Genomic DNA, 57,671 nt, shown 5'->3' with positions numbered 1-57,671 from the left:
ACGAGGCGGCGATTCACGGAACGTCGGTCGCGATCGCATTCATCATCATCACGATGCTGCATATCGTGATCGGGGAATTGGCTCCGAAGTCGATGGCAATCCGCAAAACGGAAGCGGTGGCGTTAACGGCAGCGGCTCCGATGGTCTTTTTCTACAAAACGATGTATCCGTTTATCTGGGTCTTGAACGGGATGGCGAACGGTCTGCTGAAGCTTCTGCGGATCGAACCTGCTTCCGAACTGGATTCTGCACACACCGAAGAAGAAATCCGGATTCTGGTGAAGGAAAGCAACAAAAACGGGTTGATTGACAATACGGAAATGGCGCTCGTGGACAATATCTTCGAATTTGCCGATACGACGGCACGCGAAGTGATGATTCCGCGAACGGAAATGATCTGCCTGTATACCAATTTGTCGCACGAGGAAAACCTTGAAGTCGCCTATGACGGTATGCGAACCCGATATCCGGTCTGTGAACAGGATAAAGACCATATCATCGGCTTTATCCATATCAAAGACCTTATGCGTTCGCCGGGTGCCGACTATGATCAGCTGATTCGTCCGATCATCGCTGTGCCGGAGTCGATCCGAATCAGTGAGCTGATGAAGCTGATGCAGCGCAGCCGTACGCAAATCGCGATGCTGGTGGATGAATACGGCGGCACAGCCGGACTGGTGACGCTGGAAGACATTATGGAAGAGATCGTAGGCGAGATTCAGGATGAGTTCGATGAAGAAGAACGTCCCGAAACGGAGCAAGCCGGAGAGTTCAGCTATTCGATCGACGGTATGATGTTGATCGAAGACGTGAACGATCAATTTGGTTTTGAACTCGATTTTGACGACTACGACACGATCGGCGGCTGGCTATACGCCCGGATCGACGCGCTTCCTCCGCAAAAAGGGCAGTCGGTCGATCACGAAGGGTGTACGTTTATCGTGGATGAGACGGAGCAAAAGCGGATTTCGCGGGTACGGATCTTGAAGCCGTTGCCTGAGGAAGATCGCCTGCCTGAACGTGAATCGACCGTAGCCGACTCGGAGCTGCTTGATGAAGAGTTGGAAGCTGAAGCTGCGATGTCGACAGCTTTGACAGCCAAAAGAGCGGAAGCGGGTGCGTAAGCGTAAGTAGTCGAGATTGTATCCATGTCTTGGCAGAAGAAAATATTGAAGGCCGCTGCAATCATGCAGCGGCCTGTTTTTGTTCTCCGCAACTTGCTCCTGCCTATTTGGGTATCCCCAGATTGACTTACATTCTAAATATCGCTACGCTTTAAGGCATGGAGGGGAAGATAATGGAGTCGAATAAACAAGAGCAACAAAGAGGCGAAGAACGTTTCCGGCGCCTGCATCCGGACTGGATTGCAGCTTCGCGTCTTGGAAGCGCCTGCTTCTACATATTTCCGCTGCTAATTGCGGCGACTCTGGCCGTGTTGGGCGTTGTTTTGGAATGGAGCTGGTTGCCGTTATGGATCGGCGGGCTGGTCACATTGGTTTTTGCCCTATTATTCGTATTCGCCACGTTCCGGGTTCCTGTCATTCGCTATAACCGGTTCGGCTTCGCGATCTTCGAGGAAGAAGTCGAGATTCGCAAAGGTTTGTTTTTTATTACGGAGACACTGATTCCCATGACCAAGGTACAGCACGTCAAGCTGGAGAGCGGGCCGATCCTGCGCAAGTATGGCTTGGCCGAACTCAAGGTCGTAACTGCGGCGACGACGCACTCGATTGCCGGACTTAAAGCAGAAGAAGCCGAAAGCTTGAAACGAACGATCGGGGAGCTGGCTCGGAGGACAGAAGAATGAGCGGCCCGAAGCGGATGTCTCCGCTGTATATTGCCTTTTCCATGCTCAAGCTGATTCGCAGTCTGGTTCCGCTTCTGTTTATCTTCGGGATTCAGTTCGTCGCTAACGGAAAATTCCCGCCTACTGTGTATTGGGTGATAGGCGGGGCGGTCGCTTTGATTCTGCTGACAGGTGCCATGGAGATCATCGGCTGGAAAAGGTTCACGTATGAGGAAGAGTCGGATCGAATCACGATTCGTAAAGGGCTGATCCAACGCAGCGAGAAGATCATTTATTACTCACGTATCCACTCCGTGAGCCAAGAACAGCCCTTGATCCAGCGATTGCTGGGTGTCGTGCAATTGAAGATCGAGACACCAGGGGGCAGTGAAGGGGATGCGGTGCTGCCCGTGCTTCGGCGCGAGGAAGCGGAGCGGCTTCAGCGCGTGCTGAACGAGCGCTCTGTCGTTATGCCCGATCAGGCCGACCGTGCGGCCGCAGGAATCGCGCCAAGCGACAGCGGCCTGGGTCAGGAGGCCGCCGCAAGCGAGCTTCCGGTCCAAACGCGGGGACCGGAAGGAAGGGAAGGAGCACACGGTGCTCCTTCCGGCGCTCTCGACAGAGAGGGAGCGCCGCTTCCGAATCGAGCGCCGCGCGATTCGGCCGTTCCGGGCGAATCCGGCGCGGCGGACGGCTTCGCCCCGCCGGATTCGCGGGCACCGCAGGCCCGCCCTGCCGAAGGCGGGCCCGCAGTGCAAATGCCTTCGGCCGCGGCCAGCGCTCGACCGAAGGCACCCGAGCCGGAGCTGCTCTACCGGCTCGGACCCGGCCGCCTATTCCAGGCGGCCCTCACCGAGATGAATCTCGGCCTGGCCGCCGCCTTCGTTGCCGGCATGATTTCCTTCGCGGACGATCTGCTGCCCGATCGTTGGGTTAACCAATTGGTGAGTAATGCCCAGGCGTACCTCACCGGAATCAAGGCGATCCTGATCATTGCCGCAGTAGCGCTTATCGCCGCATGGGTACTTTCGCTCATCCTGTTCATTATCAAATTTGCCGGATTTTCGCTATACAGGGACGGGCAACGGCTTTCCGTGCGCTACGGGTTGCTCGAACGCAAGCAATTCCTGTTCGATCCATCCCGCGTCCAGGCCGTCACGGTCAGAGAAGGCTGGTTGCGACAAGCGCTCGGTTATGCACACGTCGAGGTCAACGTCGTATCTTCTTCAAGCGAGAAGGAGACGCCTGCCTTGCATCCGTTTATTCCACGGTCGCAGATCGCAAGCCTGCTGGAGCAAACGATCCCGCAGTTTGCTTTTGCCGCTGCGGAGTTGAAGCCTCCGAAACGGGCGATTCTCGGCTACGTTAGAATCGGTTTGATCGCGACGCTCATCTTGGCCGCGGTCTTGATTTACTTTTTCCCCCACATGGGGCTGTGGTCGTTACTGCTGATTCCTATCGTATTCGGACTCGATTATTGGAGCTTCCGCACAAGCGGTGCTACTTTGGACGGAGACCGTCTTACAATCGTCAATCGAGCGATCGCCAAACAGACCCATTGCACATTGAAGCGACATATCGTAGCTTTTCGGGTAGGAGGGAGCCGTTGGCAGCAAAAAGGGCAGATGCTTAATATCAAAGCCCATCTGCTCGGCGGCTCAGGCGGATCTTCAATCAGCGTCTCCCGCTTGAAAGCTTCGGATGCGCAACGAATCTACGAATGGTATCGTCGTGAGCGTCAAGTATGAACATATCGCGTAGTTGAAAAATAAATTAATATAAAATGGAGAAAACAGGAACCTTTAGGGTTCCTGTTTCGTTATATACTTATGCACCACATTTACATACGAAAAGGGGAATAAAAATGAATACAAACAAAAAACAATCATTTTTTAAGCTTTTGGCTATCCCTGCTATTACTCTTATCACTGCAACGCTTATTGCTCCTGGGGTCGGGCAAGCTTCTGAAGCAGATTCAGTCACGGAAATTTTCCCACCGGCAGTGGCCGTGCAACCTTTGGCTGAAGCTTCGATAGAAGCCGGTGCGCTTACACCACCACCGCCGCCAACCCTGAATTACGAAAGTTTTGCTCCAAGCTTGATAGCTAACCGTTACATCGTTTCGGCATATAGCAATCTTTCCCTGTCCGGCAGTTCTGAACTCTACATCTTTGCCCGAACTACAGGCTCGGCATCAGCTTCGCAAACCGGGGTTACAGCTGTTCTTCAGCGCTGGACAGGCAGCAGTTGGGTAGAATTCGGAAGCTCAAGAGTAAAAAGTTCGGTGCTTTCGGATAACAGCGTGGATTACACATTGAATGTAACCAAAGGTTATTATTATCGGGTCAAGTCTGATCACTGGGCCTCGAACGGGGCGAATAAAGAAGTCCAAGTAGCTTATAGCAATACTGTATTTGTTTCGGATTAAAACGTTAGGCAACTATCCAAAAAGGACTTCTTCCTGATCGAAAGAAGTCCTTTTTCTATACATCTTAAATCGGGTTAAGGTTCGCCGTCGACAATATGTCCGGCAATATCCAGAAATTCTTCTTCGGTCAAAGAACCGCTGACCATAATATCCAGGTTGCCGCGAATGGTATGAACCAAACTATTGTATTCTCTGTCGATATATTGCGCTTCAAGTCCGTTATCCAAAATGACTTGCTTAACCTCACCGGAGCCGAACGAATAGACACCGTTTTCGTCCGCGCGCATTAATCGAATACTGAACATGGCTTCACGATCGCCTTCTCCCGTATACAGAAGAGTATAAGCTTTAGGACTTGAACCGTCATCGGGGACGGTCAGATAAACCTTGTCCAATGTGAGATCGGCCGGAATCCGAGGAAACTCCGGCATCGTGAAAGGTAGCCTTTCGTGAGCTTCTTGCAGGGTCGAAGGCTCGCTCGCGCTTGCTACGAAATTCTTAATGACGCCTACTTCATCCTCTTCGACCGTTGTCGTCGAGGATACCGGCTTCTCAATCCCTTCCGGAGGAGGAGGAGTCAATGCACCTTCGGTCTCAAGCGGCTTATCCTCTCCGGTGCTCACTACGATTTCGCCTGTACTCCATGTATATAATTTTTGATAAAACGGGGTTAACGCTCCGGTTCGTACCGGCTCCGAGAATACAACCGATCCAAGCAGGATCAGTCCGGCTGCCGCTCCCGTCAGTCGAACCATCCGTTTGCGTCGTCTTCTTGAGGTATGCTGCATGCGGTGCTGTTGCACACGCTGCCAGGATGCCCGGCGGGATTTCGGGTCAACCGGCGATGCGGAGCTTGCGGCGCGTTCAAACGCCTCGTCGAACAGCTCGTCAAATTTTTCGTCTTTCATCGCTGCCCTCCCATTCTTTGCGCAGCACCTTGCGCATATTTTCCCTCGCTCTAAAGAGCCTCTGCCTGATGATGTCTTCGCTGGTGCCAAGCGAATCGGCGATTTCCTTGTACGACATGCCGTATTTCCAGCGATACAGAATGATCGCCCGGTATTCCGGCTTCATTTCTTCGAGATGCCGCAGGATCGCTTCCTCCATCATCCGTACCTCGACTGTTTTTTCGGTCGAAGCTCCGGCATCCTGCTTAGCCTCTATATGATTAAGAACGCTGTCCGCTTCCACATGGTTACGGTGTCTTTTATTTTTTCTTAAATCATTAATGGCGCTGTTTCTCGTGACTACCTTTAACCAGGCAAAAAACTTGGATTCATTCTCGAATTCCGGCCTTCTGCCAATCAATTTTAAAAATGCTTCCTGAATAACGTCCTCGGCTGCCGCATGATCCCTAACGATATAAAATACGGCTCCGTAAGCCAAGTCATAGTATTCATTATAAATCATTTCCTGCATGCCTTCATCGAGTTCGTCGAATTCATGGCTGAGAAGCATTTGAAGATGTTGAGCCATAGCTGCTCCTTTCCCGGTTCCATTCGTGTCCGAGCAGGCCGTCTCATTTTTACAGAGGAGTGCCTGTTATGTAGAACGGAAGAAATTAATTTGTCATTCTCCTATTCTACACGAAAGAAGGAAGAAGGTGGGCTTTTTATTACTATATACTCACTTGAATTTGGTAATTCGGTTACCTTTTTCACAAACTAGCGAGAAAGATTCGAATTCAAAAAGCCCCGGTCCGCTGAACCAGGGCTAAGAACTATATCTATTGGAAAAAATGATAGGAATTACTCGTCGCTACTGCGTTTCCCCGCCTTGACACCATCGCGTTCAATCGTCTGTTCCAATTCTTTCTCGTCCTGCACGCTTTCATCGATCTCCGCTACGGCTTCGCCTTCGCCAGCTTCCACATATTCACGTTCGGCACGGGTCATCTCGACACTGCGGTGACTGCCAGCGATGTCGTTTCCGGTAAAGTTCTCATAAGGCTCGACCGTACCTTCATTTACGTTGTTTTCGCTGGACAATTGATCGTAGCTTTCCACATCGCGATGTGTGGACATCGCAGGAGAATCGGCATTCCCGTAGCTTTCGACCGCCTGCCAAGCGTTGGAATCATCGAATTTTCCCGCATGCGCCTGACGATTCTCGCCAGCGCCGGAAGGAGGGGGAGTCATGACTTCTTCCTCAACCGGGCGATAATCGAGCAGAGGGGCGTTTTCCGGTGTCGTATCGACATTATAGGCGGTATACGGCACGGCTTCCAGCCGCTCGAACGGAATCTCTTTGCCCGTTTTCGCATCGATGCCGTAAGTGCCGTCTTCGATCCGAGCAAGCGCCGCATTGACCTCGTCGAGACGGTCGGAAAGATCGCTGTCGATGGCCATGTCCCGGCTGCGCTCGAATTCTTCGGTGCCCAGATCGGCAGGATGGTTATCGACGGAAGACAGTTCGCCTGTCGAGTCGCGCAAAGACGTCTCGAAGCCTTCGGACGTATCTTCGGAACTGCCGAAATGTTGTTCCAGCTCGTCTTTTTGTTCCAGCAGCAGCTTTTTCAATGTATCGAGTTGGGAGTCGTTTAAGTGTTTCATGATGAAGTCCTCCATTCGTAGTCATATCTTCTTGCTTTCTTTCCTTTTTATACCCTTACGGTAGGCGAACCAATCTTGGATGAACAAAAGAGAAGAAGGAAGCGTCGCGAATAACGAAACTGGAAAATAAATGTTAACCGATGCGCCATTTCGTTTAATGAGGGAAGGAAAGCGTTAACCATACTACTTTTCAGTCAAAAGGAGCGATAGGCGAACATGAAAGCACTCACTTACCAAGGCAAACGCAAGGTGAAAGTGAAAGAAGTAGCGACGCCAAAGCTCGAAAAACGCGACGATATTTTAATTCGAGTCACTTCGACTTCGATTTGCGGTTCGGATCTGCATTTGTTCAACGGAGCAATTCCGGGGATGACCGACGATTACGTGATCGGACACGAGCCGATGGGCATTGTCGAGGAAATCGGAAGCGAAGTAACGCATGTCAAAAAAGGGGACCGGGTCATTATTCCGTTCAACGTGTCCTGCGGGCAATGCTTTTTCTGCCAAAACCAGATGGAAAGCCAATGCGACAACGCCAATGACAATCCGGAAAAAGATACGGGCGCGATGCTCGGATATTCCCATACGTACGGCGGGTTTGCGGGCGGACAAGCCGAACTGCTCCGGGTGCCTTACGGCAATTTCGGACCGCTCGTGATTCCTCCGGATTCGGAGTTGACGGACGAGCAGGTGCTCCTTCTTTCCGACGTCATTCCGACTGCCTATTGGAGCGTTGACAATGCAGGCGTGAAAAAAGGCGATACCGTCATCATACTGGGCTGCGGACCGATCGGACTGATGGCGCAAAAGTTCGCTTGGCAAAAAGGAGCAAAACGAGTTATCGCGGTCGACCATATCGAATATCGTTTGGAACATGCCCGGCGAACCAATCGGGTAGAGACGTTCAACTTTATGGAAAACAAAGAGTTGGACAATCATTTGCTTGAAATCACGAACGGCGGGGCGGATGTGGTGATCGATTGCGTAGGCCTGGATTCGGAAAAAACGTTTATGGAAAAAGTCGAAACGACGCTGAAGTTGCAAGGCGGAGGACTCGGTGCTTTTCATATGGCGGCCAACGTGGTGCGCAAGTTCGGTACGATCCAGGTAACGGGCGTATACGGTCTGAATTATAATAATTTTCCGTTCGGACATATTTTCGAGCGCAACGTGACGATCAAGACGGGACAGGCCCCGGTGATCCATTACATGCCGGAGCTGTTTAATCAGATCAAAACGGGAGAGCTTGATCCGACCGATATCATCACGCATCGTCTGTCACTGGATGAAGCCGAGCATGCCTACGATATTTTCGACAGCAAAAAGGAAGACTGCATTAAGGTCGTGCTCAAGCCTTAACGAAAATCGATCGCGGTTCGTTTTTTCGATAAAAAAAGCCCTCCGATTTCCCCGAAAGGGAATGGAGGGCTTTCATTTTGCGCGTTAATGGATTAAAACGCCCAGTTTCCGCCGCGGAAAACAGGTTCAGCCGTGCCGTCTTGCGTGATGCCGTCGATGTTCATTTCGGCAGAGCCGATCATGAAGTCTACGTGCGCAAGGCTTTGGTTGATTCCGGCTTCAGCCAACTCTTCGCGAGACATTGCTTTGCCGCCTTCGATGTTGAACGCGTACGCGCTGCCGATTGCCAGGTGGTTCGAAGCGTTCTCGTCAAACAGCGTGTTGTAGTAAAGAATGCCGGATTCGGAAATCGGGGACTTATGCGGCACCAATGCCACTTCGCCGATGTAGTGCGAGCCTTCGTCCATCTCAACAAGGCGTTTCAACGTTTCTTCGCCTTGCTCGGCTTTTACGTCTACGATACGTCCGTTTTCGAACGTCAACGTGAAGTTGTCGATGATATTGCCGCCGTAGCTCAAAGGCTTCGTGCTCGATACCGTTCCGCTCACGCCGGTCTTGAGCGCGGCTGTGAACACTTCTTCCGTAGGCATATTGGCCACGAAAGCTGTTCCGCGCTCGCTTTCGCTATCCGCTGCCACCCACAGATGCGTCGCAGGAAGCTCGATCGTAAGATCCGTTCCCGGAGCCGTGTAATGGAGAGCTTTGTATTTTTTGCTGTTCAGGTATGTCGATTTGTCATTCAGCGTGGCGATATGCTGCTTCCAAGCTGCGACCGGATCGGGTTGATCCACGCGAACAGCTTTGAAGATGGCTTCCCACATGGCCGGGATTTGCTCGTTTTCCGGCAGGTGAGGGAAGACTTTAGCCGCCCAAGCTGCCGAAGGCACGGCTACGATCGACCAAGCGAGCTTATCCGACTGCACGTATTGGCGATATTTGCTGAGCGCTTCGCCGGATACTTTTTGCAGCGTGGAGATGCGGTTAGGGTCGACGCCGTTCAGCAGATCCGGGTTGTTGGAGATAACAGCCAGCATGGCGCCGCCGTTTTCCGCCAATTCTTCGCGCTCTGCCGCCGTCCATTTTGGTGCGATCTCGAACGAATCGTCCGGTGCCAGATCGTACCGCATACGGGTGATTGCTTCGTCGGCCAGGTTTACTTTGACCAATTTAGCGCCAGCCGCATAGGCATGCTTAACGACCAGACGCACGTATTCGAGCGATTCAACGCCTGCGTCGATCATCAAAATTTGTCCAGGCTGCACGTTCACACCGACTTTTACCGCGAGTTCGGCGTATTTGTTAAGGTTTGTTTGAAAATCCGACATGATAGGCCTCCGTTTCGATACTTGCTTGATTAAAATAAACGCTATGTCTTCCATTGTACAAGATCGTATGGAGAAAGGAAATCTAACATTGGTTAATTAGGCGGCGAGAATGCTCGAAAAGTGACTTGAAACGCTCATTTTTGAGCCGAAAAACGTACAAATCCCCGGACCGCATCTTCGCAGCCGGGGATTGAGCGATTTTATACAAAAAGAGTGTGTTGATTAGTTACTGTACAGTTCCTTCAAGATCTCGCGGTTTTTCTCTTTGAACAGGTCGTTATGCGAAGAGACCATGCCGTAACCGTGAGCATCAGGCTTGATGAATTGCTTCGCTTTATTAACCGCGTTAGCCGCATCCTGGAACGCGCCAGCGATCAGGTGGAGCTTGCCGTCATGATGCAGAATGTCGCCAGCCGCGAAGATACCCGGTACGGATGTCTCGCTCGACGAGGAGCCCAGGATCTGGTATTCGTTCATCTCGATCTTGATCTCGCTTTTTTTCAACAGCTCCGTATCGCGATCGTAACCGTGGCTGATGATGACATCGTCTACCGTCAGCTCGAATTCTTCTTTGGAATCGTTACTCTCCAGTAATACGGTGCCGATCGCGGAGTGATCTTCCGTTGCGACCAGCGTTTTGATCGAAGCGCTAAGCAACAGCTCCACGCCGTTAGCCTTCAAACGCGTAACGTCGGCTTCGTGGCCCTTGAGTTCGTCTTTGCGGTAAGTCAGATACACTTTTTCGGCAAAAGGAGCAAGCTCGTTCGCCCAATCGACCGCAGAATGCCCGCCGCCGGAGATCAGAACCGTTTTGTCTTTGAAGCGCGCGATCGACTTTACCGTGTAGTGCAGGTTGGTCACTTCAAAGCGCTCCGCGCCTTCGATATCCAGCTTGGTCGGGTTGAGAATGCCGCCGCCAACCGCGAGGATAATCGTTTTCGAATGGTGCTGCTCACCCGATAAGGTATGTAAAATGAAGTGGGTATCCTCTTCCGAGCGTACGATCGAAGTCACTTTTTCGTTCAAAACGACGTCCGGTTGGAAAGTCTGGCCTTGCGCGACCATTTGCTCGATCAGCTTGGCGCCTGGCATTGGAGTAAGGCCGCCAACGTCCCAGATCATTTTCTCCGGATACACGTGAACCTTGCCGCCCAAGAACGGTTGATACTCGATAATCTTCGTCTTCATCTCGCGCAGACCACTATAGAATGCGGAAAAGAGCCCAGCCGGCCCTCCGCCGATAATCGTTACGTCATATACTTCATGGTTTTCCATCCTGACATGGCCTCCCTTTATCGGTTATCTCTTATAGATAATGATTCTCAATATCAAAAGTAAGTATACCAACAGTTTCTGTAAAAAGACAAGAGCGTTTGCCGAAATCGGCAGGTTCCGCGAAAATAAACCGCAAAAAAACACCTTTTCTTTCCTAACGAAAGAAAAGGTGTTTTCAAATTTTCGGTGGAAGCGTCAGCGTTTCGGCGCCAACTCGATCGCCGAGCGGATCGCGGCAAGCATGCTGGCTTCGCCGGCGATATTTTTGCCCGCGATATCGAACGCGGTGCCGTGATCGACGGAAGTACGGATGATGCCGCCTTTGAGTCCAACCGTGATGTTGACGCCGTCTTCGATGCCCATGACTTTGATCGGGGCATGACCCTGGTCATGATAGCACGCGACGACCATATCGAAATCTCCGCGTCCGGCACGGAAAAACAAAGTGTCGGCAGGGTAGGGGCCGGTCACGTCGATGCCTTCCGCCGCCGCGCGGGCGATGCCCGGCGCAAGCTTTTCTTCTTCCTCGCCGTTGCCGAACAGGCCATTTTCCCCGGCGTGAGGATTGATCCCGCAGACGGCGATCCGCGGCTTGTCGAACCCGGCTTTGTTCAACGTATCATGGGCCAGCTTGACGACGGTGTAAGTCCGATCCGGCGTGATGCTTTCGATCGCCGCAATCAGACCCATATGCGTCGTCAGATGGATCACGCGCAAATTCGGCGTGGTCAGCATCATCGAGAAGTCTTCCGTATCGGTCAGGGCAGCCAAAATTTCGGTATGGCCCGGATACAGATGCCCGCCCAAATGCAGAGCTTCCTTATTCAGCGGCGCGGTGCAAATGGATTGGATATCGCCGGCTTTGGCAAGCTCGATCGACTTGGCCAGATATTGGTAAGCGGCATTGCCGGCTTCAGCCGAGACTTGGCCGAAAGGCAGGTCCGCCGGAAGCAAGTCCAGGTCCAAAACGTCGATCGTGCCGTGCTTGAATTGCGCTTCGGCAACGGATTGAACCGGATGGATCGCAAGCTGAGTCCGCGTGACGTTCAGCGCGCGCTCCAACATTTTGGCGTCTCCGATCACGAGAGGGTTGCACGTTCGGTAGACATCTTCCTCCTTTAGCGCTTTGACGATAATTTCGGGACCGATGCCTGCGGCATCGCCCATTGTGATTCCGATTGTCGGTTTCATACGGGTTGTACTCCTTTCAGTTTTTCGATCGCGTGCGCAAAAACGTTTTTCGTGCCGAAGCCTCCGGCTTTGGTGACGACGTACAGACCTTCTTTGCCGAGGAAGGAAGAGATCGGCACGCCGATTTCCAATTCGTCCAACAGCCGGAAGCCTTTCACGCCCCAACGCAGACACACTTGTTTGGCCGTATCTCCGCCGCTCATGGATACGCCTTTGAATAAGTTTTGCTCGAGCAGCGGAGCGCAGACGGCAGCCAACGCTTTCACGATCTCGTTGCTGATCTCGGTACGGCTGAAGCCGGCCGCTTCGCCGACGGTCCAGGCTTGCTCGATATGTTCCGGTCCGCCCGTCGAAAACACGGCCACGTCGCGGCCTTGCCGCGCCTCGCTCAATGCTTTTTCGTAAACACGTTGGATTTCGCGGTCCCGTTCGGTTTGCGAAGCTACAGCTTTCCACGATTCGAAAGCCACCGCATGCACGTTCTTTTGTTCCAGCAAATACGCAAGTTGCGCTCGGGAATTGCGGTTAACGCTGCCTACGACCGTCAAAACTTGTCCGGGCTCTTCGCTGATGCGCAGGCGGGTCGAATCGGAAGATAATCCGTGATAAGCAGGCAAATAATGGGCAAGCCCCGCCGATCCGGCCCAGGCCAAGCGATACGTCGCGTTTTTGAAACCGGCCAAGATTTGTTCCAGGTGGTGCTCTTCGGTAGAGTCGACGACGATGTAAGCCACGTTTTCCGCGGCGTAACGCTGAAGTCGATTCAGCAGATGTCCGGGTCCGCGTTCCAGATCGCTCACGGTCAACGTACCGATCCGGCGCTCAGTCTGCCGACCGAGCAGCTCGGTCAAATCGGAAATCGTGACCGGCGTTTTCGGATCTTTCGCGATTTCGGTTTCTCCGACCGGGATTCCGTTCAGGTATAGCGTGGACTCCAATACGGTTCGGTTGTTTTTGGGGTAGCCGGGCGCGAACATCAGGAAGTCCGGTTTTAATGCGTCGTAAAAAGCATCCAGTTCGGCTCCGATATTGCCCCGCATAGTCGAATCTACTTTTTTGAACAGCGTATCGAAGCCGGATTCCAGCAAAAATTCCGCCGCCGTTTTCACGCGCTGGTAAGCTTGATCCGGCTCCACGGCGCGGCTGTCCGTATCGAACGCCACCGCCTCGTACGTCTTGGCGGCTTCGGCGTCCATATCGAACAGCACGGTCGTTTTCAACCCGTTACGCGATAATTGTACGCCGCTGTCGTTCGCTCCTGTCAAGTCGTCGGCAATGATAGCCAGTTTCATGCTGATTTCTCCTTCCAATCCTAGAGCCTTGAGCGAATATGACACTGCCAATCGCTCGGCTCTTTTTCTGGGTATTTCCGGTTTTTATCCGTAAGTCGGACACGTTTATTTTTCGATGGCCGGCGACGTTTCCAATTCCCGTCGTTCTTTGGCGGACAGATTGTATTTGGCGAGTCCGCCTTTTTCTTTTTCCAAGCGTTTGGCCAGGAATCCGATAAAGATCGGCAGCAGGATGGAGGTGGTCACGACGCTTGCCGCGATCTGAACCGTAGCCAATTCCGCGATCGGAGCGAACGAGATATTCGCCGCGGCGATCGCTGCCGGAGTACCGACCGCGTTGCCCGCCGTCGAGCCTTCCGCGGCGCCGACGATCGGATTCCAACCCAGGAATTTGAACAGCAGGTACAATCCGCCGCCTGTCAACAACACCGTGATGACGCCGAGCAGGATGCCGCTGAGCCCGCCTTTGATGATCGCACTGAAGTTGATGCCCATGCCGAGCGCGAAAGCGAAAAACGGAACCAGCTTGTCGCTGCCTTTGTACAGAAAGTCGCCCATTTCTTTGTCCAGATTACCCAATACGATACCGACGGCCAGAGGCAGCAGAACGGCGACGAACGACATGGGCGAGAACAATCCGTTGGCAAAGCCCATCGCGCCGAAGATCGAGAGCGCGACCATCGTCAGGAACGGGCCGTCGCTGAGCGCGAGAAACGGATACGCCGCTTTGTCTTCTTCTTTGCCGTACTGCCCGGCGAACGCGATATACAAGCCTCCATTGGAATTGGTCATGGCGCCGATGATCGCGATCGGGGCCAATCCCAGAAACAGTCCGTTACTGTCGGCCAGCCAAAAGGAGAGCAAACCGACCGCCGCGCCGAGCAGCCATTTGACGGACAAAAGCGTGACGCCTTTGGCCACCGAAGCTTTGGCCGTGCGCAAATTAATCTGCGTTCCCGCGATCAAAAGGAAAAGCGCGATTAAAGCGCTTGCACTATTGACGAAAAGCGCTTCCGTAAATCCGCCGATTCGCAGGATGTTGGGAAAGAAGGTATTGATCGATGCCGCAAGAAGCAGAGGCACGACCATCATTCCTCCGGGAATACGATCTAAAGTTGCTTTGATTTTCATACTTGTTGATCCCCTCTCAATGTTTTTAAAGCGTTTACTTGTCGTAATATACGTAAAAATGTTTATAAAAGCAACATTAAATCTAAAATTATATTTTAGAATCTATAAATTGTTTAATAATGCAACATATTTTTGCGTAAAAAAAGCAAGCTCCAAAATTACTCTTTGAGCTTGCGCCATAGCGTTGCCCGATTGATGCCGAGCCGTTCGGCCGTTCGGGACTGATTGTGGTTTTCTTCGCGGAGAACCGCTTCGATCACTTGTTTTTCGATCTCTTTCAAAGTGCCTGTAGGCATTTGCCACGGGCTGGGAGCACTGGATTCATTCGTCGCTTTGTGTACCGTTTCCGCACGGATCACGTAATCGGTCTCGCTTAAAGCCAGTTCTTTGATCAAGCGTTTCAACCCGTCGATTTCGTCCGCGTAATACCGATTTTGCAACAATTTCGCGGCGGCTTCCTGAATCTTCACCGCATTCGTTCCCAGCTTTTGTTGACAGTCGGACAAAAATGCCTGAGCTAAAGGAAGAAGGTCTTCTTGCCGTTCGGACAGCGTCGGCATCGCCAAGCGAACGGCGCCTACGACGGCAAGCAATTGCGGATCGGGCGACGCGTTTTCGATCACGAACACGCGGATGCCGCGTTCGGCCATATTGTCGACGAAACGCTTCAACGGTTCGCTGTCTGCCCGCGACGCGTGGATCAGCTTGATCGTGGACACGCCGTCCGGCAAAACGTCGGAAAATTCGCTCAGTTCCGCTTGTTCGAAGTCGATCGTCATCATTCGGCCATTAGGCGAACATTCCCGGTGGATATGGTCGACGGCGAAATTTTTTCCGCTTCCTTTGCGACCGTACACAGCTACGCGCTCGCCCTCGCGATACAAAGCCCGAAGCTGGGACGTCAGCCGGCTCATTTCGGGAGAAGCCTCGATAAGCGGTCCGGCATCTTCGGGATAAAAAGCCGTAACACCCTTATGGCTCGACACGGGATTCCCCGTTTTCCGCAGCGTATACAGCGTATAGGTTTTGTCGTCGACGAAGTGCCTGAAGCCTTCCGCGACCAACGCTTGGCCGTCGATCGTCAGCTTTTCCGACAGGCCGGCCGGTTCTTGATCCAGCTTCGCACCGAGTACCGCAAGCCGTTCTTCCGTCAACGGATTTCGTTCGAAATCGCCGATTCGGGCATAAACGATTCGGTTTTTTTTGTCGGCTACGACCAGATTGGGATAGGCGGACTGCAAAAAACGCTCGAACACGCGGACCAAATGATCGTTGCGGTGCAAATAGCCGTATACGAGCCGGGCATCTTCCAGCGCGCTGCGTACCGATTCGCGGCCCGACTGGATCAGGAAGCCTTTCAACCCGTATTCGTTCGCCGTTTTCAGCGTAATGACGTCTCCGGCAATCTGCTTGTAATCGCGGCTTTTGAGATCGAGAATCAGCGGAGGGACTTCGCGCGGTTCCGTCACGGTAAAAGCCTTTAGCGGAAGATCGAGCAGGTCGATGATCGCTTGGGCGCCGGACGTCACGTTCGGAAATCCGACGATCGCCGTTTTTTCTTTTAAGCTGCTGGCAAGCAGAAGAGAGCGGATCATGTCGTAGCCCGACAGCTGAACGTCGATCACGGGAATGGTTACCGAGCGCTTGATGGAGCGCGCGGTTCCGCCCCGGCTGACGATGATGTCCGCGCCCGCGCGCTGCGCGGCGACGGCAAGTTCGACGCCGTTCTCCAGATCGCCGACCGAACACTCGATATGCAGATCCGGGAACAGCGGAACGCATTCCTCGACGATCGACAGCATCGAGGCGTAAGGCGCGATAAGATGGACATGGATTTTCATGGATTTCCCCGCTTTGAATGTATGATCGTTTTCCTTTTCCGCCACGCGGCGGCGTATGGAACATTATAACACAAACGAAACGACGAAAATTCGATGCCGCTTTTTGTCATTGTCGGCTACGATGTCTAATCTGACGGTCTCGGCAGCCCGGACTTCTTAATTCAAAAGCGCCGGCCGAATCAGCGTCCAAATGAAACTTGCTTCCTCCGGCGAACGAGGCGTCATGACCGCAGACCGAGGATAAGGCATGGCTTCAAAGCCGAAGCGGTCACGGACCCGTTTTTCCATATACGGATTGGCTTCGACCGCAGCGCGGTATGCTTTTTCCGTCTCTGCGTCCAACCGGTCTTTGCGATAGCGGATGACCCAGTCGAACCAGCGGTAGATGGCGTTATCTCCCGCGTCTTCCGCGTAATGGGCCAGCAGCCCGGCAGCCGCTTGAAGGTCACCCCGCGCGATCAACGCGGAAAGCGCGGGATAACGCGCGCCTTGATGATCGGCCGGATTCAAACGAAGCAACTTGTAAAAACGTTCAAATGCTTCGGTCCACAGTCCGTTTTCCCAATCGTGTAACGCTCTTCGCATCAATGCGCGCAAATAAGGCCGGTTGGGCATATGCAGCCAGGGCGGCCGGATATCGGCTTCGAACGATTCGAAAGCCGATTGCTCGGCACGTTCCAGCAGGTTAAGACGCAAAGACGCATCCGCTTCGAATTCGGCAGCCAGCAGCAAAACATCGGCATTGTCGGGATACAGCCGGCGAGCTTCCGTCCATTTTTCGCCGCGCCATTCGTTTTCGCGCGCCATATAAGCTTCGTAGGCACGGAGTTGCGCTTCTTCGCGGGCAGAAACCGGGACATAAGGGATACCGGAGAAATACTCCATCTGGCGCCGCAACGCAGCTTCGCCTTGAATATCCAAATCTTTGATGTGCATATAAAGCCGCCATTGCCGGAATTCGTCGGGCATCGGATCGGTGCCGATCCGGAAACCGATGGTTTCCGCTTCTTCCTGATAAACGGCGGTTTTGCGCTCAAAATCCGCCATTTCTTTTGCCAAACGTTCCACTTCTTCGAAAACGGCACCGAACTTTTCGGCGAGACGCTCCGCATTCCAGTCATTCGTAAGCCAGCCTTCCGCAAGACCGAACACAATCGCGGCGGCGGCCGCCGTTCCCGCATCGGGCGTTTGGCGCTTGCGTTTCAGGAATCGGAAAGCGACGTCCATCAGCCGATCATGCTTGACATCGTGACGAATCAGGAAGTTGTCCAGCCTGCGAATCGCTTCGGTTACCGACTCAGGCAGTTTTTCAGGGGAAAAATCCGCAGCGTTCGCAGACGCCGGTTCGCCGAACGCCTCATACACGCAAGCGATCCGGGAACGATAAAAGGCCGCAAGTTCGGCAGCGTCCGATTCGTTTCTGAGCCGCTCCAGGCGAAGTACGGCCGCATCGTCCGGTTCTTCGATCAGCACAAGGCTGTTCAACGCGAATTTCGGAGCTTCCGGGCTCGCGCCGGGCAACCAAAATCCGAGTACGATCATACCGGGTCGAGGCCGGAAAGAGTCGTCGGCGCGCAGTTCGAACACTTCTCCGCTTAACACTTCCGACGCGCGAACAAAAAGCTTTTGGGCAGAATCGACACTTGGGCGTTGTACGGGCAAATGAACGGGTTTCGAACCTTCGGCCGTTCCGAACGGGGAAGACTCTTGGCCCAGGATACGCAGCACCGCGAATCGGGGATCGATCCAGCCTTTTAGCGCATCGGCGATCGCTGCGTTTTGGACGTCCCGGGACTTGGCTTGCACGAACGCGTTCCAAATATCGACGGCTTCGCCGAAAAAGAACGTATCTCCGACTACAGCGTCCGTTTTTTCGGCGCCGTAAGCGGCTTGAAGACGTGGGGCCAACTCTTGTTTCCAAGCGGATAAAGCTTTTTGTTCGGACGGACGGGGGTGGATCGAGAAAAATTCGCGCAGCGCCGATTGAAGCGACGCCTGCCGGGATGCCGTGTCCCGGGCTTGTTCGTCGCGCTGCGCGCAGCATTTTTTGTATTTCAATCCGCTACCGCATAGGCACGGATCGTTGCGACCCGCCGAGACGGCAGCAACTGAACGATTCATTCCGGTTGCTCCCCGAACAGCAGGCGCTCTTCTTCGCGGCTGTGGATGGCATTGATCGTAATCAACGAATAGAACAAACGCATCACGTCGGGTGTCGGCCCCGATTCAGGCAACTCGTTCACGATATCGGCCACGATCATGCGCAAAATATCGTGATCCCGCGTCAATTTGACGACGGCCAGACGAAGATTCGGGTCTTCGCCCGCCATTTCCTCGTAAAAGCCTTCTTCCTCCGCATCCGCATGACTGAGCACGCGCGTGACCCAATAGCCGAGCAACTGATCCGCCGCCAGGCGCGCGTCTTCGCTTTTGCCTTCGCCGATCAGAATTTCCAGTTCTTCCGTTTTATCTAACGCGCCGCTGAGTGCTCCTTCGTGAATCGCATGATGGGCATGATGTTGACGCAGTGCGGGTCCTCCCATAACAAACTCCACCTTTCCAAATTTCTGTTACGTGTTTCGACGCGTCCAGTATAGCATGGGCATACGCTCGCGGCGGTGGGGTTAGGCATTTCCCGGAGCGAAACAGGGAAGTCCCTGATTGGTCGTCTTCCGTCACGTTTTATACAATAAACCCGTAAGGAGGGGAAGGTTATTAACCGTTATATTCCGAATCAGCACGGCGCATGGGCGATGTTGATGCTTCCGTTTTTGCTCGGAATGTCCGTCGCCGGAGCCACGCTCGTTCATCTTCCGTTGTTTCTGTGTTGGCTGTCGATGTATCTATTTAGTTTTCCTGTGCTTCAATGGATCAAAACGGGGAAGAAGGAGCGTTATCTAAAGCCTTCGCTGGTGTACGGTCTGATCCTGATTCCGCTTGCGATCATCGTGGTAATATCCGAACCCAAGCTGATCGGCTACGGCGTGCTGCTACTGATTACGTTCGCGATCCCCGCGTACTATGCCAAATCCAAAAACGAACGGGCGTTGCTCAATGATATCGTAGCGATCCTGCTGTTTTGCTCCTTCATTTACCCGGTGGTTTACGTTTCGGCGGGACATGAAGCGGATTGGACGAAGACGACGCTGTTGTTCGCGATGCTGGGTCTATACTTCATCGGTACCGCGCTGTACGTCAAGACGGTCATTCGCGAGAAAAAGAATCCTCGCTATTACCGTCTGTCGATCGCTTACCATGTACTTTTGATTCCTTTTGCAGCCTGGTTAAGTTTTCCGCTCGTCGTTCCGTTCGTCATTCTGCTGGCGCGCGCGATCGTGCTGCCCAAGCAGAAGCTTAAGGTGAAACAAACAGGAATCGCCGAACTTGTTTTTGCCGTGATGTTGTATGTTTCCGTATTGATTGTCTATCTATAAAGGAGTCTTGCCTCATGAATATGCCGGCCCGGCGCGATTATGCCGTTGATCCGTTTATCGTTATTTGGGAAGTGACCCGCGCCTGCGCGCTCAAATGTCTGCATTGTCGGGCGGAAGCGCAATATCGGGCCGATCCCAACCAACTCTCGCATGAAGAAGGCCGCGCGTTGATTGACCGAATCGCTCTAATGAATCATCCGTTATTGGTATTCACGGGCGGCGATTCGCTGATGCGTCCCGATTTGTTCGAGCTGGCCCGTTACGCGATCGAGGAAAAAGGACTATCGGTCTCCATGACTCCCAGCGCCACGCCGCGTGTGAACCGAAGTGCTGTCGAGAAAGCGAAAGAAGTCGGCTTATCGCGTTGGGCGTTTAGTCTTGACGGTTCTTGTGCCGAAATTCACGATCATTTTCGCGGCACCGTAGGGTCTTTCGATACAACGATGCGCGGAATTGGCTATTTGCAGGAACTGGGGATTCCGATTCAGGTCAACACGACGGTATCCCGTTACAATTTGCATGATTTAGAAGCCATTTCGGAAAAGGTCAAAGAAATGGGCGTTGTGCTTTGGAGTCTTTTTTTCCTGATTCCGACGGGTCGTGCCACGCAAAAAGACATGATCAGCGCCGAAGAGCACGAACAAGTGATGGAATGGTTGCATGAAGCGGGACGGCGCATGCCGTACGGCGTCAAAGCAACCGAAGCGCCGCATTATCGCCGGGTAGCCGTGCAGTTGTCCGCGAAGCGTGCGCAGTCGAACGCAAACGCGGAAGGATCTGCCGGAACTGCGCCTTCATCGAATGCAGCTCCAGCGGCAAAAAGCGGCTTCAAACGCGCTGACGTACTCGGACGCGCTCCCAAAGGAGTCAATGACGGCGACGGATTCTTGTTTATCGGCCATACCGGAGATGTCTATCCAAGCGGATTTCTACCTGTAAAATGCGGAAACGTTAGGGAAGAGGCACTGGAAGACATTTACCGAAACTCTCCGATTATGCAAAGTCTGCGTGACAAGAAACGATTAAAAGGGAAGTGCGGCGCATGTGAGTTCAAGTCATTATGCGGGGGTTCGCGTGCCCGGGCTTTTGCCGTAACGGGGGATTGGCTGGAGAGCGATCCGAGCTGCACCTATATTCCGGTAGCGTTAAAAGGGGGACAATAATCATGGCAGCAATGAATGACGCAACAGCGGCCTATTCAGCTCCACAGCGAATCATTGTGCTCGGAGGCGGGATCAGCGGACTGGCTTCGGCTTTTTACTTATCCAAACAAGCCAAGGAGCAAGGGCTTTCGCTTGAAATTATACTGGTCGAGGAGAGTGAACAACTGGGCGGAAGACTGCGTACGGAAAATCGGGAAGGCTGTCTGATCGAAAAAGGACCGGATTCATTCATCGCGCGTAAAACGGCTATTTTGGACTTGACTGCGGAACTCGGCCTTACAGGCGAACTCGTTCCAACCAATCCGGATGCGAAAACCAGCTACATTTTGCACAAGGGGAAGATGCATCCGATGCCGATGGGCTTCATACTGGGCATCCCCACCAAGCTGTCTCCGTTCATCCGAACCGGACTGATCTCGCCGATAGGCAAACTGCGTGCCGCGCTGGATCTCGTTTTGCCCAAGAAACAGGGAGCAGAGGATGAAGCGCTGGGCGATTTTATCGAGCGTCGTCTGGGAAAAGAAGTGCTGGAACGGATCACCGAGCCGCTGCTGGCGGGGATTTATGCCGGAGATACACGCTCGCTCAGTTTAAAAGCAACGTTTCCTCAGTTCAAAGCGATGGAAGAGCGGGAAGGCAGCCTGATCAAAGGGATGGCGCGCGGCGGACGTCCGAAAGCGGGCCGGGCTCCAAGCTCCGGTTCGGGCAGCGTTCCGGTGGGAAGCCGAGCGTCGTCGATGCCTGCTCAAACAGGACGCGCCCCGGCGCTTTCCGGCAAGCTGGCGGGAAGCATGTTTTTATCCTATCAAGGTGGGCTATCGGCATTGGTGGAACGTCTGGAACAGCAGCTGCGCGACTCTGGCGTTGATGTGATTACAGGGGCTTGTGCGGCTTCTCTCGTTAAAAAGGACTTGTACAGCTATGAAGTGACTTTGGGCAACGGTCAGTGCTTAACGGCTGACGGGGTAATCTGTGCCTTGCCTGCATTTGAAGCCGCAAGACTGTTGAACAAGGAAGTGCCGACCGCTCAGCGGTTAGAGGAGATCGACTATGTATCGGTGGCGAACATCGCGCTGGCTTATCGGACTTCGGATCTGAATATTTCGTTCGAGCGTTCCGGCTTCCTCGTTCCCAGAAAAGAAGGTCGATTAATTACAGCCTGCACCTGGTCCTCGACCAAGTGGCAGCATGTCGCTCCTGAGGGACAAACCTTGCTTCGTACGTATATCGGTCGCTCCGGCGCGCAGGAATGGACAAGTATGGAAGATGGTGAACTGATCGAAGCGGCCCAGCGCGATCTTCGCGAATTGACCGGGCTGGATACCGTACCGCAATGGGCCGAGGTCAGCCGCTGCTTGTCCGCGATGCCCCAGTATCCGGTAGGCCATGTCGAGATGATGAATGAAGTTCGTTCTGACTTGGAAAAATCGTTGCCGGGCGTGCTGCTTTGCGGTGCGGGTTATAACGGCGTTGGCATTCCCGACTGTGTGGCAGGAGGGCGAAATGCCGCAGAGAAGCTGCTTCAAGGACTTCCGGCACGTGTTCAAAACACTGAAAAGTGCGAGCCGGCTTCTTAAGACGGATATCGAAAAGGCTACTAGCAGCTTGTCTCGAATTAATGTAAGGTTTGGGTTCATCGGAAACACGCACGGTTCAAGCGGTTTTCGAGGGACGTAACCTAACATCATAAGCGGTCATGGTACTACCCTAATTCCCTTAAAAAAGAGATTAGGACATCGCCTTTTTTTCATGGACAACATTGACGAACACGATCGGACATTCTCTAATTCTCCCAAAATCCTTATTGAATAAAAGGGGATTTCCCGAATCGCTTTTTGGGAAGGTCTGGGCGTAGACTGAACAGGCAAGTTTGTGTATTGTAAATTTTGACGAAAAGAAAAGGGGAATACGAACCATGATCAAAAGAAAACTGAATGTCTTCCTACTGCCTATGCTTGCGCTGCTGTTGATTCTGGCAGCTTGCGGAGCTAAGCCTGCCGAGCCGACCGCAACTCAGGCTGCAAGCCAGCAAACCGAAAGCACGACCGAAGCCGCAACGCCAGCAACGGAATCGGTTACGCTGACAATCTCGGCTGCGGCCAGCTTGACGGATGCTTTGAACGATATCCAAAAAACATACGAAGCTGCCAACCCGAACGTGAAGCTGGAATTCAACTTTGGTGCTTCGGGCGCACTTCAACAGCAAATCGACCAGGGCGCACCCGCCGACTTGTTCCTATCCGCTTCGACCAAAAACATGCAGGCTCTGCTTGACGCAGGTCTGGTCGAAGAGAAGCAAGAGAAAAACTGGTTAACCAACACACTCGTTGTTGTCGTTCCGAAAGACGCGGAAGCCAAAGTAACGAAGATCGACGACCTGACCGGAGATCTCGTTAAGCATGTCGCGATCGGTATTCCGGACAGCGTTCCTGCCGGTAAATATGCGCAAGAAGCTCTCACAAATGCCGGACTTTGGGATTCCTTGCAAGACAAAATGGTTCAAGGTAAAGACGTGCGTCAAGTGCTTCAATATACAGAGACAGGCAATGCGGACGCAGGCTTCGTATACAAAACAGACGCACTGACTTCGGATCAAGTTCAAGTGGCCTTCGACGTTGAAACAAGCAGCTACTCGCCTATCAACTATCCAATCGGCATCGTAAAAGCAACGGAGCATCAAGAAGCTGCACAAGCTTTCTACGATTATCTGCAAACGTCCGAAGCGCTGGATGTTCTGACGGGCTACGGCTTCTCCGTCGCGCAATGATGACTTTGGCGGACATCGGCTGGAGCGAATACTGGTCGCCGATCCGCCTTTCGCTCCAAGTCGCGCTGCTGGCGAGCGTGATCGCCATCGTACTCGGAACCGCAGTCGCCTGGTGCATGTCCCGTCGCGAGACTTTTCGAGGCAAAACCGTGCTGGAGACGATTTTTATGCTCCCGCTCGTGCTGCCGCCGACCGTGGTTGGTTTTCTCCTGTTGATTCTGCTGGGACGTCGGGGATGGCTTGGCGGATTGATCGAAAAAGTCTTCCATTCCACAGTGATTTTCTCCTGGCAGGCCGCTGTCATCGCAGCCGTAGTCGTCGCGTTCCCGCTGGTTTATCGTACGACCGTAACCGGATTCGAAGCGGTCGACCGCGATCTCGAATACGCCGGCCGCTCTATCGGGGCCAATGAGTGGCAAGTCTTCCGGCATATTACGCTGCCACTCATCGCACCGTCTCTGAAAACCGCCTACGTCCTCGGCTTCGCCCGAAGCCTGGGCGAGTTCGGCGCCACACTCATGATCGCCGGCAATATCCCGGGCCGAACCCAGACCGTCCCCACCGCGATCTACGTCGCCGTAGACTCCGGCCATCTATCGCTAGCCTGGGCCTGGACCATCGCGATCGTCGCCGTTTCTTTCGTCCTGCTGCTTCTCACGGGACGAAGATCTTCCTGAAAAAACGTCCCGAAGCCCGTCTTAACGGCTTCGGGACGTTTTTATCTTCAATAAAAGCTTTGAGCGCATTCTTTGAATGTATCGACCGTATCTTTTTGCCCGATTCAGAAATAGTCTCCATCAAATAAATGCGAATATCCATTTATTTCGCTCTACACTCTCTTTTTTAGCTTATCAAGCTTCAAATAACTGGATAATCGCATCTATTTCTTCTCCTATGCTTATATGCTGAAAATAACTGTACATTTGCATTTATTTTTCTCCCCATCTCCAAAACCTCCCACGATCCCGCTATGTTGCACGTTTTACTTTTACTCCTTTTCCAAAAATGAGACTTTGCCAACATCATCGAATTGCTTTTAAGTCCTTCTCGGAGACGAGCAGAAGCGGAGGGAGAAATTCAGTTCAAGAAGCCTTTGAACTCGGAAAATTCCTTATTCAAATCCAATCCATTTTCCGAGTGAGACAGCCCTTGAACTAAATTTCTCCCGCAGCGCCCACCGCCGGCCTCCCCAAACAGGACTTCAAACCAATTCCCCCGATGTTAGATAAAAGGTCGAATTTTTCTCCCTTTTATCTAACGTTTCCCGCCTGAAGTCTAACGTTTTTTATCTATTCAAATGTAAGCGTTCTCTAATATCCTAAGTACAGCCACATCAAATCCACTACACGGGGGACGGGGTGAACATGAAAAAAGAAGAACGAAAGCACCGACGCCCGCGCTGGCGCAAGCAGGATACGGAACTCACTTTACTCGCACTGCCCACTACAATCTGGTACATACTTTTCTGCTTCCTGCCCATGTTCGGGGTCATCATCGCGTTCAAAGATTTTAAAATCTCCGGCGGCTTTCTAAGCAACGTCTTTAACAGCCCATGGTCGGGATGGAAAAACTTCGAGTTCCTGTTCAAGTCCAACGACGCATGGATCACGATCCGCAACACGCTGGGCTACAACATCATTTTCATCCTGCTCGGCATTCTGATTCCGGTCACGCTGGCTTTGATGATCGGACGCCTGCACAACAGCAGAGCGGGCAAAGTGTATCAAACGATGATGTTTTTGCCGTATTTCCTCTCTTGGGTCGTCGTTTCTGCCGTCATCTGGGCTTTCTTGAGCTTTGACAAAGGAATCGCGAACCAGATGCTGAACCAGATGGGTGCAGAATCGGTGAACTGGTATATGGAACCGCAGTATTGGCCGTATTTCCTGATCTTTATGAATGTCTGGAAAGGGATCGGCTACGGCATGGTGGTGTACTTGGCGACCATTACCGGTATCGACAGTACCTATTATGAAGCGGCGGTGATCGACGGAGCTTCCATCTGGCAGCAAACGCGCTATATCACGCTGCCGATGATGAAACTGGTCATCGTCATGATGTTCATTTTGGCGGTCGGGCGTATTTTCTACACGGACTTCGGGTTATTCTACCAGGTTCCGCGCGACTCCAACTCCTTGTTCAATGTCACCACGACCCTCGACGTATTGGTGTACAAGCAGCTGAAAACGGCAACCGTAGGTATGGCGTCCGCCGCTGCTTTTGTTCAATCGGTCATGGGCTGTATCACGATTCTGTTCGCCAACTGGATCGTTCGACGTATCGATTCGGAAAGCGCAATGATGTAAAGGAGGCGAGTCTATGGCAGCCAAAAGTGAAGCGACGAGCGGACTCGACCGGTACAACCGGATAGGAAAAGGCATGAATGTCTTGTTCCATCTCGTGTTTATCCTCCTTGCGCTCGTGTGCGTCGTGCCGATTCTGGTTATTGTATCGATTTCGTTTTCCAGCGAAGATTCGATCCGGGAAACGGGCTACCATATGTTTCCGACGGTGTTCTCCGTGGAGGCGTACGGGTTTATTATCCAGCAGGGAACGGTCATCTTGCGGGCTTTCGGCGTATCGGTATTGGTAACCGTAATCGGGACCGTGCTCGGCGTTCTGTTAACCGCTTCGATGGGATATGTGCTGGCACAACCCAATTACAAGCTGAAAAGCTTTCTGACCTGGGTCGTGTTCATTCCGATGGTGTTCAACGGCGGTCTGGTATCGAGTTACTTCATCAATGCGAATCTGCTTGGGCTGAAAGACACGATCTGGGCCTTGATATTACCGCTCGCGGTATCATCGTTCAACGTCATTATCTGCAAAACGTTTTTCCGCAGCACGATTCCCGACGGCATCGTCGAATCGGCGGAGATCGACGGGGCGAGTCAATTGCGTATTTTCTTCTCCATCATCATGCCAATCTCGCTGCCGGTGCTGGCCACGATCGGGTTGTTCCTGTGCTTCGGTTATTGGAACGATTGGTTCCAGTCCATGCTCTACATCAACAATCAGGATTTGTACTCGCTGCAAGCGCTCCTGAACAATCTGATGAGCAACGTGGACGCTTTGGCGAGAAACGCTTCCAGCATGGGAGTCAGCTACGCGACACTGGTCGCCAGCATGCCAAAAGAAACCGCGCGCATGGCCGTGGCGATTCTGATCGTCGTACCCGTGGCATTCGCTTACCCCTTCTTCCAGCGTTACTTTATCGCCGGATTGACAGTGGGTTCGATCAAAGGGTGATCCCGGACGCCGCATTCCCGTTGCGGTTACGGTCATCGAAGCATAGAGCAAGCCTACCAATATAGGAAAGAGGGGTAAGGTTTATGAAAAAAAGAGGCAAATTTTTCTCCATGTTCGGTACAGTCATCCTGTTAATGTCGATGCTGGCGGCATGCGGCGGAGGCGGTTCCGACACCGGTGGCACAACCGATTCTTCGGGGCAAACGGATAACGGTTCCGCAAATTCGGGCGAAGTTCCGACTTTGGTCTGGTGGACGATCGGGGGTCAGGTGCCGAGCAACTTCGACAAAGCCGTCGAGGCGATGAACGAGTACACGGCCGAAAAGATCGGCGTCAAAATCGATATCCGCGTCGCCAGTTGGGCCGATTGGGATACCAAGATCAATACGATCGTCAATACGGGCGAGCCTTTCGATATCATGTTCACCAACAGCGGCAAATACAATCAGCAAGTCTCGATGGGCGCTTTCGCCGATCTGACCGATCTGGTGCAAAGCGAATCGCCGGAGCTGTACAAGTTCATCCCGGAAACGGTCTGGGACGGAGCGAAGATCGGCGGCAAAATCTACTCGGTTCCTACCTATAAAGACTCCTCGCTGACCCAATACTGGATCTTCGACGATACGTATGTGCAAAAATACGGCATCGACCTGAACAGCATCAAAACGCTCAGCGATCTCGACAAGCCGTTCCGCGACATGAAAGCCGGCGAAGGCAAAAGCTATTATCCGCTGTCTTTGACGCAAGGCGACGGATTCCCGGGACTGTTCAACGGCTACGACGACCTGACGCTGGGACTTCAGCCGATCGGCGTCAAAGTCGACGATGAATCCCGCAAAGTCGTGTTCACGCTCAACCAACCGGATATCATGGAAAACCTGACGCTGCTGCACCAGTGGTACCAGGACGGTATCGTCAACCCGGATGCGCCGACGCGCGGCGAAGCCGAAAAAGCACGTCCGTTCTTCAGCGCCCAAGCTTTCCCTGGCGCGGAAGCCAACTACCAGATCAACGAAGGCGTCGAAAAGTACGATATGGTCCAAGTATTCGGCCCTCTGTACACAACCAGCACGATCCAGGGCTCTTTGAACGCCATTTCCGCAAATTCCAAATACAAAAACGAAGCCTTGAAGTATCTGGAACTGGTCAACACCGATCCGAAACTGCGTAACATGCTCGCTTTCGGCGAACTCGGCGTCGATTACAACAGCGTAGACGGCGAAAAAGTCATCGAACGCGTCAGCGACACCTGGCCGCTCGCGGCTTATACGCAAGGCACGTTCTTCAATCTGGCGGTCACCAAAGGCGCTCCGGAAGACCAATGGGAACAGGTCCGTAAGCTGAACGAAGAAGCTACGCCTTCGTCCACGCTTGGCTTCGCGCTGGACATCAGCAACCTGACCACCGAAGTCGCCAACACCAAAGCCGTTTGGGACAAATACAAAGCCGAACTGATCACCGGCGCCTCCGACCCGGCCGTCATCGTGCCGAAAGTCGAAGCCGAAATGAAAGCCGCCGGCATGGACACCATCGTCCAAGCCGCCCAAGAGCAAATCGAAGCTTATTTTAAATAAAAATAAGTGAAGCATAATGAAAAATCTTTGATGTGGCGAAGCGAAGGCGAAGGGAGAAATTCAGTTCAAGAAGCCTTTGAACTCGGAAAATTCCTTATTTAAATCCAATCCATTTTCCGAGTGAGACAGCGACTTGAACTGAATTTTTCCCGCAGCCCCCAGCTTCCCCAAGAACGGGATTTTCCCATCAGCGGAACCCAAACGGAATCCAATCTCCGTTCGGGTTTTTCTGCTGTACATACCTTCCGCATCAGGTGCTACAATAACAAATATGGCAAAGGAGGCGCCGGCCTTGTCCTTTTTGCAGATCAAAATCTATCGAAGCAAATTTATGGCGTACGCGATATTCGTCGTGTCGATCGGAATGGCGATAGGCTTGCTGACCTGCGCCATTTTATTCGTGCAATGGATCGACAATGCCCGGAATCAAGCCGCAAGCACCTTTGCCGGAGTCGAGAATACGCTGCAACATAACGCCGATCGGATCGAAGCCTATATGCAGCGCATCTACTTGAACAGCGGCTTGATGGCGGACGTGCGATATTTTTTGGGCAGCAGCGCCGAACAATATTTCTCCGCCAGGCTGCAAGCCAGCCGTTACGACCAGCCGATGATTTCGTTTCCCGAAGATGTCGAGTCTTTTTTATACGGAGGGGGACAAGGGGATATCATTCAGGTCAGCCTGCATGCCGAAGGGAAAGGCAACGTGCTCCGCTTCGACAAAAACGGCAATACCCGCTTCAAATTCCAGGTGCCCGAAGACGATGAGATGTTTCGGGATTCGATCGATCGCGGTTTTATTTATCGCGAGAACTTGTCCGATCCCAACGAAATCTCGCACAGGCTGGGAGAGCTTCGTTTCGTCGTCGGCAGCGATCGCGTATTCGGAAGCTCATTGAACGAAGGACTCAATCGCGCGGCGCTGGTCGGCCTGGACGGCGAAGTGTATCCCGACTTTTCAACCGAGGAAACAAGCAACGATCTGATCGCGCGCGTATTGGCGGACGGCCGGGCGCAAGGCTATTTGTCTACGGGAGGGCTGAACGGTGTTTTTTTCACGACTTTTACCTCGGCCAAATTCGATTATAGCTTCGTCGGTTGGGTTGATATAGGGACGATGATTCGCGAACGCTGGGGCACGCTTTTATCCGTTTTCCTGATTGTGTTGTTGGCGATGATCAGCGTGTTGACGCTTATCGTGTACAATCTGAGAGACGATGCGCGTTTTCTTCATCATATTATCCAATCGATCGGTCGGGTCAAAACGGCGGATTTCACCCCCGAGACTCCGGCCCGATACCGGCGCAACGAGTACGGTATGATCGCGAGGGAACTCGAAGATATGGTCAAGCAGTTGGACAAACATATCCGTACGGAATATTTATTGAAGCTCAAGCAGCAGGAAACAGAAATGAAAGCGCTACAAAACCAAATCAATCCACACTTCCTTTACAATACGCTGGAAGCTATTCGTTCGAAAGCGCTGGTCAATCAAGATATGGAAACTTCGGACGCGATCGCCACCCTCGGTGCGTTGTACCGGGATATGGTGAAGCACGAAAACATTATCACGATCGGCAAAGAGCTTTCCCTGCTGCAAGAGTATCTGAAAATCATGGAATTCAAATATCCGGATCGCTTCTATTATCAGTTCAATGTGGATGAGACGCTGTCGGTGCTGCCTACGGTGAAGTTCTGGATGCAGCCGCTGGCCGAGAACTTTTTCGTGCATGGATTCAATTCGAGCAATGCGTTCAACCTGCTCATGGTCAACGGTTGGGAGTCGGAGACGCATTTTCATCTGGAGATCGTGGATAACGGAAAATGGATTTCGGACGAACGTCTGGCGCATATCCGCAGCACGTTATCCCGCAAAGACGATGCTCCCGTGACCAGTATCGGTCTGCACAACGTGAGCACGCGGCTGCATTTTTTCTACGGGGAAGGATTTGCGCTGCATGTCGAGAATAATGAAGAAGCAGGCGTAAAAGTATCCGTGAACATTCCGAAAGGAGCTGCGATCCATGTACAAACTTCTGATTGTGGATGACGAACCGCAAATTTTGGAAGGCATGAAGCGAACGCTGGACTGGGAAAAGTACGGATTCGGCTGCATCGAGACCAGTGAGACCGCGGAAGACGCGATCTCGAAAGCCGTCGCCATTTACCCGGATATCGCGATCTTCGACATCTGCATCGGCAAAGACCGTGGGTATGAGGCGATCAGTACGCTCAACGGACTCGGATTACCGACCAAATACATCATTATGAGCGGATACAACGAGTTCGAATACGCCAGGGAAGCGATCCGCTGCGGGGTGAAGGACTATTTGCTCAAGCCGGTGAATCGTTCCAAGCTGCAAGAGGTTGTGGAAAAAATCATCGTCGAGGATCTGCACGGAACGTTGGAAGGAACGAGCGACGTCAATCTCGACCCGGTACTGGGCGTGCGTTACGATAGCCTCTCCAAGCTGACGAACCATATTTTATTGACGGTAAAAGCCGAACATGCGCAAAATATCACGCTCAAAATGGTCGCCCAGCAGTTTCGGATGAACGGGACGTACCTGGGACAGATTTTTCTCAAAGAAACCAAAATGAAATTTTCGGAATACGTGATGGCTTACCGGATGCTCAAAGCGCGCGAACGGATCTTGTCGACGGACGATAAAATTGCGAGTATTGCGCATTCGGTGGGGTATTCGAATTTGGGGTATTTTTATACGCATTTTCATGCTTATTTCGATAAGTCGCCTTCGGAGATGAGGAGGTGAAAAAGTCTGCAAAAGAAGTTTTCTTTTGTGAATGTTCAAGGTTGTCTAGAAAGTTACGTGGGCGCGGGAAGCGAGAAAACTGCGAGAGAAATTCGTTTCGGTCGCGTGTTGAAATCGAGAAAATGGGATTAAACTTTTATAGGTTTTTTCTCAATTTCAAAGGCGAACGCTATCGCTCCTGCACTGAATTTCTCTCTCCGTTTTCTCGCTTCCAGCTACGTGGGTATTTCTAGACACGGTGAACGTTCGCAAAAGCAACAACTTTTGCAAACGTTTTTTTGTGGGGGATTTAAGTAGATAAAAGCCATCGACTTTTAGTGGACGATGGCTGGTATTCATATAGTACCTTACAGTATTTTTAAAAGACCTTTAGGGCGTTTGAGACGTTTTTCAATCCGTAAAGTAATAGCCTGCTTCGAGGTCGGACAGAAGGTCCGGGTGTTGGGGATGCCAATTTAGAAGTTGTTGCGTTTGGGTGCTGGATGCTTGGCAATTGGCGGATGCGGCGAAGTTCAGCCAGCCGAAGTGCGAAGCGGCTTGGTCGGCCGGGATCGAGCGGACGGGCACATTCAGGTGATGGCCGATTGCTTCGGCAATCGAGAGGAAAGGCACGCCTTCTTCGGCGACGCCGTGAAGGCGCGAACCGGCCGGGGCGGATTCGACGGCCAAACGGAAAAGGCGCGCTGAGTCCAAACGGTGAACGGCCGGCCAGTGATTGGAGCCGTCGCCTGCGTAAGCGGAAAAGCCTTTTTCGCGGGCAATCTGCACCAAAACGCGAACGAATCCGTAATCATGCTCGCCGTGAACGGTCGGAGAAAGCCGGACGACCGAAGCGCGGATGCCTTTTTCCGCCAAACGATCGACCGCGACCTCGGCATAGCGACCGGTTCCGACGGCCAGATCGTTTTCCGTATTTACGACGTCCTGCCGCATCATCAGCATCCCCGACGTCAGCACGAACGGTTTGTCCGTACCCGCCAGCGCTTCGCCGATGACTTCGGTCGCTTGGCGATCGGCTGCTTCAGACGCTGCTCGATCCGAGAAATCGTGAATATACGCCAGATGGATCACACCGTCCGCTTGCTCCGCGCCGCGGCGCAAACTTTCCAAATCTTGTAGCGAACCTCGCAATACCTCTGCACCTGCCGCTTTCAAAGCTTCTTCGCCTTTGCTCGAACGTGCCAATCCTACAACCTCATGTCCGGCTTCCAACAACTCCCGCACGACCGCCGTCCCGATGAATCCCGTTGCTCCCGTGACAAATACTTTCATGAATGACGCCTCCAACCCGAGTGATTTTGATTGCTACAGGCTTAGCCTAAACTATAAAGTGCACTCTATAGCAAGCTCTAATTTTTCATGCTATGATGCAAACATGAAAACTACATTCTCAAGCAAAGAAGCCGCAGAAGAGACGGGGCTCAGTGTACATACGCTGCGCTATTACGAGCAAGAAGGACTGATCGACGGCATCCAGCGCGACTCCAACGGTTACCGCATCTACTCCGCATCCGATATCGCCTGGTTTCAGGTCATCACTTATTTTCGTAAACTGGGTTTAAGCGTCCAAGACATCAAACTGTTCAATATCCCCAAAAACGGCCAAACCTCCAGCGCTACCGCAAGACGAGAATTCATGGAAACCTACCGCGAAAAAGTCGTCGAACAAATGAAAGAACTCCAGGATTCCCTCGACAAAATCGATTACAAGATCGAGTTTTTCAGAAATATGGAACGTTCGGAGTCGGCTGCGAAATTGAAACGGGATTAAGACCGTTGAAATTACGCAGGCGTTGGAAGCAAGCAGACTCCAAGAAAAATTGCCAGCGTATGCTTCCGAAGTGCCTTTCTTCGCAAGGCTTTGTTTAAGTCGGATATTTAAATCGACAAATCGAATCCGACTTTCGATTTTTGTAAATAAATTCTCTCCAAACGCCTAAATCAGGGCGTGTATGCAAATTCCCTGAAGTGTGCACCTTTGCATGCATTCAGAATTCGCGCGCACGCCCTATTTTGCATGAGTAAAAGAAAGCCTCGAACCCAAAAGGCAATTATGCATCAGACGATTTCCTGATATTCAGCATTAAATTCATAACCCAGCGAGCCAAGCGGAGGAGAAATTCAGTGTAGAAGCGCTAGCGATCGCCTTTGCCACGGGGAAGCTTCCTTGTATAAATCAAATTCAGCTTCCCCGTGGCAACACGCGACCGAAACGAATTTCTCCCGCAGCGCCATTCAGCACGGCCTCAACTAAAATCTCCTTTTTCAATGCGTTTAGGGTTTTCCCCCCGAGCAATAGGACATTCCCTAATGGGAAGCCCGCTCCCGGTTCTCTCATAATGAAGAGTAACCGAAAAGGAGTGTGGATCATCCGATGAAGAATCCGACGAAAAGAAAATTCGGACTCAACTTTTTCAAACCGGTCGAAAGCTATTCCGATAGTTGGTCGATCCTCGAAGAAAAAAATAGAGAATGGGAAAACGTCTACCGCCAACGGTGGTCCCACGATAAAGTCGTGCGTACGACACACGGCGTCAACTGTACCGGATCGTGCAGTTGGAAAGTATTCGTGAAAAACGGCATCATCACTTGGGAAAATCAACAAATTGACTATCCGTCCTGCGGAGCCGATATGCCGGAGTTTGAACCGCGCGGTTGCCCTCGGGGCGCGACGTTCTCCTGGTATGAATACAGTCCGCTGCGCGTGAAATACCCTTATATGCGCGGCAAGCTTTTCCGCATGTGGGAAGCCGCTTTGCGCGAGCATCAGGACCCGATCAAAGCCTGGGCCAGCATCGTGGAAAACCCGGCGAAGTCAGCGGAATACAAAAAAGCCCGCGGCAAAGGCGGCCATATCCGCGTGAATTGGGACGATGCGCTGCAACTGATCTCGGCGCAGCTCATCTATACGATTCGCAAATACGGGCCGGACCGTATCGCCGGCTTCACGCCGATCCCGGCCATGTCGATGGTCAGCTACGCGTCGGGCGCGCGCTTTATCTCGCTGCTCGGCGGCGAGATGCTCAGCTTCTACGATTGGTACGCCGACCTTCCGCCGGCATCGCCGCAAATCTGGGGCGAGCAGACGGACGTGCCGGAATCGTCGGACTGGTACAACTCCAGCTATCTGATGATGTGGGGCTCGAACGTGCCGCTGACGCGGACGCCGGACGCCCACTTCATGACGGAAGTCCGGTACAAAGGCACGAAAGTCGTATCCGTCGCGCCGGATTTGGCCGAAAACGTCAAGTTCGCCGACAACTGGCTGGCTCCGCATCCGGGCACCGACGCCGCGCTGGCTCAAGCCATGACGCACGTTATCTTGGACGAGTTTTACCAAAAGCGCCAGGAGCCGATGTTTATCGACTACGCGAAGCAGTATACGGATATGCCGTTCCTGATTTTGCTCGACCCGCACGAAGACGTCTGGAAAGGCGGGCGTTTCCTGCGTTCGAGCGATCTGGGCGCGGCGGACGACGGCGAACACGCGGATTGGAAACCGGTCATTTACGACGAAGCGTCTGACGAAATGCTCGTTCCGAACGGGACGCTGGGCCAACGTTGGGAGCAGGGCAAGAAGTGGAACCTAATCCTTGAACGCGAAGACGGAACCCAAGTCGAGCCTGCGATGTCTGTGGAAAACCACGGCGGCGAATGGGTCGAAATCGCGTTCCCATTCTTCGACAATGCAGGCAACGGCACGTTCAAGCGCGTCATTCCGGCTAAAAAAATCACGCTTGCCGACGGTACGGAGCGTTACGCTGCGACTGTCTACGACTTGATGATGAGCCAATACGGCGTCGCGCGGATCGACAGCCCTTATAACGCTTCGGGTTACGACGATGCGGAATCGTTCTACACCCCGGCTTGGCAGGAAAAAGTGACCAGCGTCAAAGCTTCCGTCGTCACGCAGATCGCGCGCGAATTCGCGCAGAATTCGCTCGACAGCGGCGGCCGCTCCATGATTATCATGGGCGCGGGCATCAACCACTGGTTCAACAGCGACACCATCTACCGTTCGATCCTGAACCTCGTCGTGCTGACCGCTTCGCAAGGCGTCAACGGCGGCGGCTGGGCGCATTACGTTGGTCAGGAAAAATGCCGTCCGATCGAAGGCTGGTCGACGCTGGCGTTCGCCAAAGACTGGCAGGGACCGGCACGTTTGCAAAACGCGACGTCGTTCTTCTACTTCGCCACCGATCAATGGCGTTACGAAGAAAGCAGCACCGAATCGCTCAAATCGCCCACCGGCGGAGACGTCACTTACAGCCATCCGGCCGATTACAATGTGCTCGCGGCCCGTCTGGGCTGGCTGCCGTCATACCCGCAGTTCAATAAAAACAGCCTGATATTCGCCGAAGAAGCGGCTCGCGAAGGCAAAAAGACGAACGAAGAAATCGTCAAGCATGCCGTGGACGAAGTCCGCAGCGGCAAAACGAAGTTCGCCGTCGAAGATCCGGGCGCGCCGGAAAACTTCCCGCGTTCGCTGTTTATCTGGCGTTCCAACCTGATCTCCAGTTCCGCGAAAGGGCAGGAGTACTTCATGAAGCATCTGCTCGGCGCATCCGATGCGCTGCTGGCGAAGCCGAACGAAGAAGACAAACCGGAAGAAATCGTTTGGCGCGAAGACGTGGAAGGCAAGCTTGACCTGATGGTCGCATTGGACTTCCGCATGACAACGACGCCGTTGTTCGCGGATATCGTGCTTCCGGCTGCAACTTGGTATGAAAAAACGGATCTGAGTTCGACCGACATGCACCCGTTCGTGCATCCGTTTAACCCGGCGGTCAATCCGCTATGGGAATCGCGTTCGGACTGGGATATTTATCGCCGTCTGTCGGAAGTGTTTTCTGAGATGGCGAAAACGCATCTGCCGGGCGTCTATAAGGATTTGGTTACCGCGCCGCTCGGCCATGACTCCATCGGCGAAATTTCGCAACCGATGGGCTTGATCAAAGACTGGTCCAAAGGCGAGATCGAAGCCGTACCAGGTAAAACGATGCCGAACTTCAGTATCGTGGAACGCGACTACACCCAGATTCACAATAAATATATTACGCTCGGACCGAACCTCGCGGTCGGCAAGACCGGCGCGCACGGCGTCAGCTTCTCGGTTGCCGAAGAGTACGAAGAGCTGAAACAGTTGAACGGCGTGCATTACGACGAAACGATCAAGGACGGACTGCCCAAGCTGGACTCGGCCCGTCATGCAGCGGACGCGATTCTGCATCTGTCGTCCGCAACCAACGGACGCGTCTCGCAAAAAGCATACGAATCGGCCGAGCTTGACCACGGCGTCGAGCTGAAAGATATCTCTGCTGACCGCGCCGCCGAACGGATCACGTTCCAAAGCATCACGGCACAGCCGCGCGAAGTCATTCCGACTCCGGTATTCAGCGGCTCGAACAAGAAAGGACGCCGCTACTCGCCGTTCACGACGAATATCGAACGTCTGGTTCCGTTCCGCACGTTGACCGGACGCCAGCATTTCTATCTGGATCACGAAGTGTTCCTGCAATACGGCGAGGCGCTTCCGGTCTACAAACCGACGCTGCCGCCGATGGTGTTCGGTCCCCGCGACCGCGAAGTGAAAGGCGGCGTGGATACGCTGGTCTTGCGTTACCTGACGCCGCACGGCAAATGGAATATTCACTCCACGTATCAGGATAACCAGCATATGCTGACGTTGTTCCGCGGCGGTCCGACGGTCTGGATCAACAACGAAGACGCGGACGCGCACGGAATCAACGACAACGATTGGCTGGAAGTGTACAACCGGAACGGCGTCGTAACGGCGCGTGCCGTCGTCAGCCACCGGATGCCGCGCGGCACCATGTTTATGTACCACGCGCAGGACAAGCATATTCAAGTACCGGGTTCGGAAATTACCGATACGCGGGGCGGCAGCCACAACGCGCCGACACGTATTCACTTGAAACCGACTCAGATGGTCGGTGGCTACGCACAGCTCAGCTACGGCTTCAACTACTACGGTCCGATCGGCAACCAACGCGACGTATACGTTGCCGTCCGCAAGATGAAGGAGGTCAATTGGCTTGAAAATTAAAGCGCAAATCGCAATGGTCATGAACCTCGACAAGTGTATCGGCTGTCATACATGCAGCGTGACCTGCAAAACCACCTGGACGAACCGCAAAGGCGCGGAATACATGTGGTTTAACAACGTCGAGACCAAACCGGGCATCGGGTATCCGAAGCGCTGGGAAGACCAGGAACTGTACAAAGGCGGCTGGCAGCTTCGCAAAGGCAAACTGGAACTGAAATCCGGCACCAAGCTGTCCAAGATCGCGCTCGGCAAAATCTTTTACAACCCGGATATGCCGGAAATGAAAGATTATTACGAGCCGTGGACGTACAACTACGAAGATCTGACCAACGCCAAAGACCAGCAGCATTCTCCGGTTGCCCGCGCGCATTCGGTCATTACTGGCGAAAAAATGGATCTGGAATGGGGCCCGAACTGGGAAGACGATCTGGCAGGCGCGCACATTACCGGACCGCTCGATCCGAACATCCAGAAGATCGAAGAAGAAATTAAGTTCAATTTCGAAAAATCGTTCATGGTGTATCTGCCCCGTCTGTGCGAACACTGCCTGAATCCGAGCTGCGTCGCTTCGTGCCCGTCGGGTGCGATGTACAAGCGGGAAGAAGACGGGATCGTGTTGGTTGACCAGGAAGCTTGCCGCGGCTGGCGTTACTGCATGACCGGCTGTCCGTACAAAAAAGTCTATTTCAACTGGCAAACCAACAAAGCCGAGAAATGCACGTTCTGTTTCCCTCGGATCGAAGCGGGTCTACCGACCGTTTGCTCGGAAACGTGCACCGGACGTATCCGTTACCTCGGCGTGCTGCTCTACGATGCGGACCGCGTACACGAAGCGGCTTCGACACCGGACGAAAAAGACTTGTATATGGCACAATGCGATCTGTTCCTGAATCCGGGCGACCCGGCAATCATTGCCCAGGCGCGCAAAGACGGCATCTCCGAAGACTGGATCGAAGCGGCCCAGAACTCTCCGGTTTACAAACTCGCGATCGAGCACAAGCTGGCGTTCCCGCTGCACCCGGAATACCGCACGTTGCCGATGGTATGGTACGTGCCGCCGCTCAGCCCGATCATGAACTACTTCGAAGGCAAAGACTCGATCGAAAACCCGGACATGATCTTCCCGGCGATCGACGAGATGCGGACGCCGATCCAATATCTGGCGAATATGCTGACGGCGGGCGACACCGTGACGGTCAAAGAATCGTTGCAACGGATGGCGATGATGCGTTCCTACATGCGGGCCAAAACGACAGGCAAAGAATTCGACGATAGCCGTCTGGAACGCGTCGGCCTGACCGCCCGCCAAACGGAAAACATGTACCGCCTGCTCGCGATCGCCAAATACGAAGACCGCTTCGTCGTTCCGACCTCGCACCGCGAAGGCTACGTGAACCCGTACCGGGCGCAAGGCGCGGCGGGCTTCGGCGATATGCTGGGCGCAATGGGAGCAAGCACGGGCTGCGACGGTTGCGGGCCTGCACAGATGATGGGTGCTGAAATGCCGGCCAAGACAGGCAAGGAAGCCTATGAAGAGAACTTCTATGGAGGGATCTGGCGTGATTGATATTGCGAAATTGTACGACTACAAAAATTCCTTCGGATTTTTCGCAAGTCAGCTTATGTATCCGGAGAAGCGGGATTTTCATCCTGCTTTTCTGGAAGAGTCTTTCACAGCGGATCATCCGGCCTATGCAGATGCGCATACGTATTGGAATTTGATGCACGAACTGAGTCTGGATGGAATTCAAGAGCAGTATACCGAGACGTTCGATTTTCAAAAAGACTGTGCGCTGTATATGACCTACTTTAAGTTCGAAGATGCCAAGGAACGCGGACAGATGTTGCTACGGATGAAGATCCTGTATGAAATGTTCGGGTTGGAAATGCCGGAAGGCGAGCTGCCGGACTATCTGCCGCTGATGTGCGAATTCCTTTATGCCGCCGAATGGATGAAGGAACGCAAAGCGCCCGAGAACTTCCGGCTGCTTTTCGCCATTTTCGAAGACGGCACGTACCACTTGGTGCAAGCTCTTGAGAAGCTGGATAGTCCGTACCGCTATCTGGTTCAGGGGCTGCGCCGCACATTGAGAGCTTGCGTAGAACAGGAGACCGTAAATCCATGAATATGTTCGATCAATTCCTTTGGGTCATTTTCCCGTATGCCTGCATCATGATTTTCGTTGTGGGCCATATTTTCCGTTATCGGCACGACCAATTTAACTGGACCGCGAAATCCAGCGAATTTATCGAGAAAAAACAACTGATGTTCGGTAGCCTGCTGTTCCACTTGGGCATCATCCCGGTGGCGTTCGGCCATATCTCCGGACTGCTGATCCCGAAAACGTGGATGAGCGCGATGGGCGTCAGCGAGCACGTCTACCATATCGGAGCGGTCTATATCGGCGGCATTTTCGGAGCCATGACGTTGATCGGGATGCTGCTGCTGACCGCGCGCCGCTTCACCATCCGCAACGTGCGCCGTCTCAGCTCAGCGTCCGACCTGATCGTCAACGTGCTGCTGCTGTTTATCGTGTTCATGGGCATGTACGCGACGCTGTTCACGAACGCCGTTCAGCCGGAATTCGATTATCGCGAGTCGATCTCGATCTGGTTCCGCGGATTGTTCATGCTGCGCCCGGACGCTTCGCTGATGCACAACGTGCCGGTATCGTTCAAGATCCACGCGCTGACAGGGTTCGCCATTTTCGCGTTCTGGCCATTCACCCGTCTTGTCCATGTGTGGAGCGTGCCGTTGAATTATGTGGGCAGAAGTTATATCCTTTACAGAAGACACAAATCCAACTAATACCTTGCCAACTCTTGATCAGAGGATTACGTTTGTCTGACACGCACACGCTTGAGGTGCGTTTTGGACGGGCGTAACCTTACTTTTGGCGTTGGCAAGGTATTAATGCCTTGACCGATCCGCAGTCATTGAATGAAATTCGCAGACAACCAGCGGAATGAACCATGCGGTCAAGAATCGGAGGGAGCGGGCCAGGCCCGCTTTTCTACTTTCGCTGGGAGATGCATAAACATGGGATTACACGCAGATTACCAAATGGAGCTGGACGCGATTCGGCAAGCGTTTGGCTACGACTTTCTGGCCCTGGCCCTCGTAGAGCCTGCCGAACAACAATATGTGATTCGCTGGAAGTACGCGACCGGCAACCTGAATGAACGGTTTCGCCGCATTGTGCTCAAGTCGGGTAAAGGCATTGCCGGAATGGTATTCAAGACCGGAAAATCAGTCTTTATTCCTTCTGTACGTGACTATGTCACGGCAAGCAGTCTTTTTAATTATCCGATTGTCCAGTCCGAAAAGCTTGAAAGTCTGGGTGCTGTGCCGATCTGGAACGATGCCCGTGTTTCGGGGGTTTTGCTTGGAGGATTTCGGGAAGAAAATCTGATGACGCCCGATTTGATGTTTGCGCTTGAGCAAGCCGCGCGCCACGGTATGGGTGAGCTTGACGGCAAGGAGGTGGCTTCGCATTGACCCCTCCGCCTGAAGTCGGCCCAATGAGCCCGTTAATGATGAAACTATTCGAGAACAGCAAAGAAGCCATTTTCTTTTTTGACAAGTCCGGACGGGCTTTAGCGATGAATCCGGCTGCCGAGGAGATTGTATCCGAGGATGTATTGATGAAGCTGTACGAAGGCAGTGAGAAGGCGCTGTGCGGGACTTGCCGTGGCTATACGAGCGATACCGAGCAAATCACTTGTCTGGATTGTTATTTTCAACTTCCTGTGTCTGCCGAACATTCGTCTTTTCAGGTTTACCTGGAGACGAAAGGCAAAGGGGTTGTGCCTTATGCAGGCTCATTCCATACCGTAGATCCGGAAAACGGAACGCGGGTATTCATGCTGCGCGACTTGACGCCTCAGCTACGCGTACAAGAGAAGTTATATCAGAACAAAATGATGAAGCATGTGATCGAAGCGCAGGAAAACGAGCGTAAGCGTCTTTCCCGTGAATTGCACGACAGCGTCGCCCAGGAACTGATGAGTGCCGTCGTTGACCTTCGCGTGCTTAAATATATGACCGATGACGAGACCGTATTGAAAAAGGTGAAGCAGACCGAGGGCGCGATGACGCGTTTGCTCGACGATATTCGGCATCTGTCCGTAGAGCTGCGTCCGGCTGCACTCGACGATTTCGGCCTTGAAGCCGCTTTCCGCTCGCATTTTAAAAGGATAGAGGAAAACTACGGGCTGATTGTCCAGTTTGTATCCGGGCTGGCTCGCAAACGGTATGATAGCGATATCGAAACCGTCATTTATCGGATCTGTCAGGAAGCCGTGCTGAATGCACTGAAGTACGCTCAGGTGGATACGGTCAGTGTGCATCTGTTCGAGCGTGACGGGATGCTTCGGCTTGAAGTCGAGGATGAAGGGGAGGGCTTCGAAGAAGGCTCAGATCCGATCGGGACGGGACTTGGCCTCTACGGAATGCGCGAACGAGCCGAGCTGGCCGGAGGCTCCTTGAGCGTTCAATCCGAACCGGGGATCGGTACGCGAGTGCTGCTTCAAATCCCGATAGCGGAATCCAAGGAAGAGGAGTAATTACGGATGAAAATTGTAATCGCGGACGACCACGCCATTGTACGGAGCGGCTTTTCCATGATCCTGAATTTTCAGCCGGACATGGAAGTGATCGCCACGGCTGCCGACGGAATCGAAGCCTACGCGGCAGTCGCAAAAAACAAACCGGATATTCTGATGATGGATCTCAGCATGCCGCCGGGCGAAAGCGGGCTGATCGCGACCGGCAAGATTAAGGAAGATTATCCCGACACCAAAATCCTGATTTTGACCATGCACGACGACGAAGAGTATCTGTTCCATATATTAAAAAGCGGCGCTTCCGGCTATGTGCTCAAAAATGCCCCGGACGAGGAGCTTCTGCTGGCGATCCGAACGGTTCATGCGGGAGGTACATACATCCATCCCAAGATGGCGACTTCGTTGGTACGGGAATTTATCAAACACGACAAATCAGGCAACTCGGAAGATCCGTTCGAGCTGCTGTCGAAGCGCGAGCTGGAGATCTTGCCCTTGATCGCTAAAGGCTACGGAAATAAAGAAGTCGCGGAGAAGCTGTTTATTTCCGTTAAGACGGTCGAGGCGCATAAAGCCAAGATCATGGAGAAGCTTCATCTGAAAAGCCGGCCGGAGCTGGTAGAATATGCGCTGCGCAAAAAGCTGCTCGACTTCTGACCCTAAGGCAGAAAGGAACATCTCAATGAATCTGACATTCGAAAAACCGGCGATGCGCTTGCTGGAAAACGAACATCGTTATCTGTCCTATCTGGCTGAAGAATGGCATCCGCTAGTGCTGCGTCTGGAAGAAGAACAAGATCCGCATACGGTGCGCGTGCTGCTCGGTACGCTGCGCGAGAAGCTGGAGAGATTCCGTATTCCTTTGAAAAAACATATGGATAAGGAAGAAGAACACTTTTTCCCTGCGTTGGGCGGGTATATCGGCTTTGAACAAGGACCGCTTGTTGGGATTCAGGAAGAACACCGCGAGATCGAGGCTTATCTGGATCATTTCATGCACCATACCGAAGGAGATCCCGAAGCTTTTGCACTGGAGGAGATCCGCGCTGCGGTTCGGGATGCGGGCGAGGCGTTCGAGGTACTGACCGTCAACCATGCGAAAGAAGAAACGGTGCTGTTCCCTATGGCCGAAGCCCGTATTTTGCCCAAGCAGATGCTGAAACTGTACGAACGAATGAACACGATGATTACTTAAATGACGCATACATGCTGAATTATGACGAAAAAACGACTTTGAACCCGCTGTTACAGGGGATTTCAAAGTCGTTTTGGCGTTTATAGGCCACTAAAACCTTAATCGAAGCTTGAAGGAGGGCTTTTCAGGGTTTACCCTGCCTTGGAAAGGGGACTCCCCTATATGCCGGGAACAAGGGGGTCGCTACAATGAGGACAGTAGATCGGTTGACGGCGAACGTCTTTCAGAGTATCGCTTTCCGGCCGGACGAATAACTGTCGAAAAGGTGCGTGCAACATGATCAAAAAAATGCAGCTCCCGCTTCAAACCCTGAATCTGACCGTCGGATTCATGGTCTGGGTCATCATCTCTTCGCTGATGCCCTTCATCAAAGAAGATATCGCCATTCCGGCGGATCGATTGGCTATCGTAACCGCCATTCCGGTCGTGCTTGGCTCAGTTCTGCGCATTCCGCTCGGATACTATGCCAACATCATCGGCGCACGTCTCGTCTTCCTCATCAGCTTTGTGCTTCTGCTGTTTCCCGTGTATTATATCAGCGTAGCCCAATCCATGACCGCGCTGATCATTGGCGGATTGTTCCTTGGGATTGGGGGTGCCGTATTCTCCGTCGGCGTTACGTCGCTGCCGAAGTATTATCCGGCCGAAAAACACGGCTTCGTCAACGGCATGTACGGCATGGGCAATATCGGTACGGCCATCAGCACGTTCGCGGCTCCCGTTTTGGCTACGCAAATCGGCTGGCAGGCTGCGATCAAGTGGTATCTGATTCTGCTGGGCATCTTTATTATCTTGAACTTTGTGTTCGGCGACCGCCGCGAAGTCAAGGTGAAGACGCCTATTATCGAGCAGATCAAGGGCATCTACAAAAACGAAAAGCTATGGCTCGTTTCGTTGTTTTACTTCATTACGTTCGGCTCGTTTGTCGCCTTTACGGTCTACCTGCCGAACTTTCTCGTCACGAACTTCGGCTTGGACAAAGTCGATGCCGGAATGCGAACTGCCGGATTCATCGCGATCGCGACGTTCTTCCGCCCGGTAGGCGGATGGCTTGCAGACCGGTTCAAGCCACTGCTCCTGCTGGGCGGCACATTCGCGATCTATACGGTCGCGGCGATTCTGCTGGCGTTCTCGCCATCGCTTGGTCCTTACACCGTAGGCTGTCTGGCGATTGCCTTCTGCGCAGGTCTGGGCAACGGCATCATTTTCAAACTCGTACCGTTCTATTTCCAAAAGCAAGCGGGTATCGCCAACGGGATCGTTTCCATGATGGGCGGTTTGGGCGGATTCTTCCCACCGATCATGCTGGCGGCCATTCACGGAGCGACAGGGCAATATTCGATCGGATTCATGCTTCTGTCTCAGGTCGCGATGGTCAGCATGGTTCTGGTATTCTGGTTGTACTACCAGGATAAAAGGCTGTCCGACGCCGTAGGCGGCAAAAAAGTATCCAAAGCGCAGTTCAAAACGATGCGTAAATAAGCAAGTGGGCAACGACCCGCTTACACGCCAACAGCCGTCCGGGAATACCGGGCGGCTTCGCATGCAAGGAGGCAGCAATCCACATGAATACTTTTCACGGCGACCGTTATTCCCGTCAAATCCGGTTCAGCCCAATCGGCAAGTCCGGGCAATCCGAATTGGAGCAAGCTTCTGTAGCCGTGATCGGCTGCGGGGCGCTGGGTTCGGCGATTGCCGAGACCTTAACGCGTGCCGGCGTAGCTGAACTGCATCTGGTCGACCGGGATTATGTAGAGTGGTCCAATCTTCAGCGGCAGCAGCTTTTTACCGAACAGGATGCCGAGCAGATGACTCCTAAAGTCGAGGCTGCGCGCGAGCGATTGCTTCAGATTCGTTCCGATCTTCGGTTGCATACGTATTTCGAAGATCTGGATGTGAATTTAATACGGCGTCTGGCCGCTGGCTGTTCTTTAATTATGGATGCCACCGACAATTTCGAGACCCGGCTGCTGATTAACGATGCGGCGTTGGAAGCTCGAATTCCCTGGATTTACGGCGCATGTGTAGGCAGTTCGGGTACGGTATTTCCTTTCGTTCCGGAACGTTCGGCCTGCTTCCGCTGTTTGCTTCCCGTTCTTCCGGCAGCCAATGCCACCTGCGACACGGTGGGCATCATAGCGCCAGCCGTGCAGGTCACAGCGGCCTTGCAATGTGCGGAAGCTATGAAGTGTCTCACCGGAAACGGCAAGGCGCTTCGAACGAAGGTGCATCATTTCGACCTATGGACAGGAACCCAGCTGGATACCGGCATATCCCGAATTCGAAAAGCCGATTGTCCTTCTTGCGGTCCGGCTCCGACATACCCGTCGCTGATCCGCAGCGCAAGGCCCGCATATGCTTCGCTTTGCGGAAGGGATACGGTGCAAGTGTTGCCCGATCCGAATCGTCCGGTCACGCTGGATGACGCAGAACGCATCGGTCATCGGGCAGGCGGCAAAGTTCGTCGAACCCCACATTTTGTCGAGTTCCATGCCCTGGAGGCACGATTCATTTTGTTTAGCAACGGCAGAATGCTGATTCATGGAACAGGTAATATTGACGAAGGACGAACATTGCACCGAAAATTATTTGGGTAGTAGCTTGACCAATCTTAATCAGATGTAGGGAATCGGAGTAAGGGAGTCTGTACAAGCAAGGCGAATAAAGGAGAGATGGGTGATGAGCGAGTATACACCGGATAAGACAGGAAGAGAGCATCTGATCCGCCTGGCCGTGCTCACAATCAGCGATACACGAACCAAAGAAACGGACAAAAGCGGCGGACGTATCTTGGAACTGGCACAACATGCAGGCATCGAAGTCGCGGAATATACCTTATGCACCGACGATGCCGAAGCGATTCACTCCATCGTCGCGGGTTGGCTGTTGCGCAGCGAGATCGACGCCATCATCACCACCGGCGGCACCGGAATCGCAGCCCGCGACGTCACGCTCGAAGCTGTACGTCCTCTTTTCGAAAAAGAACTCGACGGCTTCGGCGAACTGTTCCGCTACCTGAGTTTCGCCGAAGACATCGGCACGCGATCCGTTCTAAGCCGCGCCGCCGCGGGAGCAGCCAAAGAAAAAATGATCTTCGCGCTCCCCGGCTCCACCGGCGCCGTCACGCTCGCCATGCGGCGCATCATCCTGCCCGAAATCCGGCATATGCTGCATGAACTGACCAAGCATCGGTCGGGAGCGGGGGAGTAGGGAGCACGGAGTGCGGCAGGGAGCGGCGGCAGAGAGTAACGAGCGGAAAACAAGAAGCAACGAGCGGGACAGGGAGCAGCGCAGCAGAGGCAATGAGCGAAGCAGCAAGTAACGAGTGTGAAGGTATGGAGTAAGGAAGCAGGAGTAGGAAGCGATAAGCGAAGCAGAGAGTAACGGGCGGAGACAAATGAGTAACGAGCAGACGCAATGAGCCATGAGTGGGGCAAGGGAGAAGCCATTTGAACATGCGGGTTCTCTGCCGTTCATGGATTTGCGATTTCGAGTATTTTTAGGTCTTTCTTAGGCTTTTTTGGGTCTTTCCTGGCTCCTTTTTTGACTTTTTTGGTCTTTTTGATGCCGATGCTCTGCGCTCTGCTGCGATTGTTGACTTTTTGCTCACATTTCGAGGCTGAATTTTCCGAAAACAAAAAAATGCTGAACTTTCGTCAACATTTTCGGCTCGAAAAGACGTTTCCGTCGCTTTTTGGCCTAAAATGTGCGCATAAGGTCAACATTTTCTGCAAAAGTCGATTTTCGGCTCGAAAATGCTGACTTTTTGCTCGCATTTTATTTACCGCTTTTCGACCAAGGCATGTACGCAAACTCCGACGCCAGCAAAAAATGTACGTCGTTGAGTTAGCGTACTAGCGTACACGGTCTAAGAGGATACCCTGCCTCAAAGGTATACCCTATCTTTACAGCCAAAAAAAGAAGCGCCGAGCGCTCCTCAAGTTCCGTGAATTTTTATGTGGGGTTAAAGCAAACCTATCAGCGCGCTCTGACGTAATCGCCCGATTTACCGCCGCTTTTTTCAAGCAGCATCGTCGGTCCGATCACCATTTCTTTGCCGGCCGCTTTGCACATATCGTAGATCGTGAGCGCCGCGGCGCTGGCGGCGGTCAACGCTTCCATCTCGACGCCCGTCGGCCCTTTGGTGCGAACCGTCGCGTAAAGGAAAACTTCGTAGGAAGCCTGCGATTCGTCGACTTGCCATTCGAATTCGATATCGACGCCGCTGAGCATCAACGGATGGCACATCGGAATGATTTGCGCGGTGTTTTTGGCAGCCATGATCCCGGCGATCTGGGCAACGGCAAGCACGTCGCCTTTTTTGTTGCCGCCGCTTTGGATCTGCTGATAAATGGTTTCGTTGACGCGGACGGACGTCGTGGCGCGCGCCGTGCGAACGGTCTCGTTTTTTTCCGACACGTCGACCATGCGGGCGCGTCCCTGTTCGTTAAAATGAGTCAATTCGGACAAAATAATCATCCCTTCATCGTTGCAAGATGAACCCAGTATAGCATGAGCAAAGGAGAAGATTTCAATGGTAGAAATCAGAACGCCCATTTCCGTAAGCGAAGCCGTAGCCCGGGTACAGGCGGAAGCCGTCAGGCTGGGCAGCGAGTTCGTTCCGATCGAAGAAGCGTACGGACGCATCCTCGCGGAGCCTCTGATCGCGGCTCACGACGTGCCTTTTTTCGACCGTTCGCCGTACGACGGCTTCGCGATCCGGTCCAAAGATTCGGTCGGCGCGTCGGGAAGCGGCAGGGTGGCTTTTGAGGTCGTCGACCATATCGGAGCGGGCGCGGTGTCCGACAAAAAAGTAGGCAAACGCCAAGCCGTGCGCATCATGACCGGAGCGCAGTTGCCGCAAGGCGCGGACGCGGTGGTCATGCTGGAACAGACGCAGGAGACAGCCGGAGCGGCAGATGTCGAAGGAACGGAGACAAACGCGTCCTTCACGATCCGCAAACCGTTCGAAGCCGGCGAAAATATCTCTTTTCGCGGCGAGGATATGCGCTCGGGCGAAGAAATCCTGCCTGCGGGCAGCCTAGTGCATCCCGGAACGATCGCATTGCTGGCGACGTTCGGCTACGAGCGGCTTGAAGTCGCGAAGCTTCCGGTCGTCGGCATCTTGTCGACCGGGACCGAACTGCTGGAGCAAGGCTCCGCGCTCGAACCCGGCAAGATCCGCAACAGCAACGGCCCGATGATCGCGGCGCAGCTTCGGCGGATGGGAGTGCGCGGCCGGATGTACGCGGCCGCCGTCGACCGGCTGGACGATATGCTGGATACCGTCCGGCAAGCGCTGACCGAATGCGATTGCCTGATTACGACGGGCGGCGTATCCGTCGGCGACTTCGATCTGCTGCCCGCCGTGTACGAACGCCTTGGTGCGAAGGTGCTGTTCAACAAAGTCGCGATGCGGCCGGGCAGCGTGACGACGGTAGCGGTGCTGGACGGACGGTATCTGTTCGGCTTGTCCGGCAATCCGTCGGCTTGTTATACGGGCTTCGAATTGTTCGCCCGTCCCGCGCTGCTGCGCATGATGGGCGCTCAGCGCGTATACCCGATGCAGACGCGGGCGATTCTGGGCGAAGATTTCGGCAAAGCCAATCCGTTTGCCCGCTTTGTCCGCGCCGTGTACGACGGCGAACGCGTCGTTCCGGCGGGATTCAACAAATCGAACGCCGTTTCGTCGATCGGTCGCGGCAATGCGCTGATCGTGCTGCCGGGCGGCACGCGGGGCTTCAAAGCCGGAGACACCGTGGACGTGATTCTTCCGGGCATGGAAGAAGGCTCGGCGGTCTGGAACCTGTGAGGAAGATCCGTCGCCGGAGCGGCGAAGACAGTGGCATTCGCTGTACAGGCGCCCAAGATGCCAAAAAACGTCGTAGACCGGGCGATACTTCCGAGCCGAAAAGGCTTCAGATCGTCGGGTTCAAAAACAGCGGAAAAACGACGTTGGCCGAAAGCCTGCTTCGCACGGCTCTCGGTCTGGGCTGGCGCGCTTCGACCATCAAGCATCACGGACACGGCGGAACGCCGGATCTGCCGCCGCAACCTACCGATGCTTCGCGCTTTTTTGAAACGGGGGCCGACAGTTCGATCGTCGTCGGCGACGGCGTGATGCTGCTGCAAGGCAGACAGCGAAGCGCAAGCGCGCAGCCGGACGAACTGAACGCGCTGATCCGGCTTACCGAACAGTACGCGCAGCCGGATCTCATCTTGATCGAAGGATTCAAAAACGAACCGTTTCCGAAAATCGTGCTGGTTCGTTCGCTCGAAGATCAAGAAGCGCTCCGGTCGTTGACGAATATCGAACTTATCGTCGCGATCGACGATGACTTGGCTGCGCAACTGTCGCAAATACCGAAAATATCCGCCGCGAAAGCGCCCCAAACCTGTCCGAACGACCCGCTGCGGCCTCTCGTGTACGCCCGGCAGCAGCACGGCGAGATCACGGCCTGGTTCACCCGCTGGCTGAAAGGAGCCTCGATATGAAAGCTTATGAAATCGTGACGGAACCGATCGACCCTCAACGCTACGCCGATTACGTGCTGCGCCCCGAAGCCGGAGCGGTCACGTTGTTTACCGGGCATGTGCGCGAATGGACGCGCGGCATCCGTACGTTATACCTGGCCTACGAAGCTTATATTCCGATGGCCGAAAAAATGCTGGACCGCATCGGCGCGGAGATGGAAGAAAAATGGCCGGGCACCCGAACGGCGATCGCGCACCGGATCGGCGAACTGAAGATCGGCGAGATCGCCGTCGTGATCGCGGTATCGTCTCCGCATCGGCGCGACGCTTACGAAGCGAACGAATACGCGATCGAGCGAATCAAAGAACTCGTCCCGATCTGGAAGAAAGAAATCTGGGAAAACGGCACGGAATGGATCGGCGACCAACGCCGAAAACCGGAAGAAGGAGAGAATCCATGATTACGATCTTTTATTTTGCGGGATTGAAAGAAGCCGCAGGCACGGCGCACGAGCAAGCCGATCTTGCGGGACGAACGGTGAACGAACTATTGGAATGGGTCGGCAAACGGTATCCGCAGATGCCGCTGGACGCGGTTCGCGTCGCGATCAACGAAGAATACGCACTTGCGGAAGACGTGCTGCAACCCGGAGATACGGCGGCGCTGATCCCTCCGGTCAGCGGCGGATGAAGATGCCTGAGCGTGACGTTAACGGCAGCCGGGACCGCGCCGACGACCTTCCGACGATAGGTATTTTGCTGGCGGGAGGCTTGTCGCGCCGCTTCGGTTCCCCCAAAGCATTTGCGATAATGGGTAATCCAAAAGAGAACGACAATCGCATGTTTTACCAGCGTTCGCTTGATGCGCTTGGCGGGGTTTGCGATTCGACCGTGATCGTGACGAGCCGTGAGCTGCAACACCGATTCCCGTCAGAGCTGAAAATCTGCACCGATCTGCCGCATATCGCAGGGCAAGGCCCGCTCGCCGGAATCTGCACCGCCATGCGCGAGTACCCGGATAGCCGCTATATCGTGATGGCTTGCGATATGCCGTCGATCGGTCCTGACGAAGTACGCGGATTGAACGAACTTGCGGCAGCCGCTCCGGCCGCCGACGTGGTCGCCGTGCGCACGCCGGACGCCGCGATCCCGCTGTTCAGCGTATGGCGGCATGACGTGTCGATTCCGTTGGAAAAAGCCGTATTGGCCGGGCAGCTCGGCGTGATGAAGATGCTGGAACGGCTTCATACCTGTTGGATCGACTCCGCGGCCCTCAATCCCGACGAAGACGTTTTCCGCAATCACAATACCGCTGACGACAGCGATCAGCCGCCCGATTAAGAAAGGAGGAAGGACCATGAACCGTCAAACGCCTATAGACCGATTACGCAGACCGATCCGCGATCTGCGCATTTCCGTTACGGACCGCTGCAATTTCCGCTGTTCCTACTGCATGCCCAAAGAAATCTTCGGTGACGACTTCGCGTTCATGCGGAAAAGCGAACTGCTGACGTTCGAAGAAATCGAGCGGTTAACGAGATTGTTCGCGTCGATCGGCGTGAAAAAAATCCGGTTAACGGGCGGCGAACCGCTTCTGCGCAAAAATATGCCCGAACTGGTTTCCCGTATCCTGCACGTCGACGGCGTGGAAGACGTGGGTCTGACCACCAACGGCGTGCTGCTCGGCGCTCATGCGCAAGCCCTTCACGACGCGGGCCTTAGACGGCTGAACGTCAGTCTGGACGCGTTGGACCCCGAACTGTTCGGGCGCCTGAACGGACGCGGGGTCGATTCGGCGCTTATTTTGAAACAAATCGACCGCGCCGTGGACACCGGATTCGAAGTCAAAGTCAATATGGTCGTGCAAAAAGGCGTCAACGAATCCGAAATTTTGCCGATGGCCGCTTATTTTAAAGAAAAAGGCGTGACGCTGCGCTTTATCGAATTTATGGACGTCGGCAACGACAACGGATGGAGCTTCAAAAAAGTCGTCACCAAAAAAGAGATCTACGAACGTCTGCGCGAAGCGCATGAACTGGAAGCCGTCGAACCCGATTATTTCGGCGAAGTCGCTTCCCGTTACCGATACGCGGGAACGAACGCCGAAGTCGGCTTTATCACCTCGGTCTCGGAATCGTTTTGCTCGTCCTGCACGAGAGCGCGTCTATCGTCCAACGGAATCTTTTACACCTGTCTGTTCGCTTACAAAGGCTTTGATCTCCGGGCCTTGCTGCGCGGCGGCGCAAGCGACGAAGAGATCCGCTCGGCGATCGTCGACGTGTGGGAAGCCCGCGCCGATCGGTACTCCGATGAACGGACCGAACAGACGGCGCGAAATCGCAAAAAGATCGACATGTCGTACATCGGCGGTTGATTCTCCATAAAAAAAGGACTGTCCCGAAAACCATGTTCATGGCCGGGGCAGTCTTTTTCTTTACGTCGATCTTGTCGGATCATCGTACGCGTTTTTCGTCATTTGACGATTTTAACTATTGATCGAACCGGTCTGGCCGTCGTCTTTGGCGGATTCGAATTTGCCTTCGCCGACCCGGCGCTTGAACCGCAGGTTCAGAACTTGACCGGCAGCGCGCTCAACCCTTGCGAACTGAGCGCGAAGCTCCAGGTTACGTCTTCGCGCGGAATCGCGAGCTTAAGTTCCGGCAAACGGCGCAGCAGCGTGGAGAACGCGATATCCGCTTCGATCCGGGCCAGCGGCGTGCCCAGGCACATATGAATGCCGTTGCCGAACGCGAGATGACGGGTGACGTTGCGCGCGAGATCCAACGTTTCCGGATCGTCGAATTTCAATTCGTCGCGATTCGCCGATTTGAGCACGGGGAAGATCATATCGCCGCGCCGGATCGCTTGCCCGGCGATTTCCGTGTCTTCGAGCGCGAAGCGCGGACCCGCGATCGTGGAAGGACCGTTGAAGCGCAGCAGCTCCTCGACCGCGGCGGGAACGAGCGAAAGATCGCGTTGAAGCTTCGCCGACTGTTCGGGATGGTCGAGCAGCATCAGGCTGCCCGTCGCGATCAGGTTCGACGTCGTTTCGTGACCGGCGAACACCAACAGCGTAATCATCGAATACAGCTCCTGCTCGCTCAGACGGTCGCCTTCTTCTTCGATCGCGATCAGTTGGCTGATCAGATCGTCGCCCGGCGATACGCGCTTGGCATGGACCAGACGCGCCGTATATTCCCCGAACGCGCGCATATGCTCCGCGACTTCCGGCTCGTGACGTCCCAGACCGAGACCGTGCGCGATCGCGCCGGACCAGAGACGGATATCGGCATGGTCTTGTTCGGGAATGCCCAGCATATCGCAGATCACGTTGATCGGAAGGGGATAAGCGTAATCGCGCACCAGATCCATCTCGCCGTCGGCCTGCACCCGGTCGAGCAATTGATCGGCCAACTCCTGCACGCGCGGACGTAAGCTTTCCATATACTTCGGCGTGAACGCTTTGGACACCAGTCCCCGCAACCGCCGATGGTCCGGTTCGTCCACGGTCAGCATCGACTTTCCAGTAAAAAAGGTAGCGGGGGACGACTCGTCCTGCTGAATGAAGCTTTCGCCGGCGCCTTGATCGTCCAAACTGCTCCGGTCCACGGTGAACCGCCGATGGTTTTTGAGCACTTCCAATGCTTCGTCGAACCGGGTCACCATCCAGGCGCGGAACTTGACGCCGCCCATCTCGACCGGCACCGACAGGATCGGTCCGGCTTCGCGCATTTGCGCGAATACCGCAAACGGATCAAGCCCGTTTTCTCCGTTGAAAATTCCCGAAGCCGCCTGCTCCGCCGTTGTTGTACGCTCGTTGTTCATCCTGATCTTCCTTCCGCGATAGATTTGCTCTCCGCGAGAAGAGCTTAAAAAAATTATATTGTCACAGAGTGACAAAAGTCAATTTAAGACATAGTATGAGTGAACCCGCTTATGTATCCGACTTGTCGGGCTTGAAGCGTCGATTTACGTTTGGCGTATCCGTAAGTTATATTTAGACAAGACGCCAACCTTTGCGAAAGGAGGAACAACCATGACGGAGCCGATCCCCGCGTCGTCCTCGGCCGCCGGGCTGAGAGAACGCAAAAAAAAGATGGCCGAACAGGCCATCACCGAAGCCGCGCTGCATTTATTCAACGAAAAAGGCTATCACGGCACTTCCGTGCAAGAGATCGCCGACGCCGTCACGATGTCTTCGCGCACTTTTTTCCGTTATTTCGATTCCAAAGAAGATATCCTGTCGGGCATGATCCGCTCGATCCAGCAGGAAGGGTTGACGCAGGCCAACGAGCTGCCTACGGAAACGACGGTTCGCGAAGGTCTGCGCCTGATCTTTTTGCATCTGGCCGGACTGTACGAGCGGCAACGGGAAGGGCTGCTTGTCCGTTACCGGATCGCCAAGCAATCGCCCGCGCTCGCTTCGCTGTTTCTGTACGCGACGATGGAAACGGAGCCAGAGCTTTGCCAAGCGCTTGCTTTGCGGCTGAAGCCGGAATCGCTGCATATGGATCTGCGCTTTCTTGTCGCTTTGCATATGACGGCGCTGCGGGTCACGATCGAAGACTGGCTGGAACAGGACGAAGAAAGCTCGCTGACCGCTTCGCTGGAACGCCGACTCGTTTTTTGACCGGTCGACGTTTACTTGGGAGTGTCCGTCTCCGCCGCTTCGCTTTCGCCCAAAATTGCGATATACTCCAACACCGCCGCAATCGCCGAATATTGAAGCCGCAGACGTCGGTCGAGCCTTTCCAGCGCGATCACGAACGACTTTTCCACGGCCGCCGCGTTATGCGCATCCAGGTCTTCCAACAGCTTTTTCATGTGGTCGATAAAATAAACGGTGCGCCGCAAACTGCTGATAACGACGATCCGGCGCAGCTCGCGCGGACCGAAAATCCGGTAGCCGTTACGCGCGTCGCGCGCCGGGGCGATCAGCCCTTCTTTTTCCCAATGCCGGATCGCCGAAGCATTGACGCCCGCGATGTCCGCCGCTTCCCGGATCGACAAGCGTTCGCCAATGCGGCGGCCGCCGTATTTCGCGAAATCCGCTTGCCCGATCAGCTCTTGCATCTCCGCCACGCGCTGCCGCTCCCGCTGGATCTCCGCTTGTTCTTCATTGATCCGCCATAGCGCCTCCAATGCTTTGTTTTCCCGAATAGACTTCATCACCGTGTACGAAACGGAAATGTCGTAAGCTTGAAGCAGCGCCCGCAGCGCGGCAAAAGCTTGCATATGCGGTTTTGCGTATACGCGGCGTCCCGCGCCTTTTCGCGGCACGTCCGGCACCAACTCCAACTGCTCGTAACGGCGAAGCGTAGTGGTGCTGACGTTCAGGAGCCGCGCGGCTTGCGTCGGCGTCCACGTTTCGTTTTCGTCCATATGCCGGAACGTAGTTTGCATGAACAATCCTCCCGCGTCTTTTTTCGAATACGTCTTCAACCTTCAAGTCCAACCTTCAAGTGCTACGGCAATTTTATCATCTTTCGATGCCCGCCGCTGCTGGGGTTGTTCGCGTCAAACCGAAAGGTTGCATGAATGTTGTATGATCGTTAAAGAAATGCAGCGAAGGAGGGAAATAAACATGAAAGCGATCGAAATCAGAAAAGCGGAAGAAGGCAATCTGAAGCAGGTGAACCTGGATATTCCGCGCGGCAAAATAACGGTATTCACGGGGATATCCGGCTCCGGCAAATCAACGCTGGTCGATACGATCTTCCAGGAATGCGGTCGGCAGTATCTGGAGACGATCGGGCTGGAAGGCATCCGCAAACCGAAAGTGGAGTCGATCCGCAATCTTTCGCCGGCCGTACAGATCGGGCAGCATGACAAAAACCGCAATCCGCGCTCGACGGTCGGCACCAAAACGGATATTTACACCGATCTGCGCATGATTTACGAGAAGTTGGGAGAACGGATCTGCCCGCACTGCGGGGAAACGGTATCCGCGGCCGATTGCCGGGAAGAGACGGTCAGATCCGACGGACAGTTTCATGTGTACATGGACTGCAATCGCTGCGGACAACGGATGGACAAGCTTACGCGCACGCATTTTTCCTACAATACCAAAGAAGGAGCTTGCACGCGCTGCGAAGGGCTGGGACATGTTTTGAGCCTTTTGCCGGAACGCTGCGTCGACGAATCGCTTTCCCCCGAAAAAGGCGGGATTCTGTACTGGGTACAAAGCGGGTATTTGGCGTATCAGGTAGATGTGTTATACAAAGCTTTTCGCCATTACGGCGTTTCGGTGAAGCCGGATACGCCCATACGCGAATACGGGGAAGGACGCCGAACGATCCTGCTGCACGGAACGGATTCCGCCGAAGCGAAACGTTTTTTCCCGCAGATCGTTCCGCCCAAAACGGCCGGCAGCGGCAAATTCGAAGGGGTGTACACGACGCTTTGGAGACGCATATCGGAAAAAGGCGGCGAATCCAAAGAAGGGGAAGTTTTTTTCGATTCGGTGGTTTGCCCGGAGTGCGCAGGCGAGCGCTTGAACGAACAAGCCCGAAGCGTCACCGTCGGCCATACGAGGCTACCGCAGCTTGCACGGCTTTCTTTTGAGGAATTGCGGGACTGGATCGCGAAGCTGAACGAATCTCTCGGAGCCGCGCAGCGTGAACCGGCCCGGATCTATCTGAACGACCTGAATACCAAGCTCGGCAGACTGATGCGGACCGGGCTTGGTTATTTGTCGATCGACCGCCAGATGATGACGCTCTCCGGCGGCGAAAGCCAGCGGGTGAGGATGGCAGCGGCACTCGATTCGGATATGACGGGCATTCTGTACGTTTTCGACGAGCCGACGGCCGGTCTGCATCCCCGCGATACGGAAGGCGTGATCGCCATGCTATACCGGCTGCGCGATCTGGGCAATACGGTGATCGTGATCGAACATGACACGGATATGATGAAAGCGGCGGATTATCTTGTCGATATGGGTCCGGGAGCGGGACGCCACGGCGGCGAAGTGATCGCGACGGGAACGTTGGACGAGTTGAAAAAGCAGCGCGGTTCCGTAACGGGACAATATCTGAACGGAATCGCCGAAGCAAGCCCGAACGGGCGGGGATCGGACGCGGCTACGGGAAGCGGAGCAGGCGAGCAGGAACCGAAAAAACCGGTCCGGGCAAAGCCAAACCCGAATCCGAGCCGCGACGAAACCGAACGGCTTGGCGCAGACGGAGCTTGGATACAGATCGAAGGCGCGACTTTGCATAATCTGAACAACGTCAGCGTCCGTTTCCCGACAGAGAAACTGACCGCAGTGACCGGAGTATCCGGTTCCGGCAAATCTTCGCTGATTTTCGGCGTGTTGGCCGAAAGCGGCGCGCATCCGGCGGCCGACGCGATTAGCGGATTGGACAGATTCGACCGGATCGTCAGTATTCGGCAAGCGCAGATTTCCCGCATGAAGCGTTCGAACGTGGCGACATATTGCGATGTCTATACGGACATTCGCAAGCTGTTCGGTTCGCTGGAACCATCCAAAGCCGCCGGATTATCGGCGCGCAGTTTCTCGTTCAACATGGCGGGAGGACGCTGCGAGAACTGCGAAGGACTCGGAACCGTGACGAGCAATATGCTTTTTTTCCAAAATATCGAGGTGGTCTGTCCGGTCTGCGGCGGGCGTCAGTTCCAAAACGACGTGCTTGCGGTCGAGTACCGGGGATATTCGATCCATGACGTGCTTCGCGCTTCGGTCGAAGAAGCGGCGGAATTGTTCGCCGGACGCTCCGGCATCATGCGTACGCTACATCTGCTTCGGGAAGTAGGACTCGGCTATCTGGAGCTGGGGCAGACGCTGACCACGCTGTCCGGCGGGGAAGGGCAGCGGTTGAAGCTGGCGACGGAACTGCTCGGCACGACAGGCAAACGCGTCCTGTACCTGATGGACGAGCCGACGTCGGGATTGCATCCGCTCGATACCGAGCATTTTCTGACGCTGCTGCGCCGCATGGTTCAAGCCGGACACACGATCCTGATCGTCGAGCATAACTTGCAGGTGATCCGGGCGGCGGATTGGATCGTCGACCTCGGCCCGGAAGGCGGCGTGAACGGCGGACAGCTCGTGTTCGAAGGAACGCCGCAAGACATGAAGCTCAGCGGCACGACCGCTACGGCCGAACATTTAAGGAAGGACGGGTGAAATAAGTGCTCAAATGCACTTATTCCGTTCGATTGGCTCCCGAGTCTTCAAATAAGTGCGTATGTGCTAGGCCTGTTGATTA

Annotated in this window: 50 protein-coding genes (1 of these 50 running past the window's edge); 35 read left to right on the top strand and 15 right to left on the bottom strand. The window is 53.9% G+C overall.

The window, feature by feature from the left end; all coding sequences use genetic code 11:
- From WKI47_RS19960 to WKI47_RS19945, 4 genes are all read left to right on the top strand, one after another.
- On the top strand, window positions 1-1,124 hold the 3' portion of the coding sequence (locus WKI47_RS19960) for a hemolysin family protein (protein WP_340228963.1). Its footprint begins 265 nt before the window's first position; only the last 1,124 of its 1,389 coding nucleotides appear in the window; its start codon lies off the left edge, out of view; the stop codon is at window positions 1,122-1,124.
- A gap of 173 nt (window positions 1,125-1,297) precedes the next feature.
- Window positions 1,298-1,807, top strand: a complete 510-nt coding sequence (locus WKI47_RS19955) for a PH domain-containing protein (RefSeq protein WP_340228936.1) — start codon at window positions 1,298-1,300, stop codon at window positions 1,805-1,807.
- Window positions 1,804-3,534: a PH domain-containing protein gene (locus tag WKI47_RS19950; RefSeq protein WP_340228935.1), complete on the top strand. Its 1,731-nt coding sequence runs from the start codon at window positions 1,804-1,806 to the stop codon at window positions 3,532-3,534. Before WKI47_RS19955 ends, WKI47_RS19950 begins: the two co-directional genes overlap by 4 nt.
- A gap of 116 nt (window positions 3,535-3,650) precedes the next feature.
- Window positions 3,651-4,214 (top strand): hypothetical protein, encoded by a 564-nt coding sequence (locus WKI47_RS19945; protein ID WP_340228934.1) that lies wholly within the window; start codon window positions 3,651-3,653, stop codon window positions 4,212-4,214.
- 74 nt (window positions 4,215-4,288) lie between these two features.
- Here the strand turns inward: WKI47_RS19945 and WKI47_RS19940 are convergent, their stop codons facing one another.
- The 3 genes from WKI47_RS19940 to WKI47_RS19930 form a co-directional block, all read right to left on the bottom strand.
- Entirely contained in the window at window positions 4,289-5,122 is an 834-nt protein-coding gene (locus tag WKI47_RS19940; RefSeq protein ID WP_340228933.1) for a hypothetical protein, read from the bottom strand.
- Window positions 5,103-5,690 carry a sigma-70 family RNA polymerase sigma factor gene (locus tag WKI47_RS19935; RefSeq protein ID WP_340228932.1) on the bottom strand — a complete coding sequence of 196 codons (588 nt, stop codon included), beginning with the start codon at window positions 5,688-5,690 and terminating at the stop codon, window positions 5,103-5,105. Before WKI47_RS19935 ends, WKI47_RS19940 begins: the two co-directional genes overlap by 20 nt.
- A 272-nt stretch (window positions 5,691-5,962) precedes the next feature.
- Window positions 5,963-6,766, bottom strand: a complete 804-nt coding sequence (locus WKI47_RS19930) for a conjugal transfer protein TraR (RefSeq protein ID WP_340228931.1) — start codon at window positions 6,764-6,766, stop codon at window positions 5,963-5,965.
- Between the two features lie 216 nt (window positions 6,767-6,982).
- Here WKI47_RS19930 and WKI47_RS19925 point away from each other — a divergent pair, with 216 nt between their 5' ends.
- Window positions 6,983-8,125 carry a zinc-dependent alcohol dehydrogenase gene (locus WKI47_RS19925; protein WP_340228930.1) on the top strand — a complete coding sequence of 381 codons (1,143 nt, stop codon included), beginning with the start codon at window positions 6,983-6,985 and terminating at the stop codon, window positions 8,123-8,125.
- A gap of 92 nt (window positions 8,126-8,217) precedes the next feature.
- Here the strand turns inward: WKI47_RS19925 and WKI47_RS19920 are convergent, their stop codons facing one another.
- From WKI47_RS19920 to WKI47_RS19885, 8 genes are all read right to left on the bottom strand, one after another.
- Window positions 8,218-9,450, bottom strand: coding sequence for an aminopeptidase (locus tag WKI47_RS19920; protein WP_340228929.1), 1,233 nt, complete (start codon window positions 9,448-9,450; stop codon window positions 8,218-8,220).
- Between the two features lie 222 nt (window positions 9,451-9,672).
- Complete coding sequence (locus WKI47_RS19915) at window positions 9,673-10,725, bottom strand: NAD(P)/FAD-dependent oxidoreductase (RefSeq protein ID WP_340228928.1); 1,053 nt, start codon at window positions 10,723-10,725, stop codon at window positions 9,673-9,675.
- Window positions 10,726-10,920: 195 nt separating this feature from the next.
- Complete coding sequence (gene pdxA, locus WKI47_RS19910; RefSeq protein WP_340228927.1) at window positions 10,921-11,916, bottom strand: 4-hydroxythreonine-4-phosphate dehydrogenase PdxA; 996 nt, start codon at window positions 11,914-11,916, stop codon at window positions 10,921-10,923.
- Window positions 11,913-13,208 (bottom strand): four-carbon acid sugar kinase family protein, encoded by a 1,296-nt coding sequence (locus WKI47_RS19905; RefSeq protein WP_340228926.1) that lies wholly within the window; start codon window positions 13,206-13,208, stop codon window positions 11,913-11,915. Before WKI47_RS19905 ends, pdxA begins: the two co-directional genes overlap by 4 nt.
- 105 nt (window positions 13,209-13,313) lie before the next feature.
- A complete protein-coding gene (locus WKI47_RS19900) occupies window positions 13,314-14,339 on the bottom strand; it encodes a 2-keto-3-deoxygluconate permease (protein ID WP_340228925.1) in 1,026 nt (341 codons plus the stop codon).
- 158 nt (window positions 14,340-14,497) lie between these two features.
- Entirely contained in the window at window positions 14,498-16,180 is a 1,683-nt protein-coding gene (locus tag WKI47_RS19895) for a sigma-54-dependent Fis family transcriptional regulator (RefSeq protein ID WP_340228924.1), read from the bottom strand.
- A gap of 156 nt (window positions 16,181-16,336) precedes the next feature.
- Window positions 16,337-18,301, bottom strand: coding sequence for an SEC-C domain-containing protein (locus WKI47_RS19890; protein WP_340228923.1), 1,965 nt, complete (start codon window positions 18,299-18,301; stop codon window positions 16,337-16,339).
- On the bottom strand, window positions 18,298-18,723 hold the full coding sequence (locus WKI47_RS19885; RefSeq protein WP_340228922.1) for a hemerythrin domain-containing protein: 426 nt from the start codon (window positions 18,721-18,723) through the stop codon (window positions 18,298-18,300). Before WKI47_RS19885 ends, WKI47_RS19890 begins: the two co-directional genes overlap by 4 nt.
- Window positions 18,724-18,894: 171 nt before the next feature.
- On the opposite strand from WKI47_RS19885, the gene WKI47_RS19880 reads away from it, so the two are divergent.
- From WKI47_RS19880 to WKI47_RS19835, 10 genes are all read left to right on the top strand, one after another.
- Entirely contained in the window at window positions 18,895-19,614 is a 720-nt protein-coding gene (locus WKI47_RS19880; RefSeq protein WP_340228962.1) for a YwiC-like family protein, read from the top strand.
- Between the two features lie 14 nt (window positions 19,615-19,628).
- Window positions 19,629-20,777 (top strand): TIGR04053 family radical SAM/SPASM domain-containing protein, encoded by a 1,149-nt coding sequence (locus WKI47_RS19875; RefSeq protein ID WP_340228921.1) that lies wholly within the window; start codon window positions 19,629-19,631, stop codon window positions 20,775-20,777.
- A gap of 2 nt (window positions 20,778-20,779) precedes the next feature.
- Window positions 20,780-22,354, top strand: coding sequence for a protoporphyrinogen oxidase (gene hemG / locus WKI47_RS19870; protein WP_340228920.1), 1,575 nt, complete (start codon window positions 20,780-20,782; stop codon window positions 22,352-22,354).
- Window positions 22,355-22,692: 338 nt separating this feature from the next.
- Complete coding sequence (modA, locus tag WKI47_RS19865) at window positions 22,693-23,544, top strand: molybdate ABC transporter substrate-binding protein (protein ID WP_340228919.1); 852 nt, start codon at window positions 22,693-22,695, stop codon at window positions 23,542-23,544.
- The gene (gene modB, locus WKI47_RS19860) at window positions 23,544-24,221 is read left to right on the top strand and encodes a molybdate ABC transporter permease subunit (RefSeq protein WP_340228961.1); all 678 of its coding nucleotides are present in this window, start codon (window positions 23,544-23,546) and stop codon (window positions 24,219-24,221) included. The genes modA and modB overlap by 1 nt, the downstream gene beginning before the upstream one ends.
- Window positions 24,222-24,908: 687 nt before the next feature.
- Window positions 24,909-25,850 (top strand): ABC transporter permease, encoded by a 942-nt coding sequence (locus WKI47_RS19855; protein ID WP_340228918.1) that lies wholly within the window; start codon window positions 24,909-24,911, stop codon window positions 25,848-25,850.
- Between the two features lie 13 nt (window positions 25,851-25,863).
- Window positions 25,864-26,793, top strand: a complete 930-nt coding sequence (locus tag WKI47_RS19850) for a carbohydrate ABC transporter permease (RefSeq protein ID WP_340228917.1) — start codon at window positions 25,864-25,866, stop codon at window positions 26,791-26,793.
- An 83-nt stretch (window positions 26,794-26,876) separates the two neighbouring features.
- Window positions 26,877-28,367, top strand: coding sequence for an ABC transporter substrate-binding protein (locus WKI47_RS19845; protein WP_340228916.1), 1,491 nt, complete (start codon window positions 26,877-26,879; stop codon window positions 28,365-28,367).
- Window positions 28,368-28,659: 292 nt separating this feature from the next.
- A complete protein-coding gene (locus WKI47_RS19840) occupies window positions 28,660-30,417 on the top strand; it encodes a sensor histidine kinase (protein WP_340228915.1) in 1,758 nt (585 codons plus the stop codon).
- The gene (locus tag WKI47_RS19835; RefSeq protein WP_340228914.1) at window positions 30,392-31,141 is read left to right on the top strand and encodes a response regulator transcription factor; all 750 of its coding nucleotides are present in this window, start codon (window positions 30,392-30,394) and stop codon (window positions 31,139-31,141) included. Before WKI47_RS19840 ends, WKI47_RS19835 begins: the two co-directional genes overlap by 26 nt.
- A 390-nt stretch (window positions 31,142-31,531) precedes the next feature.
- Here WKI47_RS19835 and WKI47_RS19830 read toward each other — a convergent pair whose 3' ends face one another.
- Window positions 31,532-32,413, bottom strand: coding sequence for an SDR family oxidoreductase (locus WKI47_RS19830; protein WP_340228913.1), 882 nt, complete (start codon window positions 32,411-32,413; stop codon window positions 31,532-31,534).
- Between the two features lie 103 nt (window positions 32,414-32,516).
- Here WKI47_RS19830 and WKI47_RS19825 point away from each other — a divergent pair, with 103 nt between their 5' ends.
- From WKI47_RS19825 to WKI47_RS19770, 12 genes are all read left to right on the top strand, one after another.
- On the top strand, window positions 32,517-32,912 hold the full coding sequence (locus WKI47_RS19825; protein ID WP_340228912.1) for a MerR family transcriptional regulator: 396 nt from the start codon (window positions 32,517-32,519) through the stop codon (window positions 32,910-32,912).
- A gap of 603 nt (window positions 32,913-33,515) precedes the next feature.
- Entirely contained in the window at window positions 33,516-37,208 is a 3,693-nt protein-coding gene (locus tag WKI47_RS19820) for a nitrate reductase subunit alpha (RefSeq protein ID WP_340228911.1), read from the top strand.
- On the top strand, window positions 37,198-38,775 hold the full coding sequence (gene narH, locus WKI47_RS19815; RefSeq protein WP_340228910.1) for a nitrate reductase subunit beta: 1,578 nt from the start codon (window positions 37,198-37,200) through the stop codon (window positions 38,773-38,775). Before WKI47_RS19820 ends, narH begins: the two co-directional genes overlap by 11 nt.
- Window positions 38,768-39,334, top strand: coding sequence for a nitrate reductase molybdenum cofactor assembly chaperone (narJ, locus tag WKI47_RS19810; RefSeq protein ID WP_340228909.1), 567 nt, complete (start codon window positions 38,768-38,770; stop codon window positions 39,332-39,334). Before narH ends, narJ begins: the two co-directional genes overlap by 8 nt.
- Window positions 39,331-40,017 (top strand): respiratory nitrate reductase subunit gamma, encoded by a 687-nt coding sequence (gene narI / locus WKI47_RS19805; RefSeq protein WP_340228908.1) that lies wholly within the window; start codon window positions 39,331-39,333, stop codon window positions 40,015-40,017. The genes narJ and narI overlap by 4 nt, the downstream gene beginning before the upstream one ends.
- 231 nt (window positions 40,018-40,248) lie before the next feature.
- On the top strand, window positions 40,249-40,707 hold the full coding sequence (locus WKI47_RS19800) for a GAF domain-containing protein (protein WP_340228907.1): 459 nt from the start codon (window positions 40,249-40,251) through the stop codon (window positions 40,705-40,707).
- Window positions 40,708-40,730: 23 nt separating this feature from the next.
- Window positions 40,731-41,774: a sensor histidine kinase gene (locus tag WKI47_RS19795; protein ID WP_340228960.1), complete on the top strand. Its 1,044-nt coding sequence runs from the start codon at window positions 40,731-40,733 to the stop codon at window positions 41,772-41,774.
- A 6-nt stretch (window positions 41,775-41,780) separates the two neighbouring features.
- Window positions 41,781-42,428: a response regulator transcription factor gene (locus tag WKI47_RS19790; protein WP_340228906.1), complete on the top strand. Its 648-nt coding sequence runs from the start codon at window positions 41,781-41,783 to the stop codon at window positions 42,426-42,428.
- 25 nt (window positions 42,429-42,453) lie between these two features.
- Window positions 42,454-42,966 carry a hemerythrin domain-containing protein gene (locus WKI47_RS19785; RefSeq protein ID WP_340228905.1) on the top strand — a complete coding sequence of 171 codons (513 nt, stop codon included), beginning with the start codon at window positions 42,454-42,456 and terminating at the stop codon, window positions 42,964-42,966.
- Between the two features lie 276 nt (window positions 42,967-43,242).
- Entirely contained in the window at window positions 43,243-44,448 is a 1,206-nt protein-coding gene (locus WKI47_RS19780; protein WP_340228904.1) for a nitrate/nitrite transporter, read from the top strand.
- Window positions 44,449-44,531: 83 nt separating this feature from the next.
- On the top strand, window positions 44,532-45,563 hold the full coding sequence (locus tag WKI47_RS19775; protein WP_340228903.1) for a ThiF family adenylyltransferase: 1,032 nt from the start codon (window positions 44,532-44,534) through the stop codon (window positions 45,561-45,563).
- Between the two features lie 82 nt (window positions 45,564-45,645).
- Complete coding sequence (locus tag WKI47_RS19770) at window positions 45,646-46,176, top strand: MogA/MoaB family molybdenum cofactor biosynthesis protein (RefSeq protein WP_340228902.1); 531 nt, start codon at window positions 45,646-45,648, stop codon at window positions 46,174-46,176.
- Window positions 46,177-46,944: 768 nt separating this feature from the next.
- Here WKI47_RS19770 and moaC read toward each other — a convergent pair.
- A complete protein-coding gene (moaC, locus tag WKI47_RS19765) occupies window positions 46,945-47,436 on the bottom strand; it encodes a cyclic pyranopterin monophosphate synthase MoaC (protein WP_340228901.1) in 492 nt (163 codons plus the stop codon).
- Between the two features lie 64 nt (window positions 47,437-47,500).
- On the opposite strand from moaC, the gene glp reads away from it, so the two are divergent.
- From glp to moaA, 6 genes are read left to right on the top strand one after another with little or no spacing between them, the layout of a single operon-like run.
- Window positions 47,501-48,778: a gephyrin-like molybdotransferase Glp gene (gene glp / locus WKI47_RS19760; RefSeq protein ID WP_340228900.1), complete on the top strand. Its 1,278-nt coding sequence runs from the start codon at window positions 47,501-47,503 to the stop codon at window positions 48,776-48,778.
- Window positions 48,775-49,461, top strand: coding sequence for a molybdopterin-guanine dinucleotide biosynthesis protein B (gene mobB / locus WKI47_RS19755; protein ID WP_340228899.1), 687 nt, complete (start codon window positions 48,775-48,777; stop codon window positions 49,459-49,461). The genes glp and mobB overlap by 4 nt, the downstream gene beginning before the upstream one ends.
- Entirely contained in the window at window positions 49,458-49,901 is a 444-nt protein-coding gene (locus WKI47_RS19750; RefSeq protein WP_340228898.1) for a molybdenum cofactor biosynthesis protein MoaE, read from the top strand. The genes mobB and WKI47_RS19750 overlap by 4 nt, the downstream gene beginning before the upstream one ends.
- A complete protein-coding gene (gene moaD, locus WKI47_RS19745) occupies window positions 49,898-50,131 on the top strand; it encodes a molybdopterin converting factor subunit 1 (RefSeq protein WP_340228897.1) in 234 nt (77 codons plus the stop codon). The genes WKI47_RS19750 and moaD overlap by 4 nt, the downstream gene beginning before the upstream one ends.
- A 2-nt stretch (window positions 50,132-50,133) precedes the next feature.
- A complete protein-coding gene (locus tag WKI47_RS19740) occupies window positions 50,134-50,781 on the top strand; it encodes a molybdenum cofactor guanylyltransferase (RefSeq protein WP_340228896.1) in 648 nt (215 codons plus the stop codon).
- Between the two features lie 16 nt (window positions 50,782-50,797).
- Window positions 50,798-51,814, top strand: a complete 1,017-nt coding sequence (gene moaA / locus WKI47_RS19735; RefSeq protein WP_340228895.1) for a GTP 3',8-cyclase MoaA — start codon at window positions 50,798-50,800, stop codon at window positions 51,812-51,814.
- Between the two features lie 194 nt (window positions 51,815-52,008).
- Here moaA and WKI47_RS19730 read toward each other — a convergent pair whose 3' ends face one another.
- A complete protein-coding gene (locus tag WKI47_RS19730) occupies window positions 52,009-53,265 on the bottom strand; it encodes a cytochrome P450 (RefSeq protein WP_340228894.1) in 1,257 nt (418 codons plus the stop codon).
- 211 nt (window positions 53,266-53,476) lie between these two features.
- On the opposite strand from WKI47_RS19730, the gene WKI47_RS19725 reads away from it, so the two are divergent.
- Entirely contained in the window at window positions 53,477-54,070 is a 594-nt protein-coding gene (locus tag WKI47_RS19725; RefSeq protein WP_340228893.1) for a TetR/AcrR family transcriptional regulator, read from the top strand.
- An 11-nt stretch (window positions 54,071-54,081) separates the two neighbouring features.
- On the opposite strand, the gene WKI47_RS19720 is transcribed toward WKI47_RS19725, so the two are convergent.
- A complete protein-coding gene (locus tag WKI47_RS19720; RefSeq protein WP_340228892.1) occupies window positions 54,082-54,843 on the bottom strand; it encodes a MerR family DNA-binding transcriptional regulator in 762 nt (253 codons plus the stop codon).
- Window positions 54,844-55,024: 181 nt separating this feature from the next.
- Between WKI47_RS19720 and WKI47_RS19715 the strand changes: the two genes are divergently transcribed.
- Window positions 55,025-57,589, top strand: a complete 2,565-nt coding sequence (locus tag WKI47_RS19715; protein ID WP_340228891.1) for an excinuclease ABC subunit UvrA — start codon at window positions 55,025-55,027, stop codon at window positions 57,587-57,589.
- Window positions 57,590-57,671: the final 82 nt, after the last annotated feature.

Source organism: Saccharibacillus sacchari (assembly GCF_037722395.1).
Taxonomy (GTDB): domain Bacteria; phylum Bacillota; class Bacilli; order Paenibacillales; family Paenibacillaceae; genus Saccharibacillus; species Saccharibacillus sacchari_A.
Note: the sequence above shows the minus strand (reverse complement) of the source record. Positions and strands in the feature narration are given on the sequence as shown.

What these genes read in the sequence shown, in the direction of transcription:
- WKI47_RS19955 (WP_340228936.1), top strand. Translation starts at nt 1,298, where the DNA reads ATGGAGTCGAATAAACAAGAGCAACAAAGAGGCGAAGAACGTTTCCGG.
- WKI47_RS19950 (WP_340228935.1), top strand. Translation starts at nt 1,804, where the DNA reads ATGAGCGGCCCGAAGCGGATGTCTCCGCTGTATATTGCCTTTTCCATG.
- WKI47_RS19945 (WP_340228934.1), top strand. Translation starts at nt 3,651, where the DNA reads ATGAATACAAACAAAAAACAATCATTTTTTAAGCTTTTGGCTATCCCT.
- WKI47_RS19940 (WP_340228933.1), bottom strand. Translation starts at nt 5,122, where the DNA reads ATGAAAGACGAAAAATTTGACGAGCTGTTCGACGAGGCGTTTGAACGC.
- WKI47_RS19935 (WP_340228932.1), bottom strand. Translation starts at nt 5,690, where the DNA reads ATGGCTCAACATCTTCAAATGCTTCTCAGCCATGAATTCGACGAACTC.
- WKI47_RS19930 (WP_340228931.1), bottom strand. Translation starts at nt 6,766, where the DNA reads ATGAAACACTTAAACGACTCCCAACTCGATACATTGAAAAAGCTGCTG.
- WKI47_RS19925 (WP_340228930.1), top strand. Translation starts at nt 6,983, where the DNA reads ATGAAAGCACTCACTTACCAAGGCAAACGCAAGGTGAAAGTGAAAGAA.
- WKI47_RS19920 (WP_340228929.1), bottom strand. Translation starts at nt 9,450, where the DNA reads ATGTCGGATTTTCAAACAAACCTTAACAAATACGCCGAACTCGCGGTA.
- WKI47_RS19915 (WP_340228928.1), bottom strand. Translation starts at nt 10,725, where the DNA reads ATGGAAAACCATGAAGTATATGACGTAACGATTATCGGCGGAGGGCCG.
- pdxA (WP_340228927.1), bottom strand. Translation starts at nt 11,916, where the DNA reads ATGAAACCGACAATCGGAATCACAATGGGCGATGCCGCAGGCATCGGT.
- WKI47_RS19905 (WP_340228926.1), bottom strand. Translation starts at nt 13,208, where the DNA reads ATGAAACTGGCTATCATTGCCGACGACTTGACAGGAGCGAACGACAGC.
- WKI47_RS19900 (WP_340228925.1), bottom strand. Translation starts at nt 14,339, where the DNA reads ATGAAAATCAAAGCAACTTTAGATCGTATTCCCGGAGGAATGATGGTC.
- WKI47_RS19895 (WP_340228924.1), bottom strand. Translation starts at nt 16,180, where the DNA reads ATGAAAATCCATGTCCATCTTATCGCGCCTTACGCCTCGATGCTGTCG.
- WKI47_RS19890 (WP_340228923.1), bottom strand. Translation starts at nt 18,301, where the DNA reads ATGAATCGTTCAGTTGCTGCCGTCTCGGCGGGTCGCAACGATCCGTGC.
- WKI47_RS19885 (WP_340228922.1), bottom strand. Translation starts at nt 18,723, where the DNA reads ATGGGAGGACCCGCACTGCGTCAACATCATGCCCATCATGCGATTCAC.
- WKI47_RS19875 (WP_340228921.1), top strand. Translation starts at nt 19,629, where the DNA reads ATGAATATGCCGGCCCGGCGCGATTATGCCGTTGATCCGTTTATCGTT.
- hemG (WP_340228920.1), top strand. Translation starts at nt 20,780, where the DNA reads ATGGCAGCAATGAATGACGCAACAGCGGCCTATTCAGCTCCACAGCGA.
- modA (WP_340228919.1), top strand. Translation starts at nt 22,693, where the DNA reads ATGATCAAAAGAAAACTGAATGTCTTCCTACTGCCTATGCTTGCGCTG.
- modB (WP_340228961.1), top strand. Translation starts at nt 23,544, where the DNA reads ATGACTTTGGCGGACATCGGCTGGAGCGAATACTGGTCGCCGATCCGC.
- WKI47_RS19855 (WP_340228918.1), top strand. Translation starts at nt 24,909, where the DNA reads ATGAAAAAAGAAGAACGAAAGCACCGACGCCCGCGCTGGCGCAAGCAG.
- WKI47_RS19850 (WP_340228917.1), top strand. Translation starts at nt 25,864, where the DNA reads ATGGCAGCCAAAAGTGAAGCGACGAGCGGACTCGACCGGTACAACCGG.
- WKI47_RS19845 (WP_340228916.1), top strand. Translation starts at nt 26,877, where the DNA reads ATGAAAAAAAGAGGCAAATTTTTCTCCATGTTCGGTACAGTCATCCTG.
- WKI47_RS19835 (WP_340228914.1), top strand. Translation starts at nt 30,392, where the DNA reads ATGTACAAACTTCTGATTGTGGATGACGAACCGCAAATTTTGGAAGGC.
- WKI47_RS19830 (WP_340228913.1), bottom strand. Translation starts at nt 32,413, where the DNA reads ATGAAAGTATTTGTCACGGGAGCAACGGGATTCATCGGGACGGCGGTC.
- WKI47_RS19825 (WP_340228912.1), top strand. Translation starts at nt 32,517, where the DNA reads ATGAAAACTACATTCTCAAGCAAAGAAGCCGCAGAAGAGACGGGGCTC.
- WKI47_RS19820 (WP_340228911.1), top strand. Translation starts at nt 33,516, where the DNA reads ATGAAGAATCCGACGAAAAGAAAATTCGGACTCAACTTTTTCAAACCG.
- narI (WP_340228908.1), top strand. Translation starts at nt 39,331, where the DNA reads ATGAATATGTTCGATCAATTCCTTTGGGTCATTTTCCCGTATGCCTGC.
- WKI47_RS19800 (WP_340228907.1), top strand. Translation starts at nt 40,249, where the DNA reads ATGGGATTACACGCAGATTACCAAATGGAGCTGGACGCGATTCGGCAA.
- WKI47_RS19795 (WP_340228960.1), top strand. Translation starts at nt 40,731, where the DNA reads ATGAGCCCGTTAATGATGAAACTATTCGAGAACAGCAAAGAAGCCATT.
- WKI47_RS19790 (WP_340228906.1), top strand. Translation starts at nt 41,781, where the DNA reads ATGAAAATTGTAATCGCGGACGACCACGCCATTGTACGGAGCGGCTTT.
- WKI47_RS19785 (WP_340228905.1), top strand. Translation starts at nt 42,454, where the DNA reads ATGAATCTGACATTCGAAAAACCGGCGATGCGCTTGCTGGAAAACGAA.
- WKI47_RS19780 (WP_340228904.1), top strand. Translation starts at nt 43,243, where the DNA reads ATGATCAAAAAAATGCAGCTCCCGCTTCAAACCCTGAATCTGACCGTC.
- WKI47_RS19775 (WP_340228903.1), top strand. Translation starts at nt 44,532, where the DNA reads ATGAATACTTTTCACGGCGACCGTTATTCCCGTCAAATCCGGTTCAGC.
- WKI47_RS19770 (WP_340228902.1), top strand. Translation starts at nt 45,646, where the DNA reads ATGAGCGAGTATACACCGGATAAGACAGGAAGAGAGCATCTGATCCGC.
- glp (WP_340228900.1), top strand. Translation starts at nt 47,501, where the DNA reads ATGGTAGAAATCAGAACGCCCATTTCCGTAAGCGAAGCCGTAGCCCGG.
- WKI47_RS19750 (WP_340228898.1), top strand. Translation starts at nt 49,458, where the DNA reads ATGAAAGCTTATGAAATCGTGACGGAACCGATCGACCCTCAACGCTAC.
- moaD (WP_340228897.1), top strand. Translation starts at nt 49,898, where the DNA reads ATGATTACGATCTTTTATTTTGCGGGATTGAAAGAAGCCGCAGGCACG.
- WKI47_RS19740 (WP_340228896.1), top strand. Translation starts at nt 50,134, where the DNA reads ATGCCTGAGCGTGACGTTAACGGCAGCCGGGACCGCGCCGACGACCTT.
- moaA (WP_340228895.1), top strand. Translation starts at nt 50,798, where the DNA reads ATGAACCGTCAAACGCCTATAGACCGATTACGCAGACCGATCCGCGAT.
- WKI47_RS19730 (WP_340228894.1), bottom strand. Translation starts at nt 53,265, where the DNA reads ATGAACAACGAGCGTACAACAACGGCGGAGCAGGCGGCTTCGGGAATT.
- WKI47_RS19725 (WP_340228893.1), top strand. Translation starts at nt 53,477, where the DNA reads ATGACGGAGCCGATCCCCGCGTCGTCCTCGGCCGCCGGGCTGAGAGAA.
- WKI47_RS19720 (WP_340228892.1), bottom strand. Translation starts at nt 54,843, where the DNA reads ATGCAAACTACGTTCCGGCATATGGACGAAAACGAAACGTGGACGCCG.
- WKI47_RS19715 (WP_340228891.1), top strand. Translation starts at nt 55,025, where the DNA reads ATGAAAGCGATCGAAATCAGAAAAGCGGAAGAAGGCAATCTGAAGCAG.